At 71.3% G+C, this 55,834-nt stretch carries 55 protein-coding genes, 1 tRNA gene and 1 pseudogene (1 of these 57 only partly in view); 29 read left to right on the forward strand and 28 right to left on the reverse strand.

The features are described from left to right. Window positions 1–100 precede the first annotated feature (100 nt). Entirely contained in the window at window positions 101–958 is an 858-nt protein-coding gene (locus AB0M28_RS05125; protein ID WP_365397944.1) for a helix-turn-helix transcriptional regulator, read from the reverse strand. A gap of 211 nt (window positions 959–1,169) precedes the next feature. After that, complete coding sequence (locus AB0M28_RS05130; RefSeq protein WP_365397947.1) at window positions 1,170–1,922, reverse strand: GPP34 family phosphoprotein; 753 nt, start codon at window positions 1,920–1,922, stop codon at window positions 1,170–1,172. Window positions 1,923–2,121: 199 nt separating this feature from the next. Here AB0M28_RS05130 and AB0M28_RS05135 point away from each other — a divergent pair, with 199 nt between their 5' ends. The 4 genes from AB0M28_RS05135 (at window position 2,122) to AB0M28_RS05150 (ending at window position 9,228) form a co-directional block, all read left to right on the forward strand. Further along, the gene (locus AB0M28_RS05135) at window positions 2,122–4,839 is read left to right on the forward strand and encodes a D-alanyl-D-alanine carboxypeptidase (RefSeq protein WP_365397950.1); all 2,718 of its coding nucleotides are present in this window, start codon (window positions 2,122–2,124) and stop codon (window positions 4,837–4,839) included. A 262-nt stretch (window positions 4,840–5,101) separates the two neighbouring features. Further along, a complete protein-coding gene (locus AB0M28_RS05140; RefSeq protein WP_365398166.1) occupies window positions 5,102–6,850 on the forward strand; it encodes an MFS transporter in 1,749 nt (582 codons plus the stop codon). Window positions 6,851–6,893: 43 nt separating this feature from the next. Then, a complete protein-coding gene (locus tag AB0M28_RS05145; RefSeq protein ID WP_365397953.1) occupies window positions 6,894–8,108 on the forward strand; it encodes a cation:proton antiporter in 1,215 nt (404 codons plus the stop codon). A 193-nt stretch (window positions 8,109–8,301) separates the two neighbouring features. After that, window positions 8,302–9,228, forward strand: a complete 927-nt coding sequence (locus AB0M28_RS05150; RefSeq protein ID WP_365397956.1) for a trypsin-like serine protease — start codon at window positions 8,302–8,304, stop codon at window positions 9,226–9,228. Window positions 9,229–9,301: 73 nt separating this feature from the next. Here AB0M28_RS05150 and recQ read toward each other — a convergent pair whose 3' ends face one another. Then, window positions 9,302–11,416, reverse strand: a complete 2,115-nt coding sequence (recQ, locus tag AB0M28_RS05155; RefSeq protein WP_365397959.1) for a DNA helicase RecQ — start codon at window positions 11,414–11,416, stop codon at window positions 9,302–9,304. A 105-nt stretch (window positions 11,417–11,521) separates the two neighbouring features. Here recQ and tsaA point away from each other — a divergent pair, with 105 nt between their 5' ends. The 3 genes from tsaA (at window position 11,522) to AB0M28_RS05170 (ending at window position 13,201) form a co-directional block, all read left to right on the forward strand. After that, window positions 11,522–11,929: a tRNA (N6-threonylcarbamoyladenosine(37)-N6)-methyltransferase TrmO gene (gene tsaA / locus AB0M28_RS05160; RefSeq protein ID WP_365397962.1), complete on the forward strand. Its 408-nt coding sequence runs from the start codon at window positions 11,522–11,524 to the stop codon at window positions 11,927–11,929. Window position 11,930: 1 nt separating this feature from the next. Then, window positions 11,931–12,518: a GNAT family N-acetyltransferase gene (locus AB0M28_RS05165; RefSeq protein WP_365397965.1), complete on the forward strand. Its 588-nt coding sequence runs from the start codon at window positions 11,931–11,933 to the stop codon at window positions 12,516–12,518. 80 nt (window positions 12,519–12,598) lie between these two features. After that, window positions 12,599–13,201, forward strand: coding sequence for a DUF4190 domain-containing protein (locus tag AB0M28_RS05170; protein ID WP_365397968.1), 603 nt, complete (start codon window positions 12,599–12,601; stop codon window positions 13,199–13,201). A gap of 9 nt (window positions 13,202–13,210) precedes the next feature. On the opposite strand, the gene AB0M28_RS05175 is transcribed toward AB0M28_RS05170, so the two are convergent. The 3 genes from AB0M28_RS05175 to AB0M28_RS05185 all read right to left on the reverse strand — a co-directional run bounded on the left by AB0M28_RS05175 (window position 13,211) and on the right by AB0M28_RS05185 (window position 15,314). Then, on the reverse strand, window positions 13,211–13,795 hold the full coding sequence (locus AB0M28_RS05175) for a GrpB family protein (protein WP_365397971.1): 585 nt from the start codon (window positions 13,793–13,795) through the stop codon (window positions 13,211–13,213). Window positions 13,796–13,941: 146 nt separating this feature from the next. Beyond that, window positions 13,942–14,154, reverse strand: a complete 213-nt coding sequence (locus AB0M28_RS05180) for a DUF5999 family protein (RefSeq protein ID WP_365397974.1) — start codon at window positions 14,152–14,154, stop codon at window positions 13,942–13,944. Window positions 14,155–14,675: 521 nt separating this feature from the next. Further along, window positions 14,676–15,314 (reverse strand): TetR/AcrR family transcriptional regulator, encoded by a 639-nt coding sequence (locus AB0M28_RS05185; RefSeq protein WP_365397976.1) that lies wholly within the window; start codon window positions 15,312–15,314, stop codon window positions 14,676–14,678. 184 nt (window positions 15,315–15,498) lie between these two features. Between AB0M28_RS05185 and AB0M28_RS05190 the strand changes: the two genes are divergently transcribed. The 4 genes from AB0M28_RS05190 to AB0M28_RS05205 all read left to right on the forward strand — a co-directional run bounded on the left by AB0M28_RS05190 (window position 15,499) and on the right by AB0M28_RS05205 (window position 19,175). Beyond that, window positions 15,499–16,245: an ABC transporter ATP-binding protein gene (locus tag AB0M28_RS05190; protein WP_365397979.1), complete on the forward strand. Its 747-nt coding sequence runs from the start codon at window positions 15,499–15,501 to the stop codon at window positions 16,243–16,245. A gap of 2 nt (window positions 16,246–16,247) precedes the next feature. Continuing rightward, window positions 16,248–16,685, forward strand: coding sequence for a hypothetical protein (locus AB0M28_RS05195; protein ID WP_365397981.1), 438 nt, complete (start codon window positions 16,248–16,250; stop codon window positions 16,683–16,685). Further along, the gene (locus tag AB0M28_RS05200) at window positions 16,682–18,706 is read left to right on the forward strand and encodes an FtsX-like permease family protein (RefSeq protein ID WP_365397984.1); all 2,025 of its coding nucleotides are present in this window, start codon (window positions 16,682–16,684) and stop codon (window positions 18,704–18,706) included. The genes AB0M28_RS05195 and AB0M28_RS05200 overlap by 4 nt, the downstream gene beginning before the upstream one ends. Before the next feature lie 64 nt (window positions 18,707–18,770). Beyond that, window positions 18,771–19,175: a nuclear transport factor 2 family protein gene (locus AB0M28_RS05205; RefSeq protein WP_365397987.1), complete on the forward strand. Its 405-nt coding sequence runs from the start codon at window positions 18,771–18,773 to the stop codon at window positions 19,173–19,175. 10 nt (window positions 19,176–19,185) lie between these two features. Here the strand turns inward: AB0M28_RS05205 and AB0M28_RS05210 are convergent. The 6 genes and pseudogenes from AB0M28_RS05210 to AB0M28_RS05235 all read right to left on the reverse strand — a co-directional run. Next, a pseudogene (locus AB0M28_RS05210) lies at window positions 19,186–19,506 on the reverse strand (Uma2 family endonuclease); the annotation flags it as partial. A gap of 4 nt (window positions 19,507–19,510) precedes the next feature. Beyond that, a complete protein-coding gene (locus AB0M28_RS05215; protein WP_365397990.1) occupies window positions 19,511–19,957 on the reverse strand; it encodes a hypothetical protein in 447 nt (148 codons plus the stop codon). Then, a complete protein-coding gene (locus AB0M28_RS05220) occupies window positions 19,954–20,220 on the reverse strand; it encodes a hypothetical protein (protein ID WP_365397993.1) in 267 nt (88 codons plus the stop codon). Before AB0M28_RS05220 ends, AB0M28_RS05215 begins: the two co-directional genes overlap by 4 nt. Window positions 20,221–20,620: 400 nt before the next feature. Next, window positions 20,621–20,824, reverse strand: coding sequence for a hypothetical protein (locus tag AB0M28_RS05225; protein ID WP_365397996.1), 204 nt, complete (start codon window positions 20,822–20,824; stop codon window positions 20,621–20,623). Window positions 20,825–20,860: 36 nt separating this feature from the next. Further along, a tRNA-Arg gene (locus AB0M28_RS05230) sits at window positions 20,861–20,933 on the reverse strand. 107 nt (window positions 20,934–21,040) lie between these two features. After that, the gene (locus AB0M28_RS05235; protein WP_365397999.1) at window positions 21,041–21,421 is read right to left on the reverse strand and encodes a nuclear transport factor 2 family protein; all 381 of its coding nucleotides are present in this window, start codon (window positions 21,419–21,421) and stop codon (window positions 21,041–21,043) included. A 122-nt stretch (window positions 21,422–21,543) separates the two neighbouring features. On the opposite strand from AB0M28_RS05235, the gene AB0M28_RS05240 reads away from it, so the two are divergent. The 9 genes from AB0M28_RS05240 (at window position 21,544) to AB0M28_RS05280 (ending at window position 30,291) form a co-directional block, all read left to right on the forward strand. Further along, the gene (locus AB0M28_RS05240; protein ID WP_365398002.1) at window positions 21,544–22,362 is read left to right on the forward strand and encodes a GTP pyrophosphokinase family protein; all 819 of its coding nucleotides are present in this window, start codon (window positions 21,544–21,546) and stop codon (window positions 22,360–22,362) included. A gap of 122 nt (window positions 22,363–22,484) precedes the next feature. Further along, a complete protein-coding gene (locus tag AB0M28_RS05245) occupies window positions 22,485–22,769 on the forward strand; it encodes a hypothetical protein (protein ID WP_365398005.1) in 285 nt (94 codons plus the stop codon). 189 nt (window positions 22,770–22,958) lie between these two features. Next, on the forward strand, window positions 22,959–23,546 hold the full coding sequence (locus tag AB0M28_RS05250) for a hypothetical protein (protein ID WP_365398008.1): 588 nt from the start codon (window positions 22,959–22,961) through the stop codon (window positions 23,544–23,546). Between the two features lie 18 nt (window positions 23,547–23,564). Next, entirely contained in the window at window positions 23,565–24,818 is a 1,254-nt protein-coding gene (locus AB0M28_RS05255) for a peptidoglycan-binding protein (RefSeq protein ID WP_365398011.1), read from the forward strand. After that, window positions 24,815–25,636 (forward strand): ABC transporter ATP-binding protein, encoded by an 822-nt coding sequence (locus AB0M28_RS05260; RefSeq protein WP_365398014.1) that lies wholly within the window; start codon window positions 24,815–24,817, stop codon window positions 25,634–25,636. The genes AB0M28_RS05255 and AB0M28_RS05260 overlap by 4 nt, the downstream gene beginning before the upstream one ends. Next, window positions 25,633–26,823 (forward strand): ABC transporter permease, encoded by a 1,191-nt coding sequence (locus AB0M28_RS05265; protein WP_365398016.1) that lies wholly within the window; start codon window positions 25,633–25,635, stop codon window positions 26,821–26,823. The genes AB0M28_RS05260 and AB0M28_RS05265 overlap by 4 nt, the downstream gene beginning before the upstream one ends. Before the next feature lie 64 nt (window positions 26,824–26,887). Beyond that, window positions 26,888–27,571, forward strand: coding sequence for a response regulator transcription factor (locus AB0M28_RS05270; RefSeq protein WP_365398019.1), 684 nt, complete (start codon window positions 26,888–26,890; stop codon window positions 27,569–27,571). A gap of 69 nt (window positions 27,572–27,640) precedes the next feature. Next, complete coding sequence (locus tag AB0M28_RS05275) at window positions 27,641–29,248, forward strand: ATP-binding protein (protein WP_365398021.1); 1,608 nt, start codon at window positions 27,641–27,643, stop codon at window positions 29,246–29,248. Between the two features lie 68 nt (window positions 29,249–29,316). After that, window positions 29,317–30,291, forward strand: coding sequence for a DUF2510 domain-containing protein (locus tag AB0M28_RS05280; protein WP_365398024.1), 975 nt, complete (start codon window positions 29,317–29,319; stop codon window positions 30,289–30,291). An 84-nt stretch (window positions 30,292–30,375) separates the two neighbouring features. Here the strand turns inward: AB0M28_RS05280 and AB0M28_RS05285 are convergent, their stop codons facing one another. Then, on the reverse strand, window positions 30,376–32,280 hold the full coding sequence (locus AB0M28_RS05285; RefSeq protein WP_365398026.1) for an AMP-dependent synthetase/ligase: 1,905 nt from the start codon (window positions 32,278–32,280) through the stop codon (window positions 30,376–30,378). 37 nt (window positions 32,281–32,317) lie between these two features. Beyond that, window positions 32,318–33,607, reverse strand: a complete 1,290-nt coding sequence (locus tag AB0M28_RS05290; protein WP_365398028.1) for an acetyl-CoA C-acetyltransferase — start codon at window positions 33,605–33,607, stop codon at window positions 32,318–32,320. Between the two features lie 100 nt (window positions 33,608–33,707). On the opposite strand from AB0M28_RS05290, the gene AB0M28_RS05295 reads away from it, so the two are divergent. Continuing rightward, window positions 33,708–35,030, forward strand: coding sequence for a 3-oxoacyl-ACP reductase (locus AB0M28_RS05295; RefSeq protein WP_365398031.1), 1,323 nt, complete (start codon window positions 33,708–33,710; stop codon window positions 35,028–35,030). After that, window positions 35,030–35,935, forward strand: coding sequence for a MaoC/PaaZ C-terminal domain-containing protein (locus AB0M28_RS05300; RefSeq protein WP_365398034.1), 906 nt, complete (start codon window positions 35,030–35,032; stop codon window positions 35,933–35,935). The genes AB0M28_RS05295 and AB0M28_RS05300 overlap by 1 nt, the downstream gene beginning before the upstream one ends. Window positions 35,936–35,973: 38 nt before the next feature. On the opposite strand, the gene AB0M28_RS05305 is transcribed toward AB0M28_RS05300, so the two are convergent. Next, complete coding sequence (locus AB0M28_RS05305; protein ID WP_365398037.1) at window positions 35,974–36,204, reverse strand: hypothetical protein; 231 nt, start codon at window positions 36,202–36,204, stop codon at window positions 35,974–35,976. Further along, a complete protein-coding gene (locus tag AB0M28_RS05310; RefSeq protein WP_365398041.1) occupies window positions 36,201–36,461 on the reverse strand; it encodes a type II toxin-antitoxin system Phd/YefM family antitoxin in 261 nt (86 codons plus the stop codon). Before AB0M28_RS05310 ends, AB0M28_RS05305 begins: the two co-directional genes overlap by 4 nt. A gap of 164 nt (window positions 36,462–36,625) precedes the next feature. Between AB0M28_RS05310 and AB0M28_RS05315 the strand changes: the two genes are divergently transcribed. Further along, a complete protein-coding gene (locus AB0M28_RS05315) occupies window positions 36,626–36,886 on the forward strand; it encodes a hypothetical protein (protein ID WP_365398044.1) in 261 nt (86 codons plus the stop codon). On the opposite strand, the gene AB0M28_RS05320 is transcribed toward AB0M28_RS05315, so the two are convergent. The 3 genes from AB0M28_RS05320 to AB0M28_RS05330 all read right to left on the reverse strand — a co-directional run bounded on the left by AB0M28_RS05320 (window position 36,887) and on the right by AB0M28_RS05330 (window position 38,350). Next, window positions 36,887–37,225, reverse strand: a complete 339-nt coding sequence (locus tag AB0M28_RS05320) for an XRE family transcriptional regulator (protein WP_365398047.1) — start codon at window positions 37,223–37,225, stop codon at window positions 36,887–36,889. Beyond that, window positions 37,222–37,551 (reverse strand): type II toxin-antitoxin system RelE/ParE family toxin, encoded by a 330-nt coding sequence (locus tag AB0M28_RS05325; protein ID WP_365398169.1) that lies wholly within the window; start codon window positions 37,549–37,551, stop codon window positions 37,222–37,224. Before AB0M28_RS05325 ends, AB0M28_RS05320 begins: the two co-directional genes overlap by 4 nt. 151 nt (window positions 37,552–37,702) lie before the next feature. Next, window positions 37,703–38,350 carry a TetR/AcrR family transcriptional regulator gene (locus tag AB0M28_RS05330; protein WP_365398049.1) on the reverse strand — a complete coding sequence of 216 codons (648 nt, stop codon included), beginning with the start codon at window positions 38,348–38,350 and terminating at the stop codon, window positions 37,703–37,705. An 82-nt stretch (window positions 38,351–38,432) separates the two neighbouring features. Here AB0M28_RS05330 and AB0M28_RS05335 point away from each other — a divergent pair, with 82 nt between their 5' ends. Beyond that, window positions 38,433–38,900 (forward strand): SCP2 sterol-binding domain-containing protein, encoded by a 468-nt coding sequence (locus AB0M28_RS05335; RefSeq protein ID WP_365398051.1) that lies wholly within the window; start codon window positions 38,433–38,435, stop codon window positions 38,898–38,900. A gap of 15 nt (window positions 38,901–38,915) precedes the next feature. Beyond that, on the forward strand, window positions 38,916–40,127 hold the full coding sequence (locus tag AB0M28_RS05340) for an acyl-CoA dehydrogenase family protein (RefSeq protein WP_365398053.1): 1,212 nt from the start codon (window positions 38,916–38,918) through the stop codon (window positions 40,125–40,127). Between the two features lie 22 nt (window positions 40,128–40,149). Here AB0M28_RS05340 and AB0M28_RS05345 read toward each other — a convergent pair whose 3' ends face one another. The 5 genes from AB0M28_RS05345 to AB0M28_RS05365 all read right to left on the reverse strand — a co-directional run bounded on the left by AB0M28_RS05345 (window position 40,150) and on the right by AB0M28_RS05365 (window position 44,319). Beyond that, window positions 40,150–40,479, reverse strand: a complete 330-nt coding sequence (locus AB0M28_RS05345; RefSeq protein ID WP_365398056.1) for a helix-turn-helix transcriptional regulator — start codon at window positions 40,477–40,479, stop codon at window positions 40,150–40,152. Window positions 40,480–40,640: 161 nt separating this feature from the next. Beyond that, window positions 40,641–40,997 carry a hypothetical protein gene (locus AB0M28_RS05350; protein ID WP_365398058.1) on the reverse strand — a complete coding sequence of 119 codons (357 nt, stop codon included), beginning with the start codon at window positions 40,995–40,997 and terminating at the stop codon, window positions 40,641–40,643. Beyond that, on the reverse strand, window positions 40,994–41,455 hold the full coding sequence (locus AB0M28_RS05355) for a prevent-host-death family protein (RefSeq protein WP_365398061.1): 462 nt from the start codon (window positions 41,453–41,455) through the stop codon (window positions 40,994–40,996). Before AB0M28_RS05355 ends, AB0M28_RS05350 begins: the two co-directional genes overlap by 4 nt. A gap of 120 nt (window positions 41,456–41,575) precedes the next feature. After that, complete coding sequence (locus AB0M28_RS05360) at window positions 41,576–42,805, reverse strand: helix-turn-helix domain-containing protein (RefSeq protein WP_365398064.1); 1,230 nt, start codon at window positions 42,803–42,805, stop codon at window positions 41,576–41,578. A 296-nt stretch (window positions 42,806–43,101) separates the two neighbouring features. Next, on the reverse strand, window positions 43,102–44,319 hold the full coding sequence (locus AB0M28_RS05365; RefSeq protein ID WP_365398067.1) for a helix-turn-helix domain-containing protein: 1,218 nt from the start codon (window positions 44,317–44,319) through the stop codon (window positions 43,102–43,104). 556 nt (window positions 44,320–44,875) lie between these two features. Here AB0M28_RS05365 and AB0M28_RS05370 point away from each other — a divergent pair. Both AB0M28_RS05370 and AB0M28_RS05375 read left to right on the forward strand, forming a co-directional pair. Then, complete coding sequence (locus AB0M28_RS05370; protein WP_365398069.1) at window positions 44,876–45,553, forward strand: hypothetical protein; 678 nt, start codon at window positions 44,876–44,878, stop codon at window positions 45,551–45,553. Window positions 45,554–45,772: 219 nt separating this feature from the next. Continuing rightward, window positions 45,773–47,317 carry a DUF6801 domain-containing protein gene (locus AB0M28_RS05375; RefSeq protein ID WP_365398072.1) on the forward strand — a complete coding sequence of 515 codons (1,545 nt, stop codon included), beginning with the start codon at window positions 45,773–45,775 and terminating at the stop codon, window positions 47,315–47,317. Between the two features lie 80 nt (window positions 47,318–47,397). Here the strand turns inward: AB0M28_RS05375 and AB0M28_RS05380 are convergent, their stop codons facing one another. The 4 genes from AB0M28_RS05380 to AB0M28_RS05395 all read right to left on the reverse strand — a co-directional run bounded on the left by AB0M28_RS05380 (window position 47,398) and on the right by AB0M28_RS05395 (window position 51,589). Then, window positions 47,398–48,354 carry a hypothetical protein gene (locus AB0M28_RS05380; RefSeq protein WP_365398075.1) on the reverse strand — a complete coding sequence of 319 codons (957 nt, stop codon included), beginning with the start codon at window positions 48,352–48,354 and terminating at the stop codon, window positions 47,398–47,400. 154 nt (window positions 48,355–48,508) lie between these two features. Next, the gene (locus tag AB0M28_RS05385) at window positions 48,509–48,868 is read right to left on the reverse strand and encodes a hypothetical protein (protein ID WP_365398078.1); all 360 of its coding nucleotides are present in this window, start codon (window positions 48,866–48,868) and stop codon (window positions 48,509–48,511) included. 568 nt (window positions 48,869–49,436) lie between these two features. Continuing rightward, window positions 49,437–50,402: a hypothetical protein gene (locus tag AB0M28_RS05390; RefSeq protein ID WP_365398081.1), complete on the reverse strand. Its 966-nt coding sequence runs from the start codon at window positions 50,400–50,402 to the stop codon at window positions 49,437–49,439. Between the two features lie 182 nt (window positions 50,403–50,584). Continuing rightward, complete coding sequence (locus AB0M28_RS05395) at window positions 50,585–51,589, reverse strand: Fic family protein (RefSeq protein WP_365398084.1); 1,005 nt, start codon at window positions 51,587–51,589, stop codon at window positions 50,585–50,587. Between the two features lie 214 nt (window positions 51,590–51,803). Here AB0M28_RS05395 and AB0M28_RS05400 point away from each other — a divergent pair, with 214 nt between their 5' ends. Next, window positions 51,804–54,071 (forward strand): PA14 domain-containing protein, encoded by a 2,268-nt coding sequence (locus tag AB0M28_RS05400; RefSeq protein WP_365398087.1) that lies wholly within the window; start codon window positions 51,804–51,806, stop codon window positions 54,069–54,071. 643 nt (window positions 54,072–54,714) lie between these two features. Next, window positions 54,715–55,834 carry the 5' portion of an ATP-binding cassette domain-containing protein gene (locus tag AB0M28_RS05405; protein WP_365398090.1) on the forward strand. The gene runs 11 nt beyond the window's last position, so 1,120 of the gene's 1,131 nt are visible here — the first part of the coding sequence; its start codon is at window positions 54,715–54,717; the stop codon falls past the right edge of the window.

Below are 55,834 nucleotides of genomic sequence, written 5' to 3' on the forward strand. Positions count from 1 at the left end.
ATTCCAGCCGCCTCTTCCGCCGTGGGCAGGCGGGGGTGTACTGTGCCACCTCATCGCCTACCCCTGTGGCATGTGCCCATTCCCTGGGATTACGCCCCGCTCAGCTGGCGTAACTCTTCGCGGTGTCAATGATGAATTTCCGGGTTTCGTTGGCACTGAGCGCCTGTGCCCGCAAATGTTCGTACATCATGCTGTAGTTCTGTACGTCGTTGGCCTTCTCCAGATAAAGGTCGCTCGTCACGCCCTCGAGATAGACCACGCTCGAGTCCGCGGCGTCCGGGAACTCCAGAATGGCGTACTGGCCGGTGACGCCGGGGTGCGCGCCCATCGAGAACTTGATCACCTGGATGGTGATGTGGGGGCGCTGGGAGAGGTCCACCAGATGGTCGAGCTGCTCGCGCATGACCGCCTTGCTGCCCACCTCGCGGCGCAGCGCCGACTCGTCCATCACCACCCACAGCCGCAGCGGGTTCTCCGCCTCCCTTATCCGCTCCTGGCGGCGCATCCGGACCTCCACCCGCTTCTCCATGTCCGGCTGCGTCACCTCCGGCAGCGCGCCGCGGATCACGGCCTCCGCGTAGTCCCGCGTCTGCAGCAGGCCGGGGATGATCAGCGACTCGTACACGCGCAGCGAGGAGGCGTCCGTCTCCAGGCCGATGTAGACGCTGTACGGCATGTCGCCGAAGGCGTGCCACCAGCCCTGCTGCCGGGAGTCCTTGGCCATCTGCATCAGGGAGTCGACGACCCGGTGGTCCTCGACGTCGTAGACGTTGCACAGATCGCGCACGTCGCGCTGGCTGATGCTGCGGCGGCCGTTCTCGAGCCGGGAGATCTTCGACTGGGAGACCAGCAGCCGGTCCGCCACCTCCTCCGCGGTCATGCCCTTCAGTTCGCGGAGCCTGCGTAGCTCCATTCCCAGACGACGTCGTCTGACCGTGGGATTGACGTTGGACGCCAAGGGAGTTGCACCTCCGGGCCGCAAAATGACCGACTACTGCCAAGCAGGGTGCCACTACTGCGCGTGTCGGCGCTGCTCTTAACGGCAAAAAGTGCCCTGTCCAGCCAAAGGACTTGACTGGACAGGGCACATGAGGGTCCGGATCGGTCCTGATCCGCCCCTCAGCGGCTCCCGGCTTGCCTCACACCGCCTGCGGCGCTGCCGAGCGCGCTCAGCGCGCCATCGCCGTACGGGCCAGGCCCGCACGCCGCGCCTGCGCCGGCATTCCGGTGGGCTCCGCCACCGCGGACCGCATGCCCGCGGGTTTGCGCCCGCCGGCCGGACTGCGGCGCGGCTGCGCGGCGACACCGTTCTGTACGTCCATCACGGCATGGGCCACCAGCCCGCCCATCGGGTCGTGCCGGATCAGATCCCGGAGCCGGGAGCGCGAGGAGCGCCCCTCGTTGCCGGGATAGAGGTGCTTGCCGAGCCCGATCGCGTGGGCGAGCGCGGCCAGCGCCGCGGTCCGCGGGTCCGGTGGCACACCGGTGCGGATCGCGCTGTCCAGCCGGGCCCTGATCTCCCGGCTGACCGCCGAATCGGTCGCCTGGTAGCGAGTCGTCGGCAGCACCCCGCACATCTGGCCCGTGACGGCATGCACCATGCCGCAGCGCTCCAGATGCGTGAGATAGGTCTGGCGCAGCCCCAGCCGGGGCCCGCCGATCCAGTTCACGGCGCGTACGGGACTACCGCGTCGGCGCAGCAGTTCCAGCGCGTGATCCAGGGTCGGATCTCCTGTCGGCCGTGGAAGCACCACGGCGATACGATCCCCGTCAGGGGCTATCCGTCCGGCCAGCGCCAGCTCGACGAGCTGCGCTCCGGCCAGGCCAAGGTCAAGCGACTGCGGCTGCGCCGTGGTACCCGTGGTCGGGTCCAAAGCGAGCAGCAGAAGCTCCTCCGGAATCGTTCTGCGGCTCCTGCCCATCCATGCCTCCCCGCGTGGATGTACGACAGGGTGACCCCTCTCACATTCATCTGTCGAGAGTGCGTGTGCGCTTTGTACGGGAACCAGCAGGTATGTCGTTCTCGTCATAGCGATGAATCGCGGTTGGCGATCGGCCGGCGACCCGTATCGTGGGGCATCCCGCTCAGCGGGGCCGGCGCGGCGTTCGAAGGAGGAATCGGTGGCGGGCGAGTCCCCCGGCAGGTCCGAGCAGCTCGAGTCGTCGGGGGCGGCGACGACGACTACCGAGGAACGGGTGACGGAACGCGATTCCGTCGACCCGCGCCTCGCGCTGTCCGTGACCGAGGAGCCCGGTCAGCCTGCGGCGCCGTCCGGGGAGGACATGGCGGACGCCGTGGAGGAGGACGCGCCCGAGGACGATTCGGTTGCGTCGGCGGTCCCGGCGGCCCGGGACGAGGCGCCGCAGGGCGACGAGGAGCCCGCGGCGGACGCGGCGGTCGACGAACCTGAGCCCGCGGCGGAGGCGGCGGACGAGCCCGCGCCGGAGGAGCGCCCGTCCGAGTCGGACCGTACGACGTCCCTGCGGGTCAAGCCGGAAGCGGAGAACGAGCGCCTCCGCGCCGCCGTGGCGGCCTGGGTCGCCAAGGCGACGGAGGAGGACGACGCCGAGACGGAGGACCCGGAGGCCGACGGCGAGCCCGAGGCTGCCGCGGTGGAGCCCGCCGAACCCGCCGAGGCGGACGCCGCTGAGTCGGCCGAGACCGCCGACGAGCCCGAGGCAGCCGCCGAGGAGCCGGAGGCCGACGGCGAGCCCGAGGCTGCCGCGGAGGAGCCTGCCGAACCCGCCGAGCCTGCCGAGGCGGACGCCGCTGAGTCGGCCGAGACCGCCGACGAGCCCGAGGCAGCCGCCGAGGAGCCGGAGGCCGACGGCGAGCCCGAGGCTGCCGCGGAGGAGCCCGCCGAGCCTGCCGAACCCGCCGAGCCTGCCGAGGCGGACGCCGCTGAGTCGGCCGAGACCGCCGACGAGCCCGAGGCAGCCGCCGAGGAGCCGGAGGCCGACGAGGAGCCCGAGGCTGCCGCGGAAGAGCCCGCCGAGCCGACCGAGGCCGAGCCGAGCGCCGCGCCCGTCGCCGACGAGCTCGTCGAGGACGAGCCCACCGACGCCGTCCCCACGACGGACGCCGAGCCGACTGACGCCGAGGCGACCGACGCCGAGCCGACGGATGCGGAGCCGGAGGACGCCCAGCCGACCGACGCCGAACCGGCGGACGCCGAGCCCACCCCCGTAGCGGACGAGAAGCCCGCGCCCCCGGTCGACCAGCCGACGACGGCGATCCGCCTGCCGAAGGCCGAGCCGGAGCCCACGCCTGCCCGTCCGGAGCCCGAGCCCGCAAAGCCCGAGCCCACGCCCGCAAAGCCCGAGCCAGAGCCCGAGAAGCAGGAGCCGCAGCCCTCCTGGCCCGGCCGGGCGAAGCCCGTGACGCCGCTGCCCGCCGAGCCGCAATACCAGCCCGGCCGGCGTTTGAGGCCAGAGGCGCGAAGCGCCGATGCGGGGTCCGGGGGCGCAGCCCCCGGCAGCGCGACGCGACCAGCGCCGACCGGTCACCCCTCGGAGAGCGAGCGCACGAGGCAGCAGCCCCTGCCCCCGTACGCCAGCCCGATCGACCTGCTCGCCGAGCTCACGAACACCCCGCCGCCCCCGGACACCGCCCTGCGCACCGTCGCGCGGCGGATCAAGATCTGGACCCCGCTGGTCGTCCTGCTGGCCGTCGTCCTCGGCGTCGTGCAGATGGTGCGCCCGCTGCCCGCGCCCGCGCTGACGCTGACCGCGAGCACGCCGTTCACCTTCAAGGGCGAGACCCCGAAGATGCCGTGGCCGGACTCCGGCCAGGCGGCCGTGGAGGTCGTCGGGCTCGGCAGCCTGGGCACGTACGGGGAGCAGAAGCCCGTGCCGATCGCGAGCGTCGCGAAGGTGATGACCGCGTATCTGCTGCTCAAGGAGCACCCCGTCAAGGACGGCGACGGCGCGTCGATCCCCGTCGACCAGAAGGCCGAGGACGAGGCGGGGCTCGCCGAGACCGCCAGCGAGTCGACCGTCGACGTCGTGGCGGGCTCGGAGATCACCCAGCGCGAGGCGCTGGAGGCGATCATGCTCGCGTCCGCGAACAACGTGGCCCGGCTGGTGGCCCGCTGGGACGCGGGCAGCGAGAAGAAGTTCGTCGCGAAGATGAACCAGGCCGCCAAGGACCTGGGGATGACCAACACGACGTACACCGACCCCAGCGGCCTCCTCGACTCGACCGTCTCCACCGCCGTGGACCAGGTGAAGCTGGGCAAGGAGGCGATGAAGGACCCGCTGTTCAAGGAGATCGTCGCGATGCCGTCGTACGTCGACAGCCGCGGCGTGAAGCACCAGAACTGGAACCAGCTGGTCCCGGTGAACGGCGTCGTCGGCATCAAGACCGGCACCACGACCAAGGCCGGCGGCAATCTGCTCTTCGCCGCCGAGAAGAAGGTCGGCGGGACCACCCAGCTGATCGTCGGCGCCGTGCTGCGCCAGCCCCCGGACCCGGTGCACAACTCGATCCTGGTCGGCGCCCTGAACGCCGGCGACGCGCTGATGCAGAAGGCCCGCGGGATCCTGCAGGACGCGACCGTGGTGAAGAAGGGCCAGGTCGTCGGGTACGTCGACGACGGGCTCGGCGGGCAGACGCCCGTCGTGGCGACGAAGGACGTCACCGCCGTCGGATGGACCGGGCTGAACGTGGAACTCGAACTGGGCGACGGCGGCACGGCCGTGCCGCACTCCGCCAAGGCCGGGGAGCAGGTCGGCGTCCTGACCACCGGTGGTGGCCAGGGCGAGGTGAAGGTTCCCGTGGTGCTGCAGGACGACCTGGTCGAACCGGGCGTGGGCGCCAAGCTCACGCGGCTCGGCTGAGCGACCGTACGACCCGCTGAGCGCCGGGCCTTGGAGCTTGCTCCAAGGCCCGGCGACGCGCGCGGCTCATCTGTCGTACGCACGTGTTAGCGTCGCCAGAGCCGCGCCCGGGGGACGAAGGATTCAGAACGGGGAGAGTGCCGTGACCACCGTGCAGCCCGAGCGGCAGACACCTTCCGGAGGGCCGCCGCCCGCGGAGGGCGCCGAGCCGTCCGGGGGGCAACCGCCGGTCCCGCCGAGCTGGCGGCTGACCTGGCGTGCCCTGCTGCACCCGGTGCCGGCGTCGCTGGCGCTGGCCGCGGTGCTGCATCTGCTGTGGCTGTGGCTCTTCGCCAACAGCGGCGGCGATCTGGCCGCCCAGGACGCCTGGGCGGAGTTCGCGGGCCGGCATCCGGACTCGGCGTACAACCTGTCCTGGTACGGCGGGATGCATCCCGTTTCGTACAGCGTGATCTCGCCGTATCTGATGGCCGTGCTGGGCGTGCGGTCCACGATGATCCTGGTCGGGACGGTCTCCGCGGGGCTGCTGGCGCTGATCGTGACGCGGTGCGGCGCGGTGCGCCGGCCGCTGCTGCCCTCGCTGTGGGGTGCGTTCGCGCTGGTCTGCAACGCCGGTTCCGGGCGGGTGACGTTCGGGCTCGGGCTGATGTTCGCGCTCGGCGCGGTGGCCGTGATCTTCGCGGGGCCGCGGGACGGCGACCGCGAGCCCGGCGAGCTCACCCGGCTGCGCGGCCTGCGGATCACGGCGATCGCGCTGCTGTCGGCCCTTGCCACGGCCGGCAGTCCGGTGGCCGGGCTGTTCCTGATGGTGGTCGCCGCCGCGCTGTTCCTGCAGCGGCGGCTGGCGCCCGCGTACGCGCTGGCGGTGCCGCCGCCCGTGGTGGTGGCGCTGTCGGCGTGGCTGTTCCCGTTCGCCGGGACGCAGCCGATGCCGGCGATCTCCGCGGTGATACCGATCCTGTGCAGCGTCGTCGTCTTCGTACTGGCGCCGCCCGAGTGGCGGACCGTCCGGCTGGGGTCGGTGATCTACGGCCTGGGCACCCTGGCGACCTGGATCATCCCCTCGCAGGTCGGCAGCAACGTGGAGCGCCTGGCGCTGATCTTCGGCGGTACGGTCCTGCTGGCCGCCGTGGACCACCAGCACGCGCGGGCCAAGCACCGCACGTACTATCTGGCGGCCGTGTGGCTGGCGGCGGTGGGCGTCGCGTCCTGGCAGATCGCCAAGCCCGTCGTCGACATCGTGCTGACCACCCCGAACGCCGCCTGGACGCGCGAACTCGCCCCGCTGGTGCACCAGCTCAACCGGGTCGACGCCGAGCGCGGCCGGGTCGAGGTCGTGCCCGTGCGCAGCCACCGCGAGGCGTCGGCGCTGGTCCCGTACGTCAATCTGGCCCGCGGCTGGAACCGCCAGGCCGACATCGACCGGCACGCCCTCTTCTACGACGGCACGCTCACCCCCGACAGCTACCGCGCCTGGCTCAAGCGCTGGTCGGTGCGGTACGTCGTGCTGCCCATCGAGGACCGCCCGGACACCGGCGCCCGGCAGGAGGCCGCGCTGGTGTCGGACGGCCAGCCGTATCTCACGGAGATCTGGGCGGACTCCAACTGGCGGCTGTTCCGCGTCGAGGACCCCACCCCGCTCGTGGCGCCGCCGGCGACGGCCGAACGGGCCGACGAGGGCGAGCTCGTGATCACCGTGGAGTCGGCGGGCGACATCCTGGTGCGTGTCCCGTACTCGCCCTGGCTCGGCCTGGTCGATGCCGAGGGCGAGGGCGTCGAGCCGCCCGAGGTGCTGGACGACGAGGATCTGGATCCCTCGGACCCCGAGGCCCAGCTGCCTTCGGACGAGGGCGTGGTGGGCGAGTGGAGCGAGGAGGGGACGCCGTATCTGAACCGCAACGGCTGCCTCACCGAGGCCGGCGACTGGACCCGGCTGCACGCCCCGCACGCCGGGACGTACCGGATCGCCGCGCCGTACCAGCTGCCGCGCGGGACGCCCTGTCCTGAGTGAGCCTTGCTTGTCTGGTTTGCCGGTTATTGCTTAGATGCGACACATGTCGCACCCCGGGATGCTCATCCTGATCATGGCCATCGCGGTCCTGGCGCCTCTCCTCGCGTACGGGGTGAGCCGCTGGATCCCGGTCCCGCTGGTCATCTTCGAGATCCTGCTGGGCATCCTGGTCGGCCCCGACGTACTGGGCTGGGCGCAGCAGGAGGAGTTCATCGACGTCCTCTCCGACCTCGGCCTGACCATGCTGATCTTCCTCGCGGGTTACGAGATCGACTTCGCCGCCGTGCGCGGCGACACCCTCAACCGGTCCATCCGCGCCTGGATGATCTCCCTGCTCGCGGGGCTCGGCATCGCGTATCTGCTGAGCGGTATGGACCTCGACAAGACCTTCGTCATCGGCACCGCGCTGACCAGTACGGCGCTCGGCACCGTGCTGCCGATCCTGCGCGACTCCGGTGATCTGCGCGGCCGGTTCGGCACGGTCGTGCTCGCCTTCGGGGCGGTCGGCGAGTTCGGGCCGATCATCGCGATGGCGCTGCTGCTCAGCGGGCGCAGTCCGGGGAAGTCGACGGCCGTGCTGATCGCCTTCGCCCTGATCACGGCCGGGGCGGTGTGGTGGGCGCTGCGGCCGCGCCGGCCGTGGTTCGCCGGGCTGGTCGAGAAGACCCTGCACAGCAGCGGCCAGTTCGCGGTGCGGTTCGTGATGCTGCTGCTCGCCTGCATGCTCGCGCTGGCTTACACCTTCGGGCTCGACACCCTGCTCGGCGCGTTCGCCGCCGGTCTCATCACCCGGCTGGTGCTGCTCGGGGCCGCGGAGGGCAGCAGCGAGGAGGTGCTCGGCAAGATCGAGGCGATGGGCTTCGGGTTCCTCGTGCCGATCTTCTTCATCGTCACCGGGGTCGAGTTCGATCTGGCGGCGCTGCTCGACGGCGGGCGGCCGCTGGTGCTGCTGCCCGTGTTCCTGGTGCTGTTCCTCGTCGTCCGGGGCGGGCCGCTGTATCTCTTCGCGCCGCGTGACCTGCAGCGGCACGACCGGCTGGCGCTCGTGCTGTACGGGTCGACCTGTCTGCCCCTGGTCGTGGCCATCACCACCATCGGCCTCGACAACAAGAGCATCGACTCCGGTGAGGCGGCGGCCATGGTCGGCGCCGCGATGGTGTCCGTGCTGGTCTTCCCGCTCACGGGGCTGCGGCTGCGCGCGGGCAAGGGCGGCCCGGCGCGGCCGTCGCGGGTGGGGGAGAGCCTGGAGTCCTGGTGATGCCGGGGCGTCTGTGACGGGGCGGGCCGGGGCTGGTGACACCGGGGCGTATGTGACGGTGCGGGCCCGGGGTGCTGGTGGTACCGGGGAAATGTCCGACGTCCTCTTGAGCGATCACCCCGAGGACTGGCACGCTGAACTCCCCCTCACAGGATTCCCATTCGTACCGTCACGCCCAGGGGGCACCCAGCCCATGCGCAGTCTCTCTCGCTGTCTCGTGGCAGCGGCCATATCCATCGGCGCGATCGTGAGCGCGGTGACACCGTCCGCGGCGATCACCGGTGGTACCGAGGACACGGCCAACAAGTACTCGAACGTCGGAATGCTGGTCTTCTACCAGCCCGACGGCCGGTTCCGCTGCTCCGGCACCCTGATCAACCCGCGGGTCTTCCTGACCGCGGCGCACTGCACGTTCAACGACGTCGGCAAGGTCGCCGTCACGTTCGACCCCGAGGTCGCCCGGACCGCCGAGGAGAACGCCCTCAACGTGCCGCGCGCCGCCGACGACAGCGGCCCCTCGGACGCCCACTCCGAGATCGGTTTCGCGCCGTCCGACGTCAGCGGCCCCAAGTACCAGGGTGATCTGACGTGGCATCTGGGCACCGCCCGGACGCACCCGCAGTACAGCGACTTCACCGACATGGACAACTGGAACGACACCGGCGTCGTCATCCTCGACGAGCCCGTGAACCTTCCGACCGCCAAGCTGCCCCCGGCGAACTACCTCGACCAGTTCGCCCAGCCCGTCCTGAACTCCACGGAGTTCCTCGCGGTCGGCTACGGCACCGAGGTGCGCCAGGCGGCTTCCGGCTCGCAGAAGCCGACGCCGATGAGTCTGCCTATCGTCCGCCGCTACACCACGGAGATCGCCCAGAAGCTCACCCCGCAGGTGCTGCAGCTGAACGGCAACGAGAACGACATCCGCGCCGGCGGCGGCACGTGCTTCGGCGACTCCGGCGGCCCGTCGTTCCACGGCGGCTACGTCATCGGCGACACCAGCTACGGCTACACGCAGAACTGCCGCTACCTGGGCGGCATCCAGCGCGTCGACGCCCCGGTGGTGCGCAACTGGCTGCTGGACTGCACGGCCGACCTGGCCTGCGCGTCCAAGGACGACTGAGCCTCCCCGGCTCGGCATCCGTCGTCCCCCTCGGCCCCCGGCCCCGTTTCGGCGGGCCGGGGGCCGAGGCGCGTCACCAGCCGAGCCTCGGATCGTCGTCGTCGGGGGGCGGGGGCGGCGCGTCCGCGGGGTCGGGGCCGGGGTCGCCGTAGTCGTAGTCGGGCTCCGGGCCGAAGTCCGGTTCCGCGGGACCGTGCTGGATGCCGTCCTCGACGGGCTTGACCTCGATGGGGTTGTCCTCGGTCGGCCCGTTCTCGTCGGACCCGTTGAGGACCGCGAGGATCTGATCGCCGTACTTCTTCAGCTTGTTCTCGCCGACCCCGCTCACCCCCGACAGCTCGTCCCGCGTCGCGGGCCGGGTGGTCGCGATCTGGCGGAGCGTCGCGTCGTGGAAGATGACGTACGCCGGGACACCCTGCTCCTTGGCCGTCGCCCCGCGCCAGGCGCGCAGCAGCTCGAAGACGGGCACCGCCTCCGCCGGCAGGTCCGCGGGGACCGCCGAGCGGCCCTTGGAACCGCCGGAGCCGCTCCCCGAGCCGGACTTCCCGGCCCCCGCCCGGGACCGTGCCGGACGCTCCGGCTCGCGCCGCATCGGCACCTCGCGGTGCCGCCCCAGCACCTCCCCGCTCGCCTCGGTGAGCACCAGCGTGCCGTGGTCCCCCTCGACCGCGAGCAGCCCCTGCGCCAGCAACTGCCGCACCACACCCCGCCACTCGGCCTCGCCCAGCTCCGCACCGATGCCGAAGACGCTCAGCTGGTCGTGGTCGAACCGGATCACCTTCGCCGTCTTCTTGCCCAGCAGGATGTCGATGATCTGGCCGGTGCCGAACTTCTGCCGGCGCTCGCGCTGCAGCCGTACCACCGTGGAGAGGATCTTCTGCGCGGGGATCGTGGCGTCCCACGTCGCCGGCGGGCTGAGGCAGGTGTCGCAGTTGCCGCAGGGCTCGCCGCGCTGGCCGAAGTAGTCGAGCAGCCGCACCCGGCGGCAGCCGACCGTCTCGCAGAGCGCGAGCATCGCCTCCAGATGGGAGGCGAGCTTGCGCCGGTGCGCCTCGTCGCCCTCGGACGTGTCGATCATCTTGCGCAGCTGGACCACGTCCTGCAGCCCGTACGCCAGCCAGGCCGTGGCGGGCTGTCCGTCGCGGCCGGCGCGGCCCGTCTCCTGGTAGTACCCCTCGACCGACTTGGGCAGGTCGAGGTGGGCGACGAAGCGGACGTCGGGTTTGTCGATGCCCATGCCGAAGGCGATCGTGGCGACGACGACCAGTCCGTCCTCGCGCAGGAAGCGCGACTGGTTCGCCGCGCGCGTACGCGCGTCCAGACCCGCGTGGTACGGCACGGCGTCGACGCCCTGCTGCACCAGGAACTCGGCGGTGCGCTCCACCGAGGCCCGGGAGAGGCAGTAGACGATGCCCGCGTCGCCGGCGTGCTCCTCGCGGATCAGGCGCAGCAGCTGCTTCTTCGCGTCCTGCTTGGCGTCGATGCGGTACTGGATGTTGGGGCGGTCGAAGCTCGCCACGAAGTGCCGCGCCTCGTCGAGCCGCAGCCGGGCGGCGATCTCGCGGTGGGTCGCCTCCGTGGCCGTCGCGGTCAGGGCGATCCGGGGCACGTCCGGCCAGCGCTCGTGCAGGGCGGACAGTGCCAGATAGTCCGGCCGGAAGTCGTGGCCCCACTGGGCGACGCAGTGTGCCTCGTCGATCGCGAAGAGGCTGACCTTGCCCCGGTCCAGCAGCCGCATCGTGGACTCGAGGCGCAGGCGCTCCGGCGCGAGGTACAGCAGGTCCAGCTCGCCGCGCAGGAACTCCTGCTCGACCATGCGGCGCTCGTCCGGATCCTGGGTGGAGTTCAGGAACCCGGCCCGCACGCCGAGCGCGAGCAGCGCGTCCACCTGGTCCTGCATCAGGGCGATCAGCGGGGACACGACCACCCCCACACCGGGTCTGACCAGCGCAGGGATCTGGTAGCAGAGCGACTTGCCGCCGCCCGTCGGCATCAGGACCAGGGCGTCGCCGCCGCCGACGACGTGCTCGATGATCGCCTGCTGCTCGCCGCGGAAGGCGTCGTAGCCGAAGACGCGGCGCAGCACCCCGGCCGCCTCGCCGCCCTCGGCCGGGGCCGTCTCACCGGCTCCGGCCCGCCCGGCCGCCCGGTCTTCTCCGGGCTCGGGGCCCGCCTCCACGAATTCCATGCCCGCAACTGTAGGAGGCCCCGCCGACACGGCGCGCCGCCCTGTGGATAACTCGGCTCCGGATGCGCGCCCCGGCCCGCGGCTCCGGGCCATACGCTCGCTCCCATGACCTACGTCATCGAGCCCATCGGCCACGTCGAATCCCCGCTCACCGATCCGGACGACGCTCCCCGGCAGGGCGACGAGGGCGCACCACCGGCCTGGCTGGTCTTCCGCCCCGCGGTCCGGCCCGGCCTGCGCGATCTGCGCCCGGGCGACCAGGTCGTCCTGCTGACCTGGCTCGACCGGGCCCGCCGCGACGTCCTCGCCGTACACCCGAGGGGCGACACGTCCCGCCCCGAGACCGGGGTCTTCAGCACACGCTCCCCGCACCGCCCCAACCCGGTCGGCCTGCACCGGGTGACGGTCGAGGCCGTCGAGGGCCTCCGGATCAGGGTGAGCGACCTGGAGGCCCTGGACGGGACGCCGATCGTGGACGTGAAGCCCGTGCTCGGGGACGTGGGGGATCGCTGACATGCCCTCGCTGAACGCCCCCGTCATCCCCGCCGGCAGCCTCGCCGGGCACGACCAGCCCACCCTCCCGGCCGCCGACGGCCTCCTCCTGCGCCCCTGGCGCCCGGAGGACGCGCCCGTACTGGTGGCGGCCTTCTCCGACCCCGCGATCCAGCACTGGCACGCCCGCCGCGTCGACTCCGCGGACGAGGCCCGCGAGATGATCGACGGCTTCCACCGGGCCTGGGCGGGCGAGGAACGCGCGGACTGGGCGCTCACGGACGCCTCCGGCACGGTGCTCGGCCGCGCCGCGCTCGCCGGTGGCATGGGCATGAACCTGGCGGAGGGCCTGGCGGAGGTCGCGTACTGGATCCTCCCCGGGGCCCGCGGCACGGGCGCCGCGGGCCGGGCCGTCGCGGCCCTGTCGTCCTGGGCCTTCGGCACCGGCTTCCACCGCCTGGAGCTGGCCCACTCGGTGCACAACTCGGCGTCGTGCCGGGTCGCCGAGAAGAGCGGCTTCGCGCTGGAGGGCACCCTGCGCAGCGCACTGCGCCACCACGACGGCTGGCACGACATGCACCTGCACGCGCGGGTCGCGTCGGGCGGGTAAAGCGGCTTCCGGAGAGCCCTGTTCGTACGAGCGTCAGACCGCTAGATTCCCCTGACCGTTCGGTGATTCCTGGGGGGACCGTGCAGGACGAGAGGGCTTCGGCGCGCCCGCCGCTGAGCCGGCGCGCGTTGGCGGCACTGTTCGCCGGTCTGCTGCCGGTGCCGGTGGGGGTGTTCCTCGGCTGGTCCGCGCTGAACCGGATCCGCCGGGAGGGCGAGCGCGGCCGGCCGCTGGCGATCGCGGCGATCCTGGTGTCGGCCGCGAGCTTCGTCGGCTGGTTCGTCCTGCCGGGGGCGCTGTCCGCCGTCGAGGACAGCGCGCACAGCGAGGAGCGGGTGGCAGTCCCCGTCGAGCTCGGTCAAGGGGATTGCTTCACCTTCGGCACGGGCACGGACCGGGACCGCTCCAGGATGAACAAGCGCGCGTGCGACGAGGGGCATGACGGTGAGGTCATCGGCGTGTTCGTCCTGCACGGCGCCGACGACGGAGACAGCTATCCCGGGCAGGACGCGATCAAGCGCCGCGCGGAGGAGGAGTGCGCCGAGTTCGACCGGTCGTACGCACACGACGGACGGGCGCTGGCGGAGGGCCTCCAGGTGGGCTGGCTCTTCCCCGCCAAGGAGAACTGGTTCGCCGGCCAGCGCAAGGTGATCTGCTTCTACGAGCCCCCGGCGAAGGCCTGAGCGCATCCCTCACACCGCCTCCGACGCGCTCCACCCCGTCTCCGCGGCCCACGTCTCCGCCACGGTGACGACCAGATCGACGACGGGGTCCTTGATGTCGGCGTACGTGCCGACGTCGTCCAGGGCCGCCGCGAGGCTCTGCTTGAAGCGGGCGTACGCGGGCACGGCGTCCGGGTGTGCCCGGAACCAGTCGCGGAAGAGGAGCGCGAGCCGCTCGTTGGGGGACCCGACCAGCCGCACGTGCAGGTTCACGTCGGCCTCGGGCCCACCGCGCCGCCGCCAGAAGCGCTTGGCCCACAGCGCGGGATCGTCGTCGAGATACGCCGGTACGTGATCGCCCTCGTACGGCAGCCGCGTGAAGCCGGCCGCGGCGAGGGGCGCGTCGAAGGCCGCGGCGGCGCGTTCCAGGTCGCGCACGCTGACCTGCAGGTCGTAGACGGGCTTGGCGGCCATGCCGGGAATGGCGGTACTGCCGATGTGCTCGATCCGGACCACCTCGGGCCCCAGCAGCACACGCAGCTCGTCACTCAACTTGGCGGCCAGCACGGGCCAGTCGGGATCCGCGGTCACGACGACGGGGCGCTCGGAGGTCATCGGGCGATCGTAGCCGGATCAGTACGGGAGCGTGGACCTGCCGGACGGGGTGCGCAGGTCCAGGTCGCGGGAGGGGGAGGGGGTGGGGCGCGGGCGGGGGATGCGGGGGATGCGTACTCGGGTGGGGCGCATGGTGGGGTGCCGGCTCAGGCGGCGGTCCGCAGTGCCGGGAGCGTGTCGCCGGTCGGCAGCAGCGCCGGGAGGATGTCGCCGGTCGGCAGCAGGTGGCCGAGGTCGTCGAAGACGATCACGCCGTTGCACAGCCGGCTCCAGCCCTGCTCGGGGTGGAAGGCCACGGTGTGCGCGGCGTCGCGGTCGGGGCTGTCGGCGGGCGGGCACGTGGGCTGATGCGTACACATGGGGCACCTCTTGGGATTCCGTTCCGGATGGGGGATGTCATCGTTCTCCGTCGGTGGTTCGTCACTGGTACTGACGCGGCTTGGCGCGGAAACTCATCGCCCGAACTCGCCTTGTTACGAGGTGGTTTCACCCGCTGTCGTACCCCGGTGGCCGGCCACCGGTCTCCCCCGGCCTCCACCTGCACCGTAGAGCGCCTTGCGGTCACCCGCTGTCCTCGACTCGGCCCCGTTCCACGCCTATACCATCTCGTCTCCTTTCCGGGACGGTTTCCGGAGGAAACGCCCCTGCCGGAGCACCCTGCGGCGAGATCATGAAGACACGCGAAAACCGAGATGGGAGGCGTTCCGCGATGGCGTGTGGTTGGTGGAACTCACCCCGCTGCAGACTCCCGCGCTGCTCCCACGTACGCCCACCGCACAGCTGCGGCCGGCCGGTCCCGCGCCGGATACGCAACTGGCGGTGCGCGGCGTACGCACAGCGCAGGGGAGCGTGTTCCTGAGGGACCCCCGCGACCCCCGGATCAGATGCCGCGTTCGATCGAGTCCAGGAGCCGCTCCCCGGCCTCCTCGGCCTGTACGGGAAGCAGCCCGCGCAGGGGTCCGTCGATGAGGAGCACGGCCAGGCCGTGCACGGCTGACCAGACGAAGTACTCCGCGTCGGGACGGCGGTCGGCAGGCAGGGCGCCGGTCGAGACGAGGTCGTCCAGGGCCGCGCCCAGCAGCTGGAAGGCCGTCGATCCGCCGGGCCCGCCGGCGGCCTCGTCCCCCGTGTCGGCCATGTCGGAGGTGGAGAACGCGGCGCGGAACAGCCCCGGTTCGGCCTGCGCGAAGCGCAGATAGCTGGTCGCCAGCGCGCGGATGCGGGCGCGCGCGGACGCCGCGGGGTCGTCGACCGGCGGCTGGGCCGCCAGCTCCGCCTCCATCGCGGCGGCCAGCCGCCCCAGCGCCGCCTGGCGGATGGCGCGCAACAGGGCGTTGCGGTCGGCGAAGTGGCGGTACGCGGCGTTGGGGACCACGCCCACGCGCCGGGTGACCTCGCGCAGGACCACCGCGTCCAGCCCGCCGTCGCGGACCAGTTCGAGTCCGGCCTGGATCAGGGCGTTCCGCAGATCGCCGTGCCGGTAGGTGTCGCGCTTCCTCGGACCGGTTCCAGAAGTCATCGCCACTCCCATTGTGGACGGCGTCCACATAGCTGTGTAACCTGCGTAGCACCCGCCCCCCACGCCGCGGCGCCGCCGTGTCGCGGCAATGTGGACATCGTACACAAGACGCATTGAGCAGCCAGGACCGTCGCTCCGCCAAGCGCCGGTGATCCCGCCAGCACACGCCGATGACGAGGAATCCATGGACGATGCAGTACGGCTCGAGTCGCTGACGAAGACCTACGGATCGGGCGAGAGCGCGGTGACCGCGCTGCGCGACGTCCAGGTCTCCTTCCCGAAGGGGAGCTTCACCGCCGTCATGGGACCGTCCGGCTCGGGGAAGTCGACGCTGCTGCAGTGCGCCGCCGCCCTGGACCGCCCCTCGTCGGGCCGGGTGCTGATCGACGGGACGGACATCGCGGGGCTGAACGAGACCCGGCTGACCGAATTCCGGCGGGAGACGACCGGTTTCGTCTTCCAGGCGTTCAATCTGCTGCCCTCGCTGACCGCCGAGCAGAACGTCGCGCTGCCGGTGCGGCTGGCCGGACGTAAGCCCGATCGTCGGGCGGTACGGCAGGCGCTCGCGCAGGTGGGGCTGGAGAAGAAGGCGTGGAGCCGACCCGGCGAGCTCTCCGGCGGCCAGCAGCAGCGGGTCGCCGTCGCCCGCGCCCTCGTGACCCGCCCTGCCGTGCTCTTCGCCGACGAGCCCACCGGCGCACTCGACCTCGCCACCGGCCGCGAACTGCTCGGCGTACTGCGGAAACTGGTCGACAGCCCGGCGGACGACGGACTGAGCACGGTGGTGATGGTCACGCACGATCCGAACGTGGCCTCGTTCGCCGACCGGGTGCTGTTCCTCGCCGACGGCAGCCTGGCCGGCGAACTGGTCTCCCCCACCTCCGAAGCGGTCGCCGCGCGGATGACCGAACTGGCGGTGCCGGCGTGCTAGCGGTGGCCTTCCAGACCCTGCGGGGTCGCTGGGTGTCGTTCCTCGGCACCTTCGTGGCGCTGGTGCTCGGCGTCGCCCAGGTCGCGGCCATGGGCCTGCTGCTGACGACGACGCTCGACCTGCCGGACCGTCCGGTGGAGCGCTTCGCCCATGCCCCGGCCGTGGTGCTGCCCGCCGACCCGACGTGGGACCCGGCCCGCCACGACCCGGGCGTCCGGTCGTTGCCGCAGGCCAGGGGCGTATCGCCGGACCTGCTGCGGAGGGTCTCCGGCACCGGCGCCACCGTGGTGGACCGTTCCTTCTACGCCCAGCTCGCAGGCGGGCCCAAGGACCAGGTCGGACATCCCTGGCCGGTGGCGCGCTGCGGGACGGCCGCGCGCCCGCCTCCGACAGGGAGGTCGTCGTCCCCTCCGGCCGGGCGCGGACCGGTGACACGGTGACGGTGCTGACCGCCGCGGGCGCCGGATCGTACACAGTGAGCGGCACCGTCTCCCCGGTCGGCTGGGAGGACGCGGTCTTCTTCACCGACGGCGAAGCGGCCCGCCTCGCCCCGCGGATCGCCGCGCTGGTCGCCCTCGGCGCGGTCGGCAGGGTGCGCGAGGCGGTCGGTGCGGACGCCGAGGTGCTCACGGGGCAGGACCGCCACCGGGCCGACGCCAGCAGGGACCGCGATCGCGAGGCGCTGGACAACACCGTCACCCTGGTGCCGGTGATGGCCAGCGTGGCGGGCACCACGGCGGTGTTCGTGGTGGCCTCGACCTTCGCCTTCGCGGTGATCCAGCGCCGCCGCGAGGTCGCCCTGCTCCGCACGGTGGGCGCCACCCCCCGGCAGGTGCGCCGGATGATACGGAACGAGGCGCTGCTGGTCAGCGGCTTCGCATCGGCGGCGGGTGCGGTACTGGGCCTGTTCGGGGCGCAGTTGCTGGCCGACATGCTCATCGGGTCGGGCGTCTCCCCGCCCTGGTTCCGCGTCGAACCCTCCCTGCACTGGACGGTGCTCGCACCCCTCGTCGCCGCCTTCCTGGTCGGTGTCCTGGTGGCGCTCTGCGGTGTGGCCGTGGCCGCGCGACGGGCCGGCACCATCCGTCCCGTCGAGGCACTGCGCGAGGCGGCGGTCGACGACTCCGGGATGATCCCGGGGCGGCTGCTGCTCGGCGCCGCGGCGCTGTTGTGCGGAGCCGGGCTGACGGCCTGGATCGCGCTCGGCGACCCCGCCGTGATCCTCTCGCCCAGTGCGTACGCGCTCGCGCTGCTGGTCCCGGTGCTGGCCGCCGCGGTGCTCGCACCGCTCGCCGTCGGACCGCTGACCCGGCTGCTGATGTGGCCGCTGCGCCGCCTGTCGGGACCCACCGCGATGCTCGTACGGGAGAGCGCGCTGACCTCGCGCCGGCGCACCGCCGCAACGGCCGCGCCCATCCTGCTCACCGTCGGCCTGACGTTCTCCCTGCTGTCCGCCACCGAAGCGCTCGGCGCGGCGCGCGCGGACGGACTGCAGAACCAGGTGAGTTCGCAGTACGCCCTCGCCCCCGCCGGCACTCCGGGCATCAGCCGGCAGGCCGTCGAGAGGGTCGCCCGTATCGAGGGCGTGCGGGTCGTGGCCCCCGTCCCCGTCACCCTCTACACCCCTGACGAGGGTCGGCTGGAGGTGAACGACGGGCTCGCCGTGGAAGCCGGGGTGCTGAGGCGGATGATGAGCCTGGAGGTGGTCGACGGGTCGTTGGACGATCTGGACTCCTCGGAGGGCAGCGGCACGGTCGTACCCGATCTGTGGCACCTCGGCGTCGGTTCGACGTTCGCGTTCCTGACGGCCGACGGCTCGGCGGCCGAGCTGCGCGTCGCGGCCACCTACCGTGCGGTGCGCGGCGCGGACGTCGCCTATCTGCCGCAGCGGTTCGCGGCCGGCAACCGGCTCGCGCCGCGCGCCTACGTCTCGCTGGAACCCGGCACCGACCGCGCCGCCGCGGTCACGGCGATACGCAAGGCGGTGGCCGGAACCGGGGCACGCCTCGTCACCCGGGACCAGCTGGTGGCGTCGGAGGGCGCGTACGCCCGTCATCTGACCGAGGTACGGCAGCGCTCGATCACCGTGATCGTGGTGGTGTTCTGCTTCATCGCGATCCTGAACACCCTGCTCATGGCGACCGCCGACCGCCGCCGCGACCTGGCCGTGCTGCGGATGACGGGGGCCACCCCGAAGCAGGTCATGCGGTTCTTCGTCGCGGAGTCACTCCTGGTGGCGGCGATCGGGGTGGCGCTGGCGCTGGCCGCGACGTCGGTCAACCTGGTCGGCCTGTGGGGCGCTCTGCACCAGCTGTTCGGTACGGCCCCCATCACGGCGCCGTACGCGGTGATCGCCGGCATCGCGGCCGTGTGCACGCTGCTCGCCGTGGCGGGGACGGTGCTGCCGGTGGGGGCGGCGCTACGGGCGGGGGTGGTGCGGGTGGCCGGTCTGCGGGAGTAGGGGCTGCGGGTTCTCGGGGGCCCTGACCAGCGGGGTCCGCGCCCAGCCAGTAGCATCGGCGCACATGACAACGGAGTCGCCGACGCAGACAGTGCAGCGCCTGTTCCCGCTGCTCGCCCAGGGAAAGACCGAAGAGGCGGCGGCGATGTTCGCCGACTCGGTGTCGTTCTCGATCCCGCACCCGCCGGGCATCCCGTGGGTGCCGGAGGTGGACTCGGCGGCGGGCATGCGGACGTTCTTCGAACTGCTGCAGACCCATGTGCAGCCGAAGGAGATCGACGTCCACCACGTCATCGCCGAGGGCGACCACGTGGTGTTCATCGGCCGCCTGCTCTCGGAGGTGAAGAAGACGGGCCGCGACATCGACACGGCCTTCGTCCTGCACACCACGGTCGTGGACGGCCGGATCACGCGCTACCACCTCTACGAGGACACGTACGCGGTCGCGAGGGCGTACTCCGACGACTGACGCTGCTGGGTCAGAGCTCGCCGAGGTCGATCTCCACCGGGAAGGGCGCGGCCACCTTGAGGACGCCGGTGAACACGTCCCCGTCCCGGTAGGTCTTCGTCGCGGGGTCGAGAACGTAGGTGTAGACGAGGGGAACGCCTGTAGCGGCCTGCTCGATCCGCCAGTAGAAGCCGATGCCCGCCTTGGCGTACTGGTCGACCTTCACGATCCGATCGGTGGCCTCGGAGCCCGGCGACACGACCTCGGCGACGAGCAGCACGTGCTCAGGACGGGTGGGGGAGATGTCGATGGTGTCCGCGCGGTATACGACGACGTCCGGGCGGCGATTGGTCTTGTCAGACTTTCTCGACTCGCACGGGGCGTCCCGCGAGGAGTTGATTCATGTCGTCGGTGTCGGAGGTGAAGAGTGTCGCCTCGGCTCCCTGCGCGGCTTCCCGCCCGGCCACAGACGCCAGAACGGCGTCGATGGCGTACTTGTGCCCGTGCAGGCCGGCTGCCTTCAGCATGTCGCGCGCCAGGGCGATCACATGGTCATCCGTGTGTACGACGCGAATCCGGGACAGCGTCCAGTTCCACAGTGCCTGCCTTGACGTGTCGCGAGGGTCCCATGCCTCCAGGACCGTGAGCGCCGAGGTGACGATCGGGATGTCGAGCCCTGGGGCCGTCTTGATCAGCGCAGCCATCTCCCGATCGCCCTGAACCGCCTTGGACAGGGCCTCGGAGTCGAAAACGAAGACACGCCGGCGCGGTCGGTTCAGCCTCGCTCGGGCGGTGCGGCTCACGCAGCCTCGTCCGAACCCGATGACTGCTCGTCGTGCCAACCGTCGATGGCGGCGATGCGGTCCAGCGCCGCCTGCTGCTCGTCGTCGGTCACAGCGCCGTGCTCTTCCTCGAGGCGTTCTGCCAACTCGCGCAGCCGGTCCATGGCGTCCTGATGAGCGGCGGCGGCCGCTATGTAGGCGGACACCCCGCGCGCGTCGACGCGCTCCTTGATCGACTCCACCAGCTCTTCCGGCACGGTGATGGTGATCTTCCGTGTTGCCATACTTGAAGTATGCCACGCTTCTTCGGTCACGTCCGGAGGCGACGTTCGGGGGCGCCCGGCGATGGGTACGCCTCGGGCCGCCCGGATGACCGGAGGTGCCCGGCGGCGCTGTCGTCGGCGCACCGGCGGACGCTGCGTTCAGTGCCACGCCGAGCTGCGGTACGAGCCGGGGTCCGGTGGGGACTACTCAGGACGCCGATCGAGCATCACGTTCGTGCGGCCACCCCGCGAGCCGCCTCTTACTCCCACCGGTTCGGCTTCCGCCTCGGGCGCCCCCGGGACGCCTGTTGTCGGGGCAACTCGATCGTACGGAACATCGCGGACGAGCGGCCGCCCTTACGTACGCGTGCCACCTTCCGAAGAGGCATCGCCCCACCACCAGCCGGTCAGCGGGAACTGGTCAAGGAAGGCCGACAGGGTCGGCGCCTGCGGGATCGCTACCGAAGAGCTCCCGGACGTCTCCAACCTCGTTCAGCCTGATCAGCTCGTTAACGGAGGCCGGCATCAGGCGGTCGTCGGCCGCCGGCATGAAGTGGCTGAGGCGGCCCCGCGTGGTCAGGAACTGCCGGTAGCCACTGGGCAGAAGCTGCCGAAGGGCCAGCACCTGGGGATCATGCCCCTGAGCTGGCCCTTCGTCGTGTGCCCCCGGCAGGATTCGAACCTGCGACACCCGCTTTAGGAGAGCGGTGCTCTATCCCCTGAGCTACGGAGGCGACGGGGGTCAGTGTAGCGGGGTGAGCCGCGTAGATCGCCTGGCTATCCGGTCAGGGGGCGCGTGGCGCCTTTGACCTGGGGTTTTGTGGGCGGGGTGGGTGTTCCCTCAGAACATGGTGTTGTCGTTCGCCGAGGTTGGTGGGATCACCTGGAGGGTGTCCCAGTGTTCGACGATCTTGCCGTTCTCGTCGAAGCGGAAGATGTCGATTCCGGCGTACTCCTCGTCCGGCCAGGTCTGGTGGCAGTGCAGGACCACGTGGTCGCCCTCGGCGATGGCGCGTTTGAACTCGACCCGCTTGCCGGGGTATTCGGTTGCCATCCGGTCGAAGTAGTCGATGAACGCCTGCTTGCCGTCCGCCACGTGCGGGTTGTGCTGGATGTAGGTGTCGCCCGCGTAGCGTTCGATCGCCTCGGACGGGCGGCACTGGTTGAACATCAGGTCGTAGAAGGCCTGGGCCGTGGTCTTGTTCGTCTCCGGATCGGTCATGGGGTCACCGTAGGGGCGGACGGTCGGGGCTGCGCGATGCGCGCGCCGGGTGTGGGAGCGGTGCCGGGCGGGTGCGGGCTTGAGCGGTTGTGGGGTCGTTCCCGTGGGGTGATCATGGGAGCGTGGCCGATCCCACGCACGCATCACCGCAGGCCGGTGGCGGGGAGCCGCCATCACCGGCGGATGTGGCGTTCGCGCAGCGGATTCGCAGGGACTTCCAGCGCATTCAGATGGAGTACGAGTTCGCCGTCGACGAGGTGCTGACCAAGGTGTCGATCCTGCGCCGGGAGTTTCTGCACCTGCACCGGTACAACCCGATCGAGCACGTCGGATCCCGGGTGAAGTCCGCCGCGAGCATCGTGCAGAAGGCGGCCCGGATCGGGATCGACCTCACGCCGGAGGCGATCCGGGCCGGCATCCACGACATCGCCGGCGTGCGCATCACCTGCAGCTTCATCGCCGACACCTACCGGGTGCTGGAGACGCTCACCTCGCAGGACGACGTACGGGTGCTCCGGGTCAAGGACTACATCGCCCGGCCGAAGGCCAACGGCTACAAGAGCCTGCACGCGCTGATCGAGATCCCCGTGTTCCTCAGCACCGGGCCGGTGCCCGTGACCGTGGAGGTGCAGGTCCGCACCATCGCGATGGACTTCTGGGCCAGCCTGGAGCACAAGATCTACTACAAGTACGACGGCCATGTGCCGCCCGGCCTCGTCACCAGTCTGACCGAGGCCGCTCAGCTCGCCGAGGAGCTCGACCAGCGGATGGAGCAGCTGCACACGGAGGTGCGCGGCTCCCGCTGGGAGCGGACCGAGGGCGACGTTCCCGATGTGGACGAGCAGATGCTCCTCCGGTTGTGGGCCAGTGCCCGGGCGAGCGCCGAGGCCGCGAGCGCCGAGGCCGCGCGCCCCGAAGCCGGGAGTCCGGGCGCGGACTGAACACCGGCGCCCCCGCGTCCGTCTAACTGGTTGAAGGGAAAATCAATGGCGGCCGGGCGTCCGCGTGCGCGGCGGGGCCCGGAGGGGGAAGACGAGAGGGGTAACCCGTGATGAGACCGCGGATGGTCAGGCGTGCCCGGCGGGGCGCGTTCCTCGTGGCCGGGACGGCGGCGGCGCTGCTGGCCGTGGCCGGGCCCGCCGGCGCCGTCGAGGTGTGGTGCGGTGGCGGGATCGGTCCCACGGCCGAGACGGCGGTCAACGCCGCCATCGACGACGCGATCACCTCGGCCAGCTGGCAGGGGCCCGTGGAGTGCGAGCTCTACGGGGAGCCCGAGGTGTGGGAGGTCTTCAACGATCCCTACCGGGGGCACTTCTTCCGCGCCAGTGTGCAGATGACCTGCGAGTAGTCCGATCCCGAGTGCGGCCCGTCCGACGGGCCGGACACCGGCCCCCTTGCCCCCGCGCGTCGAACCCCGCGGGGGCAAGGGTTCTTGACCGCTTCTTCATCGGTTCTTCATCGCCCCCCGCCTACCTTCACAGCCTGCCACCGTCCGGCACCGGGCCGGACGGGGCGTGAGGCGTGAGGAGCCGGGTTGATGCGCGTACGGCGATGGGGGCGGGCGGCTGTCGTGGCGGGGGCCGTGGCCGGGGTCCTGGCGCTGGCCGGGTGCGGGGGCAGCGGAGGCGACGGTGGCGGCGGGGACGAGATCGCCTCGGCTGGAAAGGGGAAGCCCTCCGCCACGTCGACCACCAAGGCCGTCGAGTCCGCGCTCAGCGAGTACGTCGAGGCGCAGCGGGAGTGGGTCGGCTGCATGCGCGAGGCCGGCGTCGACCTGCCCGACCCCGACGCCAAGGGGAATGTCGAGATCGACATCCCCATCAGGGAGTGGAAGAGCGACCCCAAGTACATCACCGCGCAGGAGAAGTGCCAGGCCCCCACCATCCCGGACGACCTCGAGAAGGCCCTGCAGCCCGAGCTGACCGACAAGGAGAAGGACCAGCACCGGCGGTACGCCGAGTGCATGCAGGAGAACGGCGCCCCCGACTTCCCCGACGTCGGTGAGGACGGCTACTACGTCGAGGAGAACTGGGACTCCACCTCCGAGAGCGCCAAGCTCGCCGCCCGTACCTGCGACAAGTCCGTGTTCGGCGTGGACACCTCCACCGTCGTCCCGAAGGGCTGACCCGTCGTGGACAACGCCATGGACGACACCATGGACAACGCCGACGACACCCCCGGCAAGGGCAGGCGCGGCCCCCTCCTCATAGCTGCCGGGATCGTCCTCGTCGCCGCTGTCAGCGGCATCGGGGCGCTCGGGCTCGGCGGGGGCGGCGACGACGGGGAGGCGTCCGCGCTGCCCCGGGCCGGGAAGACCGTCGGCGTCACCCGGGCCACCCTCACCGACCAGGCCGAGCTGGCCGGCGACCTCGGGCACGGGCCCGAGGTCCCCTTCCTGGTCAAGGCGCCCGGCACGGTGACCTGGCTGCCCGAGACCGGCAAGACCGTACGGCGCGGCCAGACCGTGCTGCGCGTCGACGACCGACCGGTCGTCCTGCTGTACGGCGCACTGCCCGTGTACCGCGACCTCGCCGTGACGCCGCCGGAGGACGACGGCACGCAGGAGGGCGACGCCTCAGGCGGCACATCCGGTGGTACGGGAACAGACACGGGCACCGGCGACACGAACACGAGCGGCACCGGCGGCGGCGAAGCCGGCGGCGCCGCCCCCGCCCGGCTCCCCGCTGCCGCCCTGCGCGGCATGGACGTCAAGCAGTTCGAGACGAACCTCGCCGCCCTCGGCTACACCGGCTTCACTGTCGACGACACCTACTCCGACCTCACCGCCGAAGCCGTCAAGCGCTGGCAGAAGGACCTCGGCCTGCCGCAGACCGGCAGCGTCGCCGCCGGCGACATCCTGTACGCCCCCGGCGCCGTCCGTATCGCCGGTGCGACCGTCCGCGTCGGGGCGGAGGCCGCGGGCACGCCGCTCAGCTACACGAGCACCCGGCGCATGGTCACCTTCTCCGCCTCCGCGGCCGAGACGGGCTGGGCCCGCCGCGGCACCGCGGTCGACGTCGAACTGCCCGACGGGCGGACCGTCCGCGGCGAGGTGGGCGCTGTCGGCAAGGACGCCACCGGCGGAGGCGGCGGCGAAGGGGGCGAGGAGGGCGGGGGCGAGCCCAAGGTCTCCGTCACCGTCAACTTCGACGACCAGAAGGGCCTCGGCCGCCTGCAGTCCGGCCCCGTCACCGTCCGCTACGTCATGAACGAGCGCGAGAGCGTCCTCACCGTCCCCGTCGCCGCCCTGGTGGCGCTCGCCGAGGGCGGGTACGGGCTGGAGCCGGCGGACGGCGGCGCGTTCGTCCCCGTGAAGACCGGCCTCTTCGCCGACGGCAAGGTCGAGGTGAGCGGGGACGGCGTCCGCGAGGGCCTGAAGGTGAGGATCCCCGAGTGAGCCGCACCCACCCGGAAGCCCACCCGGCAGTCCGCCAGGAAACCCACCCGGCAGTCCAACGAAAAACCCACCCCCCAACCACCCCCGTAGTCCGCTTCGAAGCCGTCACCAAGACCTACCCCGGCCGCGTCACCGCCCTCGACCACACCGACCTGGTCATCCGCTACGGCGAACTCGCCTGCGTCGTAGGCCACTCCGGCTCCGGCAAGTCCACGATGCTCCACCTGATGGGCACCCTCGACCGCCCCTCCAGCGGCCGTGTCACCATCGCCGGCTACGCCGTCGACCGGCTCACCGACCGCGAGGTCTCCGCGCTGCGGGCGCAGCACATCGGCTTCGTCTTCCAGCAGTTCCACCTCGCCGTCGGCGTCCCCGTGCTGGACACCGTCGCCGACGGGCTGCTGTACGCGGGCGTGCCGATGAAGGTACGGCGCCGGAAGGCGGAGGCGGCGCTGGAGCGGGTCGGGCTGGCGCACCGCCTGCACCACCTTCCCCATCAGCTCTCCGGCGGCGAGCGCCAGCGCGCCGCCGTCGCCCGCGCGGTCGTCGGCGAACCGGCCCTCCTCCTCGCCGACGAACCCACCGGCAACCTCGACTCCGCCTCCGGGGCCGCCGTACTGCGGCTGCTCCACGAACTGCACGCCGCCGGCACGACGGTCGTCGTCATCACCCACGACCGCGAGATGGCCCAGACCTTCGACCGCCGGGTCGAACTCCGCGACGGCCGCATCATCGCGGACACCGGAGCGGACGACACCGGAGCGGAAGACACCGGAGCGAGCACCGAGGCGGACCCACTCGAAAGCGCCCGCCCATGACCCTCCGCCCCGCCCGCCTCACCCCCGCCGACCTGCTCCGCCTCGGCGGCACCGGTCTGCGCACCCGCCCGCTTCGGGTCTTCCTCTCCGCCCTCGGCATCGCGATCGGCGTCGCCGCCATGGTGGCCGTCGTCGGGATCTCCAGCTCCTCCCGCGCCGAGGTCGACCGGCGCCTGGACCGCCTCGGTACGAACCTGCTGCGCGTCGCGCCCGGCGAGTCCCAGGGCGGCGACGTGACGGCGCTGCCCGCCGAGGCCGTGCCGATGATCGGGCGCGTCGGCCCCGTCCTGCGGGTCTCGGCGATCGGCGTCCTCCCCGACGCCCGCGTCTACCGCAACGAGCACATCCCCCCGGGCCGCTCCGGCAGCATCCAGGTCGCCGCCGCGGACCCGCAGCTGCTCCCCGCACTCGGCGCGAAGGTCGGCGACGGCCGCTGGCTCGCCCAGGCCACCGAGGAGTACCCGGCGGTCGTCCTCGGCGCGAAGGCCGCGCAGCGTCTCGACGTACACGAGCCGGGGCAGCGGCTGTGGCTGGGCGGGAAGTGGTTCTCGCTGGTCGGCGTGCTGGACCCGGTCCCGCTCGCGCCCGAGATCGACAACTCCGCGCTCATCGGCTGGCGCGCGGCCACGACGTACCTGCGCTTCGACGGGCACGCCTCCACCGTCTACGTCCGGGCCCGCGACGACCGCGTCCAGGCCGTACGGGACGTCCTGGCGGCCACCGCCAACCCCGCCAACCCCAGCGGCGTCGCCGTCTCCCGCCCCTCCGACGCCCTCGCCGCCCGCGAGGCCGCCGAGTCGGCGCTGACGGGTCTGCTGCTGGGCCTGGGCGGCGTGGCGCTGCTGGTGGGCGGGGTCGGCGTGGGCAACACGATGGTGATCTCCGTACTGGAGCGCCGCCCCGAGATCGGCCTGCGCAGGGCCCTCGGCGCGACCAGCGGGCAGATCCGCGGGCAGTTCGTCTCCGAGTCGCTGCTGCTGTCCGCGCTCGGCGGCCTGGGCGGCGCGGTCCTCGGTACGGGCATCACCGCCGGGTACGCCGCCGCGCGCGGCTGGCCCACCGCCGTACCGCTGTGGGCGACGGCCGCCGGGATCGGGGTGACGCTGGTCATCGGCGCGGTGGCCGGGCTGTATCCGGCGGTACGGGCCGGCCGGCTGGCTCCGACGGAGGCACTCGCCGGATCGTGACGGGAGGTTATCGTGATACGCCCCGCATGCCGGGGAACGCCTGTACGACCCGGAGGGAGCCTCGGTGAACGCCCGCATCCTCGTCGCCGAGGACGACGCCAAACAGGCCCGGCTGATCCGGATCTACCTCGAGCGCGAGGGCCACGAGGTCCAGGTCGTCGCCGACGGGCGCGCCGCCCTGGAGCGCGCCCGTACCTCCCGGCCCGACCTGATCGTGCTCGACGTGATGATGCCGAAGGTCGACGGCCTGGACGTCACCCGCATCCTGCGCGCCGAGTCCGACGTACCGATTCTGCTGCTCACCGCCCGGACCACCGAGGAGGACATGCTCCTCGGCCTGGACCTGGGCGCCGACGACTACATGACCAAGCCGTACAGCCCGCGCGAGCTCACCGCCCGGATCCGGGTGCTCCTGCGCCGCGCGCGGAGCGGCGCCGCGGCGCCCACCGTCGTCACTGTCGGCGGGCTGGAGATCGACACCGCCCGCTTCGAGGTACGGGCGGCCGGTGAGCCGGTCACGCTGACCGGTAAGGAGTTCGCGATCCTCAGCACCCTCGCCGAGCAGCCGGGCCGCGTCTTCACCCGGGCGCAGATCATCGACCGCGTCTTCGGCTTCGACCGCAACGTCCTGGAGCGGACCGTCGACGCGCACGTGATGAACCTGCGCCGGAAGCTGGGCGGTGAGGGGTACGTCGAGACGGTGTACGGGCGCGGGTACCGGCTGTCCGACGGGACGGCCACGGCATGAGCCGGCGCCTGAACGTGAGTGGGGCCGCCCGATGAGCTTCCGTCGCCTCGCCGGAGAGCAGGCCCCCCGATGAGCTTCCGCCTCCGCGCCCTCACCCTCCTCATGCTCGTCGCCCTCGCCGCGACGGCCGCGACCGCCTGGCTCACCCTGCGCCAGCTGAACCGGCAGGTGCGCGACAGCGTCACCGCCGGCCAGCAGGAGACCCGGCGGATCACCGAGGAGCTGTACGCCTACGCCTACACCCACGGCACCTGGAAGGGCGTCTCCCCGACCGTCGCCCAGCTGTCCCGTGACACCGGCCAGCGGATCAGGGTGGCCACGGAGGACGACGTGCTGCTCGCCGACTCCGACGCGCTCGCGGGCCGCGAGCCGCGGCCGGTGAGCGGGCAGCCGCCGCTGCTCGTCGATCCGCGGCCGGCGCTGGAGGTGCCGTCGGGGCTCGTGCCGCGGGCCCGGGTCAAGACCACGGTCAGCGCGGTGCTCAACTACCGCTCCGCCATCGCGTACGCCACCTGCCTGACCCGGGCGGGCGCCCGCGCCACCGCCGTCCCCGGCAAGCTGGGGATGCCGGAGGTCACCGCGGAGGAGAAGGCGCCCGGGTGCAAGCGGACCTGGAGCGACGCGTGGACGCAGGTCGACACGGACGCGCTCGAGCCCTGTGTGAAGGAAGCCGACCCGGACGCCTGTCTGCGGCGCGTGTTCAAGGAGCGCATCGCGGACGTCGCCCCACCCCGCCTCCAGATCACCCTCGGCGTACGCGACCAGGCCCCGCCCACGCTCGCCGTCGCCCCGACCGTCGCCGTCGCGGGCGGTGTGGCGCTCGCCGCGATCCTGGGCGCCCTGCTGCTCAGCCGCGCCGTGCTGCGCCCGATCCGGGCGATGACCGCGGCGGCGGGGAGCCTCGGCGAGGGCGATCTGACGCAGCGCGTCCCGGTCTCCGGGCGCGACGAGATCGCCGAGCTGGGCCGCGCCTTCAACCGCATGGCCGGCTCCATCCAGTCCGGCGAGGAGCGCCAGCGCCGCCTCACCGGCGACATCGCCCACGAGCTGCGCACCCCCCTCGCGAACCTCCGCGGCTATCTGGAGGCGCTGCGCGACGGCGTCGTGGAGCCGACGCCCGAGCTGCTGGACTCCCTGCACGAGGAGGCGCTGCTGCAGCAGCGGATCGTCGACGACCTGCAGGACCTGGCCCTCGCCGAGGCCGGCGCGCTCACCTACCACCGCGCGGAGACGGAGCTGGGCGAGCTGCTGGAGGGGTGCCGGGCGGCGTACGCGGCGCAGGCCGCCGCCCGCGGCGTGACGCTCACCACCGACACGCCCGGGAAGGCCCGCGTGTACGCCGATGCCGGACGGCTGCGCCAGGCCGTCGGCAACCTCGTCGGCAACGCCCTGCGCCACACGCCGCCCGGCGGGACGGTGACGCTGGGGCTCGTACCGCGGGGGGAGCTGGCCGCCGTACGCGTCGAGGACACCGGCGAGGGCATCCCGCCCGAGAACCTGCCCCACCTCTTCGACCGCTTCTGGCGCGCGGACGCCGCCCGCGGCCGCGACACGGGCGGCAGCGGACTGGGCCTGTCGATCGCCCGCCAGATCGTCGCGGACCACCGGGGCTCGATCGACGTGGAGAGCACGGTGGGGAAGGGGACGGCGTTCACCATCGTGCTGGCCACGGTGTGAGACCGGTCCGGCACCATTCCTCACCGCTCTCTCATCCTGCTCTCATACAGGCGACCTACTGTGCCCGTATGAGCGACACGAGTCCTTCCGGGTGGTACCCGGACCCGCAGCGCAGCGCAGACGACCCGCCGCGCGAGCGGCGGTGGGACGGTGAGGCGTGGACCGACGAGGTCCGCGCCGCGATCCCGGCGGTGTTCGCCGCGCCGGCGGCGCCGCGCAAGAAGCCCCAGCCGGTCAAGTGGCTGCGGGCACGGCCCTTCGTCGCCGGCATCCTGCTCGGCGCCTTCGGCATGCTCGTCGTGGGCGGCGGCATCGTCGGCGGTGTGGCCCTGGCGTCGGACGACGACGACCCGAGCCCCGCGGTCCAGCGCTGGAACGGCCCGGGCAACGACGACAACGGCAAGGGCGACGACGACGGCAACGGCGGCCGCCAGGAGATGCCCGGCCCGGGCAACGGCGGCGGCAACGGCAACGGCAACGGCGGCGGGATGACGGAGGACGGTTACGCGACCGACCTCGCCAGCGGTATCAAGATCCCGGTCCCCGACGGCTGGCAGGCCCAGTCCGGCGCCGGCGCCTCGGCGGCGACGGGCGAGTACAAGTGCCCGGCCGACACCTCCAAGACCTGCATGCTCGGCGGCGTGAACTCCGCCCCCGCGGCGGCGCTCAAGAACACCGAGTCGACGGCGAAGGCCGCCGCGCTCAAGGACATCGCGGCGAACGCCGAGGACTCCTACGGCGAGTCGGCGTACGGGAAGACGACCTCGCACGAGCAGCTGAAGTCCGAGGCCGTCACGGTCGCCGGGCAGGAGGGCTGGCTGGTGCGGTGGAAGGTCGTCACGGAGAAGGGCGACGACGGGTACGTCCAGTCGGTGGCCTTCAAGTCCCCGGCCGACGACAAGACCATGGTGATCGTCCGCTTCGGCTTCGACGTCAACGACAAGGCCCCGAAGCTGTCGCAGATGGACGAGATCACCAAGGGCATCAAGGAGGCGCAGCTCATGACCTCCGGCCTCGGCTCCGGCTCCGGGAAGTCGGCGTAACAGAGCGGCACACCCCCCACAGCCGCCGGCGCCCGGTACCGAACTCCCCCCATCGGTACCGGGCGCCGGCACGTTCTCCCGGTCCTACTTGGCGTACAACCCCGCGATCTCCGCTTCGTACGCCTGAGCCACCACATGCCGCTTCACCTTCAGCGACGGCGTCAGCATCCCGTTCTCCTCGGTGAACTCGCCCGGCACGATCACGAAGCTCCGTATCGACTCCGCCCGCGACACCGCCTCGTTGGCGTAGTCCACGGCCCGCTGCACGTCCGCCCGCACCTCCGGGTCGTCGGCGAGGGACGCGAGCGGTGTGTCCCGGGGCCGTTTGCGCACCGACAGCCAGTGCTCCATCGCCTCCGGCTCCAGCGTGACCAGCGCCGCGACGAACGGCCGGTTGTCGCCGACCACCATGCACTGGCCGACCGGCGGGCGGCTGCGCAGCCGGTCCTCCAGCACGGCCGGGGCGACGTTCTTGCCGCCGCTGGTGACGAGGATGTCCTTCTTGCGGCCGGTGATGGTCAGGTAGCCGTCCCGGTCGAGCGATCCGAGGTCCCCCGTCGCGAACCAGCCGCCGTCGAGCACCTCCCGGGATGCCTCCGCGTTGTTCCAGTACGAACCGAAGACGATCCCGCCCTTGACCAGCACCTCCCCGTCGCCCGCGATCCGCACCGCCGTTCCCGGCACCGGTTTGCCGACCGTGCCGGGGCGGGGCTCCAGCGGCGGGATGATCGTGGCGGCGGCGGTCGTCTCGGTGAGGCCGTAGCCCTCGTACACGATGATCCCGGCGGCGTAGAAGAAGAGGTTCAGGCGCCGGTCCAGGGGTGAGCCGCCGCTGATGGCGTACCGCAGCCGGCCGCCCAGCTCCTTGCGGACCCGCCGGTACACCAGCAGGTCGTACAGCCCCCAGGCCAGCGTCAGGCCGGCGCCGGGCCCCTTGCCCGTCTCCAGGTACTTCGCGAGGTACGCCTCGCCGAAGCGGACCGCGATGTTGTCCGCGCGCTGGAAGGACGCGCCGCGGCCCAGCTTCTCCGCCGTCGCGCGGCCCGTGTCGTGGATCTTCTCGAAGAGGTACGGGACTCCGATCACGAACGTCGGCCGGAACGTGCGGAACTCCGGGCGCAGTTCGTCCGGTTTGATGCTCGGCCAGTGGCCGATCTCGATCCGGGCCTGCAGGCAGGCGATCTGGATGGTGCGGCCCAGGATGTGGGCGAGGGGGAGGAAGAGGAGGGTCGCGGCGGTCTGGCCGGTGACCTCGGTGAACACCGGGTGCAGCAGCTCGATGGTGTTGGCCGCCTCGGCGTGCAGGTTGCCGTGGGTGAGGACGACGCCCTTGGGGCGGCCGGTGGTGCCGGAGGTGTAGCAGAGGGTGGCGATCGTGTCGGGGGTGACGGCGGCGCGACGCTTGGCGACCTCCTCGTCGGCGACGCCGGCGCCCAGCGCGCGCAGCTCGGCCAGCCCGCCCGCGTCGAGCTGCCACATTCGCAGGGGGCTCGCGAGCCGGGTCGCGGTCTCGGCGTTCTCCGCGGTCTCCACGACGAGATGGGCCGCGCCCGAGTCCCGTACGATCCACTCCACCTGCTCGGCGGAGGACGTGGCGTAGACCGGGACGGTCTGCCCGCCGGCCGCCCAGATCGCGAAGTCCAGGACGCACCACTCGTAACGGGTACGGGACATCAGCGCGACCCGCCCGCCCGGCTCCAGCCCCGCCGCTATCAGGCCCTTCGCGGTCGCGGTCACGTCCGCGGCGAACTCGGCGGCCGTCACCGGACGCCACGCGCCCTGCTCCTTGCGGCGGATGACGACCGCGTCCGGCGCCTCGGCGGCGTTGGTGTACGGGATGTCGGCACAGGAGCCGGTCTCCGGCGGGGTGACCAGCGCGTCGGCGCGCACCTCCCGCACCACGCCGTCCTTCTCGATCACCTCGTACGCCACGCGACCCGCCAGGTCGCTGCGCTGTTTGGCTCGCTTGAGGTCCTTCCGTACGCCCATGCTCCTGGCTCCTGTTCGCGGTCGGCTGCGGGGTGGATCACGCCTCGAGGATCGCCGTCACCCCCTGCCCGCCGGCCGCGCAGATGGAGATCAGCCCCCGTACGGGCGCCTCCACGGCCCGCGCGTGCAGCATCTTCGCGAGGCTCGCCACAATCCGCCCGCCGGTGGCGGCGAAGGGGTGACCGGTGGCGAGGGAGCCGCCGTTGACGTTGAGGCGGGCGCGGTCGACGGACCCGAGGGGCGTGTCGAGGCCGAGCCGGTCCTTGCAGAACTCGGCGCTCTCCCAGGCGGCCAGCGTCGCCAGCACCTGGGAGGCGAACGCCTCGTGGATCTCGTACAGATCGAGGTCCCGCAGGCTCAGCCCCGCGTCGGCGAGCAGCCTCGGTACGGCGTAGGCGGGGGCGGTCAGCAGTCCGTCCGGCCCCTCGACGTAGTCCACGGCGGCCGTACGGGAGAAGGAGACGTACGCCAGGACCGGCAGCCCGCGCTCGGCCGCCCACTCCTCGCTCGCGAGCAGCACGGTGGAGGCGCCGTCGGTGAGCGGGGTGGAGTTCCCGGCGGTCATCGTGGCGTCGGGGCCCTTGCCGAAGACGGGCTTCAGCTTGGCGAGTTTCTCCGCCGTCGAGTCGGGGCGGAGGTTCTGGTCGCGGGTCAGGCCGCGGAAGGGGGTGACGAGGTCGTCGAAGAAGCCCGCCTCGTACGCGGCGGCCAGCCGCTGGTGGCTGGTGGCGGCCAGTTCGTCCTGGGCCTCGCGGGTGACGCCCCACTCCTTCGCCGTCAGTGCGGCGTGCTCGCCCATCGAAAGACCGGTGCGGGGCTCGGCGTTGCGGGGGATGTCGGGGACGACGTGGCGCGGGCGGACCCTGGCGAGGGCGGCCAGCCGCTGGCCGGTGGTCTTGGCGCGGCGGGCGCTCAGGAGCACCTTGCGGAGCTCGTCGTTGACGCCGAGGGGCGCGTCGCTCGCCGTGTCGACACCGCCCGCGATACCCGCGTCGATCTGCCCGAGGGCGATCTTGTTGGCGACGAGGATGACGGCCTCCAGGCCGGTGCCGCACGCCTGCTGGATGTCGTACGCGGGGGTGCGGTGGTCGAGGCCGCTGCCGAGGACGGTCTCGCGGGCGAGGTTCCAGTCCCGGGCGTGTTTCAGCACGGCCCCGGCGACGAACTCGCCCAGCAGCTGCCCGTGCAGGCCGTACCGCTGGAGCAGGCCGTCGAGGGCGGCGCCCAGCATCTCCTGGTTGGAGGCGGTCGCGTACGGGCCGTCGGCGCGGGCGAAGGGGATGCGGTTGCCGCCGACGACCGCGACGCGGCGGGGTGCGGTGGTCATGAGTGTGCTCCTCGGCTCGGCAGTCTCGTTACGTGACCTTGTGTGGAGGCCGGGCTAACTTTACTCTTCGGTAGACTTACTCATCCGTAAGGAGTTGGCAATGGCTGATCGCTACCAGAAGTTCACGACCGGCGGCCCCGGGGGCTTTCTGGCGAAGCGACTCGGCCTGCCGCGCCCCGAGGTGCTCCGCCGCCATCATCCCGGTGATCCGGTGGTTCCGGGCCCGGTCGTGGTCGGCGGGGCCGAGGACGGCCGGCTGCTGAAGTCCGTACGCGCCGTGCTCGAGTCGTGCGCGGCGGAGGTCGTCCCGGAGGCGGAGCGGCCGCATGCGCTGGTCTTCGACGCGACCGGGATCACCTCCAGCGGTGAACTGCGCGCGCTGTACGCCTTCTTCCACGGCCGGATCCGTTCCCTCTCCCCCTGCGGCCGGCTGATCGTCCTCGGTACGCCGCCCGAGCTTTCCCGCTCGGTCGCGGAGGCCACGGCGCAGCGGGCGATCGAGGGCTTCGTCCGCTCGGCGGGCAAGGAGCTGCGGCGGGGCGCGACGGCGCATCTGCTGCTGGTGGCACCGGGGTCGGAGGACGGACTGGAGTCGACGCTGCGCTTCGCGCTGTCGCCGCGCTCGGCGTTCGTGTCGGGGCAGGCGCTGCGGCTGACGGGCCCGGCCTCGGGCGCGCCGGCGGACTGGGAGCGCCCGCTCGCCGGGCGTACCGCCCTGGTCACCGGAGCCTCGCGGGGCATCGGCGCGGTCGTCGCGGAGACCCTGCACCGGGACGGGGCGAAGGTGGTCGTGCTCGATGTGCCGTCCCAGGCGGCGGAGTTGCGCGCGGTCGCCGCCCGGGTCGGCGGTACGGCGCTGGAGCTGGACATCACGGCGGCCGACGCGGGGGAGAAGCTGGCGGCGCACTTCGGGGAGGGCGGGCTGGACGTCCTCGTCCACAACGCGGGCATCACCCGCGACAAGACCCTGGGCCGGATGGACGACGCCCGCTGGGACGCGGTGATCGCGGTCAACCTGACCGCGGTGGAGACGCTCACGGCGCGTCTGCTCGACGCGGGGGTCCTGGCGGACGGCGGCCGTATCGTCTGCACCTCGTCGATCAGCGGCATCGCGGGGAACGTCGGCCAGACCAACTACGCGGCGAGCAAGGCGGGTCTGATCGGGTACGTCGAGTCGCTGGCGCCTACGCTCGCGGACCGGGGCATCACGGTGAACGCGGTGGCGCCGGGCTTCATCGAGACCCAGATGACCGCGGCCGTCCCGCTCTTCATCCGCGAGGCGGGGCGCCGGATGAGCAGCCTGAAGCAGGGCGGCCAGCCGGTGGACGTGGCCGAGACGGTGGCGTACTTCGCCGCGCCGGGCAGCGGGTCGGTGACCGGCCAGGTGCTGCGGGTGTGCGGCCAGGGTCTGCTGGGGGCGTGATGTCGACCGTGTCGAAGGCTCCGGGGCTGGCCGGTCTGTACGTCAGGGCGGTGCTGCCGCGCCGCCGCTCGCGGGGACCGGTCCCCGCGCGGACGCTCAGCTTCCGCGCGCCCGCGCCGGACGCGGGGCAGCTGCGCCGCTACGCCGAGGTGTGCGGTTTCGACCCCGCCGCGGACCGGCTGGCGCCGACGTACCCGCACATCGTGGCGTTCCCGCTCGCGATGCGGCTGATGACGGCGGGGGACTTCCCGTTCCCGGTGCTGGGGTTGGTGCATCTGGCGAACCGGATCGACCAGCTCCGCCGGGTCGCGCCCGCGGAGGCGTTGTCGTACGACGTGTGGATCGACCAGCCGCGCCCGCACCCGAAGGGCCGCACGTTCGACGTCCACGCGACGGCGTCCGCCGCGGGGACGCCGGTGTGGCGGGAGGTCTCGACGTACCTCTCGCGGGGCGGGGGCGGGGGCGGGGGCGGGAGCTCGGGCGAGGGCTCGGGCGAGGGCTCGGGTGGCGCCCCTGGCGGCGCGGAACCCCCGCCGGAGGCCCCGGACTTCGAGGCCCCGACCCTGGACGAGCCCTGGCCCCTCACCCCCGCCACAGGCCGCCGCTACGCCGCGGCCTCCGGCGACCGCAACCCCATCCACCTCCACCCCCTGACAGCCCGCCTCTTCGGCTTCCCCCGAGCGATCGCCCACGGCATGTGGACAAAGGCCCACGCGCTGGCGACCCTGTCGACCGCGGACCTCCTCCCGGAGACCTTCACCGCGGAGGTCACCTTCCGCGCCCCGGCCCTACTCCCGTCAACCCCGCGCTTCCGCGCGGCGCGCACGGGGGAGGGAGTGGCGTTCGAGCTGCGCTCGGGGGAGCGGGAGCACCTGCGGGGGGTCATTGCTGGGGTGGCGGACTGACAAGCGCACGCTGGAGCAGCGTTCGGATACGGGACGACTCATGCGGTGTGGTCCTCCGAGGCCGCCAGGGCCCGTGCGATGCCGGCTCGCGCGGCGGCGACGTCCGCATCGGTGATGCCCGCGTCGACGCCACTCGGCGCAGGAGCGGCTTCGGTCGCGGCGATCGCCGCGTCTATGCCGGCGAAACGGCGCGCCACGATGTCGTCGTCCGCCATCTGCCCCGGTGTTACGTCGATGGCCTCGGGATCCCGGAAGGCTTCGTGCGTCATGTCTCGTCTCCGCCAAATACGCGGCGATGTGCCTCGGTGTGCGGAATGCCCGCGCTCTCACCCCGCTCCTGGTGGGCGCGGTAGGCGGCGAGTGCGCGCAGCTCCTCCAGCTCCAGGACGTCGGCCGGGCTGACCAGAATCGCGATGGTCTGCCCGTGATCGGTGATCGCGACCGGTTCACGTGTTGCGCCGACCATGCGCGCGATGGCGCCGAGACGGGCGCGGGCTTCCACGATCGAGTAGGTCGTCTCCGTCACCCACCACCGTACGGGGGAAGGTCACCGAAGCGTGCCTTCATCGCAGCTTGCCGTCGCCGGAGGGCGCCGGGTCCCGGTCGCGGGTCGCGCCCGGCGCAGCCCGCCTCCCCCGCGCCGTGACGTTGAGGCCCCGAAGCCGTGCCACCTGCGGCAGCATGAGGTGCATGGCAGGCAGCAAGAAGTACTCCGTGAGCCTTCCCGAAGAGCTCGCCGAGACCATCCGCGACCGCGTCGGCCCTGACGGCTTCTCGGCCTACGTGGCCGAAGCCCTCGCGCAGCGGATCGCCGCGGACGGGCTTCGGGAGATCGTCCAGGACTTCGAGACCGACAACGACCCGCTGACGGCCGAAGAGATCACGGCGGCGCGGGCCGTTCTCCGGCACGACCGCGTGATGGGTGCGGGTGGGAGGCAAGCGCCGCTCTGATCAGGCCACCGTGTATTCCGTGTCCCCGAAATCGGCGACCACCCGGAGCCTGCCTCCCAGTGCCTCCACATAGGAGCGCAGCGTTGCGACCTCGGTGCGGTCCGTGTCGCCGTGCTCGATCGCCGAGACTCGTGGGGGCGAGACACCCATGGCCGCGGCTACGTCTCGTTGGGTCAGGGCTTGCTCCTTGCGGACCTCGGCCAGCTTGTACGCCCGCACCTCGGCCATCAGCTGGTCCATCGCGGTCTTCTTCTCCTCGGCGGAGCGCACAAGAAGCCCAGCGGCCGTGCGGCGTTCCCGCGCCCGGCGCTTGGTCTCCTCCCAACCCACGGTACTCATTCGTACTCCCTGGTCTCGAGCTCGCCGACATGCGTCAGATAGCGCTTCTCGGCGACCGGAATGTTGGCCTCGTACCAGCGATTCCAGCTCCCGGCCTTGTCCCCGGCCACCAGCAGGACGGCGCGGCGGACCGGGTCGAAGGCAAACAGGATGCGGATCTCGCTCGACCCGGACGATCCTGGGCGCAGTTCCTTCAGGTGATGCTGCTCAGCGCCTTTGATCCGGTCGACGAGCGGTCTGCCCAGCGTTGGTCCGTAAGCGGCCAGTGCGTCAATAGCGTCTTCCACCTGCTCGGCGCTGTCCCAGTCCCTCTCCGCCAGTTCCATGAACCACTCAGCTACCTCTGAAACGAGGATCACTTCCCATTGAGCCACGGCTTGCAAGTTAATGCAAGCGTTAACCAGGATCCTGGTAATCCAGCAGCATCACCCGTGCGGGGGACCTTGCGGTCGCCCAGCCCCGCAGGCGAGGCGAGTGCTACTCCGCCTCCCGCGCCGCGGAAGGCGGCGCCCACGCCTCGCCGTCGAGGACGTTTCGCATGCCCACCCACACCATGTTCATGAGCCGCACCGTCACCCGCTCCGCCGACTCTCCCGGATGCCGTTCCATCCAGTCCGTCAGGGAATCCGCCGCCCCCACCAGTGCGTGGGCCACGAACTCCGCCTCGCCCGGCGGGAGTTGGGAGCCGTTCATGCCGTGGGCGACCAGCGCGGCGACCGCCGTCATCACCGACGCCCGCTGGCGGTTGACCTCCGCCGCCACGTCGCCGCCCATCTCGGGGGCCTGGCGGTAGAGGACGACCCAGCCGTCGCGGTGGCCCGCGACGAACGCGAAGAACGCCGACAGGCCCGCCCAGAGCTGGGACTCCGCGTCCGGGGCGGCCCCGGCCGCATGCTGGAAGTCCGCCGTGATGCGCTCGCCCTCGCGCCGGATGCACGCGATGAACAGGCCCTCCTTCGAGCCGAAGTAGAGGTACACCATCGGCTTGGAGATGCCGGCCAGGTCCGCGATCTCGTCGACCACCGCCGCGTGGTAGCCGCGCTTGGAGAACACCTGGATCCCCGCGTCGATGATCTGCTGCTCCCGCACCTCGCGGGGAAGTCTCCGCCTGACCTTGTCGCTCACGCTTGCCAGCCTATCCGCCGGGGCAGTAATTTAACTCCACGGTAAGTTTACTCCCGGGTAAGGACTGTCGGAAGGGCAGCAGATGAGCAACGAGACCGGCGCGAACGGCATCGCGGACCTGGACTTCGGATCCGTCTCCCCGCAGGAGTTCGCGCGGATAGTGAAGGGCCTCTCCGGCCGGGAGATCACCGAGATCGCCGCGGACGAGCCGCTGCGCGCCCGCGTCGTAGCCGAGATCTTCGGCCGGATGGGCCGCCAGTTCCGTTCCGACATGGCCGGCTCCCTGAAGGCCCTGGTCCGCTGGAAGATCACCGGCGTCACCGAGCTCGTCTACGAGACGGCCATCGACCACGGCGACATCAAGGTCACCGAGGGCCGCAGCGACGCCGAGCCCCGCACCACGCTCGTCATGGGCGACGAGGCGTTCCTGAAGCTCACCTCCGGCAACGGCAACCCGGTCACCCTCTTCGTCACCCGCAAGCTCAAGATCGCGGGCGACGTCGGCTTCGCCGCCGGGCTGACCCGCTACTTCGACATCCCCAAGGCGTAAGGGAGACGCGACGACATGGCCTTCTCCCTCGACATCGACGAGGACCAGCGCGATCTGCGCGACTGGGTGCACGGCTTCGCCAGGGACGTCGTACGCCCGGCCGCCGCCGAGTGGGACGAGCGGGAGGAGACTCCCTGGCCGGTGATCCAGGAGGCGGCGAAGATCGGCCTGTACGGATTCGAGTCGCTGGCCGACCTCTTCGGCGACCCGAGCGGCATCTCGCTGCAGATCGCGAACGAGGAGCTGTTCTGGGGCGACGCCGGCATCGGCATGGCGCTCTTCGGCACGTCGCTCGCCGTCGCGGGCATCTTCGCCGCCGGTACGCCGGACCAGCTCGCGGACTGGGTGCCGGAGTGCTTCGGCGACGAGAACGACCCGAAGGTCGCCGCGTTCTGCGTCTCCGAGCCGCACGCGGGCTCGGACGTCTCCGCGATGCGGACGCGGGCGCGGTACGACGAGGCGAGGGACGAGTGGGTGATCAACGGCCAGAAGGCGTGGATCACCAACGGCGGCATCGCGAACGTCCACGTGGTCGTCGCCTCCGTCGACCCGTCGCTGGGGGCGCGCGGGCAGGCGGCGTTCATCGTCCCGCCCGGGACGGCGGGCCTGGCCGGCGCGAAGAAGATCAGGAAGCTGGGGCTGCGCGCCTCGCACACGGCGGACGTCTTCCTGGACGACGTACGCGTCCCCGGCAGCTGCCTTCTGGGCGGCAAGGACCGCCTGGACCGCCGCCTCGCGCGCGCCCGCGAGGGGTCCACGTCGAAGGGCCAGGCGGCCATGGCGACCTTCGAGGTCTCCCGCCCCACGGTCGGCGCCCAGGCGCTCGGCATCGCGCGCGCGGCGTACGAGTACGCCCTCGACTACGCCGGCGACCGCGAGGCGTTCGGCCGCCCGATCGTCGAGAACCAGGCGATCGCGTTCTCGCTCGCGGACATCCGCACGGAGATCGAGGCGGTACGCCTGCTGATCTGGCAGGCGGCGTGGATGGCCCGTAACGACAAGGTCTTCGACGCGGCCCAGGGCTCGATGGCGAAGCTCCGCGCGGGCGAACTGGCCGTCTCGGCGACGGAGAAGGCGATCCAGATCCTGGGCGGCGCGGGCTACAGCCGCGAACACCCGGTGGAGCGCATGTACCGGGACGCCAAGATCTACACGATCTTCGAGGGCACGAGCGAGATCCAGCGCCTGGTGATCGCCCGCGCGATCTCAGGCCGCCAGATCCGGTGACACCCCCGGCCGCGGCAGGGGCTCAGGCCGCAGCCTCGGGGCCGACCGGCGTGAAGCGGACGGAGGCGCGGCCTTCGCGCGGGCTGAGATGGATGTCGAGGTCGGCGTCCATGGCTTCCGCCAGCCGCGACAGCAGCGGCAGCGTCGGCGTCGTCCCACCCAGTTCGATCCGGGAGACCCCGGGCTGGGTCATACCGGCCCGCCTGGCCAGCTCGGTCTGCGACAGGCCGAGCTGGGTACGGCGGTCGTAGACCGCCTGCCCGAAGGCACTGGCGCGCGCCGCGCCGAGGTACTCCTCGCTGAAACGCACCTCGTCGGGCACCCGCCAACTGCTGTGGTAACCCTTCGCCATGGATCCCTCCTTCCTGCGGGCGACTTCGTCGAGCCCTCACGAACAGGCCCGGCACCGGACGCATTGCGGGCGCCCGGTGCCGGGCCGTACGGCGTGCGGCGCGGGGGGCCGCACTCATCGAGTGCCGGGGTTGGCGGCGCCTCCGTGACGGCCAGGACGCGTCAGCTTTCCGTGTCCTTCGGGTGGCGGGGCGAGGCGTAGACGAGATGCACGGTGCGCCTTGCCGCGTCCACGAGATAGCGGACCCGCCCACCTGCCGTGACCTCGTACTCCCACTGGGGAAGCGTCGTTCCGCCGAGCACGGCGGTGCCCAGTCGACCGCGCAGCCGGTGCTGCCGATCCGGGTCGGCCAAAGACTCTGGTGCCGTCCGCAGCGCTTCGAAGCAACGCCGGGTGTTGCCGGGTGCGGCAGCGCCCAGCTCTCCCCAGCCCTTCGCGGCTTCGTTCGTCGCGAACCGCAGCCGCCATTCCTTACCGACAGCAGGGGGTGCGACGTCATCGCCGCGTTTCGGCGTCAAGGTGCCGTCACCTCGCCGTGGTCCTCGTCCGGCAGCCTCCGCAGGGCCTCTTCGGCCAGTTCCGGATCGGCCAGGATGCGGGCCGTCGCGCGCCATTCGACGATCGTGCGGTGGAGGTTCGCGTGGACGTCGAGGTCGACAGCGTCCTGGGTGGCGGCGATCAGGTCGGCGACGAACTCCCGGACCTCGTCGGCCGAGAGGTGCCGCATCCAGGGGAAGACGGCCGGGAGGGCGCCTCTTATGGCCCTCGCGCCCTCCGTGCTGGCGATCAGCGCCGCGAGCAGCCGCGCCGTGACCTCGGCCGTCTCGTCCCGCTGGCGGTCGTGGCGCGCGACGGTCAGGTACATGTCCTCGCCGTCGCGGCGCGTTACCTGTACGCGCTTGTTGCGGTCGACCACCTCGGCGACATGCCGCGAGTTCCGGGACAGCTCGGAGAACGACACCGTGGGCGTAGCCATACCTCACGGTAGTTCGGAATACGTTCAGAAGTCAAGCGGGCGGCAGGTTCCGCGATCACGCACGAGCCCCGGGGCCGGGCGCATTGCGGGCGCCCGGCCCCGGGTCGCTGCCGAGGGGCGTCAGCCCTCGTCGTGCGTCGGGGCCACCTCCGCCAGGTGCGAGCGGTTGCGCAGCTCCACCGCGCGCAGGGCCGCCTCCAGGGCGAAGCGGCCCTCCACGTCGTCCACCTCGCTGCCGAAGAGCTGCTCGACGATCCGCAGCCGGTAACGGACCGTCTGCGGGTGGACGTTCAGCAGCTCCGCCATGTGCGCCGCCGTGCCCCGCGTGGTGAGCCAGATCCGCAGCGTCTCCGTCAGGCGGTCCCGCCGGGACGCGGTGAGCCCCGCGAGCGGCGCCAGCCGGCGGTTCGCGATCTGCTCCACCAGCGCCGGGTCCGACATCAGCCACAGCGTGACCAGGTGCTCCTCGCAGTGCACCAGCGGCCCGTCCCGCACCACCCCGGTCTCCGCCAGCCGCAGCACCCGGCGCGCCCAGCGCAATCCGTCGGCCGCCTCGTGCAGCGGCAGGGTCAGCCCGACGCCGGCCAGCGAGTGCGGCACCGCGGCGCGCAGCGCCTCGCGCCGCTGCTCGTCCACCGGCCCCGGGATCAGCGCGAACGGCTGACTGCCCGCCGTATCGCACAGGACGTCCCCGCCCAGCCTGGCCGGAGCCTGCGCCTCGCCCCGCAGCGCGACGGGGGTGACCGTCTCCGGCAGCGGCCACTGCGCCCGTTCCGCCAGCGCCCCGATTGCGCCGGCGGACATGGGCGTGTCCGACACGAGCAGCCGGGCCAGCCGGCGGCGTGCGCCCTCCCGCTCCTCGGAGGTCCTGGACAGGGCCTCCAGGTATCCCTCGCGGGCCAGCAGGGACAGCTCGTCGATGTACGCGAACAGGGCGTCCGCGAAGACGATCATCACCTGGGAGGAGATGCGGTGCCGTTCGCCGACCTTCATGGCCCGGCGCCAGGCGACCCGCCCGCCGATGCGGTACGCGGCCTGTAACGAGTCCAGACTGCGCCCCTCCTGGGCCTCGAAGCGGCCCAGCATGCGGTGTACGTCGTCGAACTGGCTGGTCGCCGCCTGCGGGGCGGCGACCCGTTCGGTGAAGCCGTCGAGCGACCGCTCCACCCCGGTTCTCAGGGCCCGGTCATAGGCGGACCCCCTGGCGTGCGCGTACTCCGGGAGTGCGCGGCGTATCTCATCAAGGATCTCCTTGAACAAGCTCGGCAGCTCCGGCCGGATGACCGCCGCCAGTTGCTGGGGCAGCGGGGGCGGGTCTGCGAGCGGAGGCGTGCGTGTTGCGGACTGCATACGGCGAACCCCTCACCTGACCGGCCGTAACGCAGGCGGCGGCAGGGCCGTGGTAGGGGCACGGCCGATGGACCACGCGCGCCGGTCGGCAGCTAGGCGTGTTTGACCTGGGGTGTTGCTGGCGTGGGGGGAGAGCAGCAGCGACCCCAGAGCGTGACCTGGAACACACGTTGCATCGTTAACGTTAGAACAATTGGCGTATGCAGGCACTCCCCGTGCACGCGCTTTCCTAAGCGGGTTTGACAAACTGCCCGGTAGAACGGCCGTAGGGTCCGGTCCTGTTGCTGAGGGGCGCGTCAGTCCGACTCCGCGCCCCGCCCCTCCTTCAGGAACTGGGCCCGCAGCGCCACCTCGATCGCGAACCGGCTCTCCGGCTGCCGCAGCCGCTCGCCGAAGGTGTGGCCGAGGTTGCGCATCCGATAGCGGACGGTCTGCGGGTGTACGTCGAGTTCGCCGGCGATCTCGGCCGCCGTGCCCCGGGTGGTGAGCCAGACGCGCAGGGTGTCGATCAGCCGCTCCTGCCGCATCGGCGTGAGGTCGGTGAGCGGTTCGAGTTCGCGCCGGGCCAGCTCCTCCACCAGCGGGAGGTCGGAGAGCAGCAGGAGCGTCACCAGGTGCTCCTCGCTGTGGAGTACGGGTGTCCGCTCGACGACGCCCGCGTCGGCGAGGGCGAACAGCCGCCGCGCCCAACGCAGGGAGTCGTCCGACTCGGACAGGGCCACGGTCAGGCCGATCACCGCCCGCCGCCCGGTGAGCGCGGTGCGCAGCATGGACAACCGCCGGTCGGTCACCGGCCCGGGGATGAGCAGATGCGGCTGGGGGTCGTCGTCCTCGATGAGGATGTCCTCGTCCAGCACCGCGCGGTCCACGGCCCGCCCGTGGCCGAGCGCGACGGGGGTGGCCTCGTCGGGGAGCGGCCAGCCGGCCGTCTCGGCCAGTTCGGCCACGGCGGGATGGGCGGGGGTCGAACCGCCGGCCAGGACGAGCCGCAGCAGCCTGCGCCGCAACGAGCCGATCTCCTCGTGGGGTTCGGCCTGCGCCTGGACGTAGCCCTCGCGGCACAGCGCCTCGATCTCGTCGATGTACGCGAAGACGGTGTCCGCGAAGATGGCGATGATGGTGGGCGAGAGGTTGTAGCGGGAGGCGAGCGACTTCGCCCGCCGCAGGGAAACCCGCGCGCCGATCCGCAGCGCCATGCGCAGGAAATGGAAACTGCGCCCTTCGTACGCCTCGAACCGCCCCAGTTTCCGGCACATCTCGTCGCGCCGGGTGGTGGAGGCGGTGGGGGTGGCGACGTGCTCAACGAACGCGGAGAGGTTGCTTTCGATGCCCTCCTGTACGACGCGGCCGTACGGGCCGTCGAGCAGGTCGCTGTACTCGGGAATTGCCCGCCCGATTTCCCGCGATATCTCGGTGATCAGGCTCGGTAATTCCGGCCGCATGATGGCGGCCATTTCCTGCGGCAGCGGTTCGGGCGGCTGTGCCAGCGCGGCGGACGGGTGTGGTCCCGGCATTGTCTCTCCTCCGCCGCAGAGCGGTCCGGCCGGCGGCGGTGTGGTGGACGGTGGTGGTGTGTCGATCGGGGCAGGTCGGGGTATCGGGCCGCTTGACCACGGTTCTTCCATGGCCGGCGGTGGGGCGTCGGGGCGGCCGGGGTGACGCCGATCAGCATGGCGGCATGGCGGGCGTTCGGGCAGAGGTTCGCAGCAGATTGCGCACTTGGCGACAAACCCTGGAAGCGGAATGTTGCTCCGGTGACAAGGAATTACCCCTCGGTAAGAATCATGACCCCATCTCCGGCAGGGGCGTTGCGTTCCCAGGTTACTTGCCCGTAGTGTCCGTGAGCGCTGGAAGTCAGGTTGCTTGGCCCGGTGTTATCCGGAAAGCGTAGCGCCTCGCTGTCGCGGAACGTCGCAACCGCGGGGCTCGGTTTCAACGGCTTCGTCGAGATTCTGTGTCGGGCGAGCCGGGAGTAGTCCAGGAAGGGCGCCAAGAAGGAATGTCGGCAGGCGGTCAGAGTCTTTCGGGTTCGGGACACCGAAAGCCGCCGCCAGGACTTGGAACTCGACTTTGGAGGAACCCATGCGTAAGACCAGGCGCATCGCAACTGTCGTCGGAGTCGCAGCAGGCGCGGTCGCCTTCCTGGCGCCGTCGGCGTCCGCGGCGCCCACCAACTGGACGATCTCCCCGTCCGGTGCCAACTTCACGGCCTCGGCAGGCACGACCACCTTGACGGACGACCTCGGGAACCAGATCACCTGTGCCTCGTCCAGTGCGTCCGGCGCGCTCAAGTCCTCGCCGCAGACCGGTAACCCGGCGACGCTCGCAACAGTTACCGCCGCGGCGTTCAACACGCCGTGCAACGGGCCGCTCGGCAGTACCTGGACGGTGAGTACCGGAACCCCGAGCTGGAACATCAAGGGCACCGACTACACCCCCGGCGGCGGCGACAACGGCACCGGGCTCGTCACGGGCTTCCTCGACAACATCGTCAGCGTGCACCTGACTGGCGACACCATCATCGGTTCGTGTGAGTTCGATGTGTCGGGGTCCGTGGACGGTACCTACCACAACCCGGGCCCCGGCGGCTCGAACGGCAAGCTCAAGGTGGCTGACGCGGGGCTGCACCACCTCACGATCAGCAACAAGACCGGCCCCGCATGCAGCATCGTCGGTGACACCGCGACCTTCGCCGGCGACTACACGGTGCTGTCGGGCTCGACCTCGCCTGTGATCACGGGCAGCTGACAGCGAGCGCCGCTCGCTGAGGGTGGCACTCGGTTCAAGGCGGTGGCCGACCACGGGTGTGGTCGGCCACCGCGCTTCGTGTCCCGCTGTTCCCGGGACTGCTCACTTTTTGACAACGCGGTTGTCGGCAGATGAGCAAACCGCACGCCAGACGTAGTCACCTACGCGACACATTCCTAGACTCCCGCCGATGGGCGAGACGATCGCCGTGGAGGATTCATGGCACTAGCACGCACCCGGCCCGGCACATGCGGTTGGTCTCGCCGTGCCATTGTGCGAGCAGCCCCGGTCGGAGCGGCGTTCCTGCTCGTGGGGGCGATCCCCGGTACGGTCGCCGCCGCCGCAGACCACGGGGAGCGCACCTGGACCGTTTCGCTGCCCTACGAGTGCACGTTGCCGTCCGGTACCTACGACGCGCACGTCGCAGTGACCGCGACCCTGCCACGTACGGTCTCGCCCGGCGAGCAGATCAAACCGACTGACGTCGCGCTCGATGTCAGCCTGCCGGCGTACGTCCTCACGGGGGGCGACGGGACCGCCCCGGACTCCGCCGCCGTTGCGAGCGGTACGGCGGAACTCGACGTCGCGATGACGCAGGAGGGCGCCGCAGGCAAACCGACCATCGCCCCCTGGCGGAACCTGGCCATTCCTGAGACGCAGCTCCCGTCCAAGGGCGACGCCGTGTTCGGCGCGCGGGGCGATGTCCCGTGGGTGTCCAGCGGATCCCGTGGCGATCTCACGCTCACCGTTGGCGAGGTCCGGCTCGTTCTCGGCGTCCGCGCTTCAGGGGCGGACGCCGAGAACACCTCAGAGACCGCGGAGACTGCAGAGGCGGACACGGAGACTGACGTGCGCTGCGCACTCGCCCCGGACACTCAGGCCACCCTGGCTGTGGTGTCCGTCGGACCCTCCACGTCGGCAAAGGGAGAGGTCGGCTCTCCACCGGACCAGCCGCGCGTCTCCGGGGAAACCGCCCCGGACGATGTGCAGCCGAACGCCGCACCGCCCTTCGAGGACCCGGGCAAGGGGTGCACGGTACTCCGAGTGATCGAACCCGGCCCCAAGCCGCTTGCACACGGATACCTTGCCGGGTACGCGAACGCGGCGAAGCTGGGCAGTGCGGTGTTCCTCCAGGAGCCGGCACATCTGGTCGACATTGACCTGCTCACCCGTTTCGAAGTGCTCCTCTGTAACGGCAAGGTTGCAACTCGTTACTACGCGCGGGGCAGGATTTCCGACGAACAGGGAAGGTCGCAGTTCCCGCCGGCTCGGGCCACCATGCTGACCTATGGCTTCATGCCGACGACTGCCACAGTCGAGCTGATCGTGGACGGTCCGGTCAACATCACGGCGTACCCTCTCCTCGTGGCTGGGGTGCAGCACGAGACGGTGATATCCGACGCCAAGGTGTGGATTCGCATCTCGGATGTCAAGGTGAACGGCGTAAAACTCGATGTGGGCCCCAATTGCCGCACCGTCCGGCCGATGGACCAGCGGCTGGTGGGGAAGGGCGGCGTGGACGGGGCCACCCATCAATCCTTCGGTTACACGGTGACCAATGGGGGACCCCTGACCGGGTGGGCCGATATACCGCCGTTCTCGGGCTGCGGGGTCCATGAGGATCTGGACAACGTCTTCACGTCCGCCCTCTCCGGACCCGACAACTTCACGAAGTTGACGCAGGCGCCCCTGTGCGCCACAGAGCCCACCAGCCCGAACAACCGCTACTGCCCGGACCCACCGCGTCCGGACCCGCAACGCTGATACCGATCAGCAAGCGTGTGCTCCCGACCGGCTCGGACGAGCTGACCGGGAGCACACGTTAGTCCGGACCGGGAAGTGGTTCAGCCCACGACGGCGGAGTGCCAGAACTCCGAGAGCTTCTGGCCCGCGGTCGGTGCCCAACTCGACGGCACGTACAGGCTGCTCACGTACGTGGACGCGCTGTTCATGACCAGACTGTTGTTACCGGACGCCGACGGCAGTCCGGTCTTCGCGTTCACGGCGAGATCGATCAGGCCAAGGAGGCCGCAACCGCTGGCTCCGGGCACCGCGAAGTTGCTGTCACCCTGGTTGGCGCCTGTCGCGTCGATCCGGCTCATGTCCGGGAAGGGTGTTTCCAAGTTCAGGGTGCCGTTGCCGTCGAACCGCTGAGTGCGGAAGGCCGGCTGGGTGAGGTTCGCCGGGGTCAGCAGCACCGGGTTGGAGGTCGTACCGATGTAGCAGTTGTCACTCAGGAACGGGTTCTCCAGGTGGATCCGCACCGGGATGGTCACGATCGGCTTGCCCGAGGAGACGCCGTTGGCGAGGCTGAAGTCCCGCGGGGCCCCGACGGATTCCACCGTGGCGTCGATGCGATTGAGTGTTCCGTTGGTGATGCCGTCGCAGATGGCGGAGACCAGCGGGATGTCGCTCGGGCACATGAGCCCCAGCAGACCGCCGGGCACGGTCGCCGTGTCGGCGATCAGCGCGCCGCCCGCCGGGGCGACCACCTGGGTGGTGCCGTCCGACTTCCGGACCACACCGATCTGGAGGTCTGTCGCGCCGGTGGCGACTACGGTGCTGCCGAGCTTGATGGAGCCGCTGCCCGAACTCGAACTGACGCACAGACCGGTCGCGTTCACACCGTCGGCGGCAAGCATGGCGGCATTGTCGACGGGGCAACGCGAGAAGGGACTCCACAGCCCGTTCAGGGTGGCGGCGTTTGCGGGCGGCGCGCCTATCGCAAGAAATGCGGCGGACGCGCCGAGCGTCGCGACGAGAGACATCCGCGCGTGTCGGAATTTGCCATTCCGTCTCATGTTCCATCCTTTCGAGACCGGCCATCGGGTTCGGCCGCAGTGGGCCGCGTCGACATGATGGCCGAGATCACGGCGTGCGTATATTACTGTGCCGTAATTTGTGTTCTCTGGAGCATTTCTGGAATGGCAGTTGTTACACGGATGAGTATCCGGCTTACGTCCCGGTGATCACGGGGGAGACGGTGCCCACGAGCACGGAGTACGTGCCGCTGAGTTCGAAGGTGTCGCTGACGACGGCGCATCCGCTGCCTGTCTTGTTGGACACCGCCAGCTGGTTCCCGGAACCCCCCGCACTCAACACGAGGGTGCCGTTGGAGCCTCCCGCGGTCGGGTTGTCGTAGTCGGCGTCCACGGCTCCCGACAGGTCGAATTCGCAGGTGCCGATGATGCTCTCGATGGTGACGTGCACGGATATGTTGTTGAGGAACCCGACCGCCAGCCCCGTCCCGTGGCTACCGGCGCCGGGCGTGTAGTCGGAGGCGTACCAGCGCCAGTTGACGTGGTTGACGGTCACTATGATCGTGCTGCCGAACGGCCCGCTGCACGGGGGCTGGATGCTTATCGTGGTGAAGTCCGCGATGAGGGCGGGGCTGCCGGGTTGCGGTGAGGGACCGGAGGGTCCGGACATGGAGAGTTCGGGGCAGGTGATCTGATCACCGCCCGTGCCCGTCACGGTGATCGGGCAGGTGACCGTGACACTGCCTGTGGGTGTGATCGTCCACTGCGTCGGCGCTGCGGACGCCGACTGGGCGGCGAGGAGGACTGCCGCAGCGGCGGCTGCGATCGCTGTTAACGCATTCTTGATCCTTCGCATTTGGAGCGGCTCCAATCGCTCGTTCGGTCAGATGGGCTTTCAACCAGGAGCGGCTGGAGGCGACTGTAGAGCTGTGCTTTGGGCGCGACAAGGAACTGTCCGGCTATTGCGAAACGATCTCCATGCGGGCGATGAATGGCCGGCCCGCACACCGAAGTGCCTCGCGGCCACTATTGGAAAGTGCGCAATTTTGCGCAGAAAACGCCAGCGACGCTGCCGCGGAAGTGCAGTCGGGTGCGGGTAGGTGACTTGGCGTAGTTCGCGTCGTTCACGCCGATCGTGGGGCGGGAATCCGGCGCCCGGGCAGGGTTCGTCGTAGTGCGGCCGCGTGGGAGGTTGCCGATACGGACAGCGCGGGTGCCGTTGGGGTGGCGGTCGGGGTGATGCCCGCGCAGGTGCTGCAGATGCCGGTGGGCTGGTTGCGGGGGAGTGGGTCGCGGCACTCGGCGCATTCCGGGAGTGGGGTGGCTGGGGCCGCCGGGTCCCTGCGGAGGCGGGGTTTGGGGAGCTTGCGGGTGAGGCGGTTCGCCAGGAGGTGGCGGGGTGAGTGGATCACCCTGGGCAGGCCCGAGGTGAGGGCTGCGCGGAGTTCTGGTTCGGTGCAGCCGTGGTCGACCCATGTGGCCGCCAGGGGAGCGAGCGTGAGGGCGTCGGCCGGGGCGAGGGTGAGTCTGGGTTCCGTCGCGGTGATGCGGGTGAGGAGCGCGGCTGCCCGGGTCTGCTCCGGGGTGGGTTCCGGCTCGGCTTCTGGGGTCTTGCGCGTCGGCCGTTCGGGCGCCTCGCCCGCCCACCCTTCGGGTGATTCGGGCTTCGTCGCGGCCGGCGGCGGGGTGGGAGGTTTTTCATCCCGGGTTTTCAACCCCGTAGGGGACGTGCCTGGTTGTCCGTCTGCCGCATCACCGGTTCCCGCCGGCAGGGGAAGCGGAGAGCCGGTGGGGCGCGGTACGTCCGAGACGTACGTCCAGGTCGTGATGTAGCCGGTGTCCGGGTCGCGGTCGGTGACGCGGTGGTAGTAGCCGGCCGCAATCAGCTCGTTCATCGCCTTGGCGACGCCGCGTCGGCCCAGGTGCGGGTGGTTGTCGGCGAGGGTGCGGACATCTTCGCGGGAGCCGTCGGGGAGGGAGAGCAAGTAGGCGAGCAGTCCACGGGCGGTGAAACTGAGCCGGTTGTCCCGGAGGACGTCGTTGCCGAGGACCGTGAAGGAGCGCGTGCGCGCGCTAAGGTGGATACGCATCGAAGGGTCCTTTTCCTTCTTCGGTGTCAGACCCCGGGGTGTTGGCGCACCGCCGGGGTCAATCTGTGAGCTTGTGACTGCGGAGCGTAGCGGCTCGACCGATCAACTTCCAGGCGTGGCCAGGGCCTTGCACTCAGCGATGCGCGGGCCGGGCGGCCTGTCACTCGTCCCGGTACGGATCCCTAAGCCGCAGGAGTCTGTTCGCCGTCTCCAGGACCTCCGACGGGTACGCGTCGCCGGGGAGGTAGAAGCGGCCGCGGGTGCGTCGGACTGCCTGGAGGAGGCCGGCTTCCGTCAGGTCCTGCAGGTCCCTCTGGGCCTGCTTGGCGGACAGGCCCTCCGCGCGCTGGTAGCGCGAGCGGCGGACACGCCAGCGAGAGCGACATCGTGCAGCGCGGTGATCTGGCGAAGCGGATCCAGGGTGCCGCGTCCCTGTCTGGTGACCAGACCGGGCCGCCGGTCAGCGCGAGCACTTTGTAGAACTCCCAGGTGTTGCCCGGCCTGCCCAGCCATTCCTCGATCGAGCTGAACTCCGGTGCCAGGATGCCTTCCCGGGAGATGAGCAGTGTCTGGACGGAGCGGGACATGCGTCCGTTGCCGTCGGGCCAGGGGTGGATGCAGACCAGGCTGAGGTGGGCCATGGCCGCCCTGATCAGCGCCGGTCGGTCGAGGTCGCCCTCGTTCAGCCAGTCGATGAACTCCGCCATCAGGCCGGGGGCCAGCTCCCCGTCGGGCGCCGTGTAAGCGGCGATTCGGGGGTTGGCTGGATCAGTCACGTACATCGCGCCGCGACGCCACTGGCCGGCCTTCCGGCTGCCGTGATGGCCCTGGAGCATCCAGTGCAGTGCGTTGAGCTGGCCTTTGCTGTAGGAGAAGTCCGGTGCGTCGTGCAGGGACTGGATGTACGTCATCATCTGCTGGTAGGCCAGGGTCTCGGCCTTGTTCTCGTCGGAGGCGTCCACGTCCTGTTCGCCGTCCAGAAGGTCCTCGACGTCGCGGGAGTCCAGTCGGTAGCCCTCGATGCTGTTCGACGCGGCGATGGCGTCGGCGGTGAGGGCTTGGCGCAGGCCCTGCTGCCGCTTCAGCGGCACGTTCCGGACCTGGTGCCGCAGGTCGCTGCGCATGGCGTCGATCGCGCCAAGGACGCGTTCGTCGGCCGCGCTGAGGTGGGGGGTCTCGAAGAGCATGTCCCCATGGTGGCCACATTGCGATGCGTTGGCTCGCCCGTGCTCTGGAACGAGGTCCACGGCGTCCTCGGGCGGGAAGCGGTGGAGTGGTGACCGGGAAGTGGGTGGCGTCATTCCGCACAAACCCCCTATCGCGAGCGATCTTGTAAATGGCACGATTAGGGCGGCGTACACGCCATTTCTCGTCATCCGATGAAAGTGTGACCGTCAACAGATGCGCATATCCCTCGGCCCGGCCCACCGCACCGCCGGTGCGGCCGTGCTCTCCCTGGCGGCCGCCGTCAGCGGGCTCGTCTTCCCCTCCACCGCGCACGCGGCCGTGACCTGCTCGGCAGGCGTGTGGAAGGCGCAGTACTTCGCCAACACCACCCTCTCCGGCACTCCCAAGGCCACCGTCTGCGATTCCGCCATCTCCGAGAACTACGGCTACGGCGACCCCTCCGGTGTGACCCTGCCGAGCAACTACTTCGGCGTCCGCTGGAGCACCACCCGTAACTTCGGCTCGGGCGGCCCCTTCGATCTGAGCGTCGCCGTCCAGGACGGCGCCCGCGTCTACATCGACGGCTACAAGAAGATCGACCTGTGGCGCAACGTCAGTTCGACGCAGAAGAAGACCGTCCGCCTCACCATGCCGCGCGGCACTCACACCCTGCGTGTGGACTTCGGCGCCTTCACCGGCACCGCCAACATCGCGTTCAGCTACAAGCCGGTCATCAGCTCCACGTACGACAAGACGGCCCCGCTGGCCCCGGTCGGCGTGAAGGCGGGCTACTCGGCGTCCACCCTGAAGACGACCCTGTCCTGGTCCCGCAACTACGAGATGGACCTGGCCGGTTACCGCGTCTACCGGCGCCCCGCCGGCACCACCACCTGGAGCCTGCGCAACTCCACCCTGATCACGGGCACCTCCTTCACCGACGCACCCGCGGCCACCGGCGCCACCTACGAGTACGCCGTCCGCGCGGTCGACCGTGTCGGCCTCGCCTCCGCGCTGTCCGCCGTGGTGCGCGTCGTCAGCGCCGACAGGACGGCCCCCGCCGTGCCCACCGGGCTCACGGCCCTGTACGACCCGACCGCCGGCGTCCGGCTCTCCTGGACCGCGGTGAGCGGGGCGAGCTCCTACGAGGTGCAGCGGGCCCTCGCGCCCGAGGGGCCGTTCGCGCCCGTCGGCTCGCTCACGCAGACCCCCGCCCTGACCGACCCGTCCGCCCTCGTGGGCACGACGTACTACTACCGGGTGCGGGCCAAGGACAGCGCGGGCAACGCCTCCGCGTACTCCGTGCCCGTCCAGCTCGACGCGACCGAGGCCAAGCCGCTGCCGCCGTCGAGCGTCTCCGCCAACGGCTGGGTCGACCGCAACACCGTCGGCTGGAAGTACGACGGCGACGCGACCCACCGCTTCCACGTCTACGCCGCCGCGTCGGCCACCGGCCCGTGGACCCGGCTGACCGACACCCCGGTCACCGGCCCGGCGTACGAGGACTACGCGGCGCCCGTCGGCGAGGTGCGCTACTACAAGGTCAGCACGGTCACGACGCGCGGCACGGAGTCGGACCTGTCCGCGACGGCCTCGGCCACCCGCACCGGCGACACCACCCCGCCGCACATGCCGTACGGCCTGGACGCCTGGGACGCCACCGACGGCGTGCACATCTCCTGGACGCCCAACACCGACGACACGGACCACTACCTCGTCCTGCGCAAGCCGATGTTCGGCGCGTGGGAGGAGATCGCCACGGTGTGGGGCGACAAGTACGTGGACACCGCCACCCCCGTCGACGTGCAGTTCGGCTACACCGTCCGCGCCGTCGACGCGGCCGGCAACGTCTCCCCGCTGCCCGAGCCGGGCTACGGCACGGTCTACGGCAAGCGCCTCCCGGTCTACGAGAAGCCGGCCGCGCCGGCCTCGGTGACCGCGACGGCCGAGAACGGCGACGTGAAGGTGGAGTGGACCGCGAGCACGTCGACCGACGTGGCCGGCTACTACGTCTACCGCACCACCGGCACCGACCCCGCCTCGGCCTACTCGGTCTCCCCGCTCCTCACCGGGACGACGTTCACGAACGAGGACGTGCCCGCCGGCAAGACCTGGCGCTACGTGGTGCGCGTCGTCAGCACGCACAGCCAGTGGTCCGACTTCTCGCCGATGGCAGAGGTCACCGTCCCCTGCCCGGTCCTCACCGGACCGCCCACCCCCCGGATCACCGGAGGCGGCCGGGGCGCGGACTACGCCCAGATCAACTGGGAGGCCGGCGCGTGCGACCAGGGCGCGACCGTCTCGTACAACGTGTACCGGTCGACGTCCAGCGCTGACGTCTTCACCCCTGAGCACCGCATCGCCACGGGCGTGACGGCACTGACGTACACGGACCCCGGTCTGGCGCCGGCGTACTACTACTACGTCGTCACGGCCGTGGCCGCGGACGGGACCGAATCGGCCCCGCAGGCCTCGCCGTTCGGGATCTCGATGATGGCGCCGTAACGCCTCACCCGATCCCTCGGCCCCCGCCGCCCGGACGCTCTCACGTGTCCGGGCGGCGGGGGCCTTTGCGTTGGATGACAAATCGACAAAGCCGGTGTGTCGCCTTGTACCCCATCCGCCGCCCCGCGGTGCACGGGTACCGGCGGGGAATTACTCACTTTTGGATGAGGTGCCTCCCCGAATCACTCGCGCCGCGACAACGAATTACGCGCCTTCGGTAGTCCCTCGAATTTCTCGGAAACGACTATTGCGCGCCTGGTTACCCGTGCGTAACGTCCCCTTCGCGAAGCCCTGTCGGGGGTTCGCGGCCCGCCGTGTCCCCCTCCGCGGCCTGTTCCGTGCTGCCGTCTGCCGGGCGACGCAGCCTCCATCCAGCGGTCCGCCGCAACGTGTTCCGATCGAAGGGATGCACCCATGCACCACCTGTCTGCGCACCCAGCGCCGACTGTGCGCGGCCGCCCCGGACTGCGGGCCCCGCGGCTCCGGCGGACTCCCGGTCCTACCGACGAGCGGCCTGTTTGCTCAGCCCGGGACAACGCCCCGGGGGCTTTTTGTCATTCGATGACAATGGACGCTCCCGACCCCTGCGCAATTCCGTCCGCTGTGCTGAGATTTGGCCCGCAGATCGTCAGGGGGATATGACATGGGCATCGAGGTCCAGGTCGAGGGGATCACGAAGTCCTTCGGCCGGCAACGGGTGTGGGAGGACGTGTCCCTCACCCTGCCCGCCGGGGAGATCAGCGTCATGCTCGGCCCCTCCGGCACGGGCAAGACCGTCTTTCTGAAGTCCCTCATCGGGCTGCTCAAGCCCGAGAGCGGGCGGGTCATGGTCGACGGCGTCGACATGGTCAACAGCCGGGAGCGGGACGTCTTCGAGGCCCGGAAGAAGTTCGGGCTGATGTTCCAGGACGGGGCCCTCTTCGGGTCGCTGTCCCTCTTCGACAACATCGCCTTCCCGCTGCGTGAGCACACCCGCAAGCGCGAGTCCGAGATCCGCGAGATCGTGCTGGAGCGGATGGACATGGTCGGCCTCATCGGGGCCGAGGGGAAGCTGCCCGGAGAGATCTCCGGCGGTATGCGGAAGCGGGCGGGGCTCGCGCGGGCGCTCGTGCTCGACCCCGAGATCATCCTGTGCGACGAGCCCGACTCGGGGCTCGATCCCGTACGGACCGCCCACATCTCGCAGTTGCTCGTCGATCTCAACGCCCAGATCGACGCGACGATGCTGATCGTCACGCACAACATCGACATCGCCGAGACCGTCCCCGACAACATCGGCATGCTCTTCCGCCGCAACCTCGTCACCTTCGGGCCCCGCGAGGTGCTGCTCACCAGTCGTGAGGCCGTCGTCTCCCAGTTCCTCAGCGGCAGTACGTACGGTCCCATCGGGATGTCCGAGGAGAAGGACGCCGCCGCCCTCGCCGCCGAGCAACTCAACGGCGACAACGGCTGGCAGCCCCGCGAGATCGTCCCCCAGCTCGAGCCCTCCGCCGGGATGCCCGCCCGCCAGGCCGTGTTCCGGCGCCGCGAGCGCGTGCTCGGGCTGATGGGTCAGTTGCCGCCGGCCGCGCGGGACGCGATCGCCGCCAGCCTCGCACGGCCTGGCACGGCACCCGCCCCCGCGACCCCGACCATGCCGGACACCCCCGTAGGCCCGCCGCCGTACCCGATCCACCCGCCGGCCCCCGAGGCGGACACCGTGCGCATGCCCGAGGTCCCGCCCTCCGCCGTCCTGCCCCCGGTCACCTGGGGCCGGGAGGGTG

This window comes from Streptomyces sp. NPDC051940, from assembly GCF_040680895.1.
In the GTDB taxonomy this organism is placed as follows: Bacteria; Actinomycetota; Actinomycetes; order Streptomycetales; family Streptomycetaceae; genus Streptomyces.

Coding starts and splice junctions, on each gene's coding strand:
- AB0M28_RS05255 (WP_365398011.1), top strand. CDS start 23,565: ATGGACGACACCATGGACAACGCCGACGACACCCCCGGCAAGGGCAGG.
- AB0M28_RS05205 (WP_365397987.1), top strand. CDS start 18,771: ATGACAACGGAGTCGCCGACGCAGACAGTGCAGCGCCTGTTCCCGCTG.
- AB0M28_RS05335 (WP_365398051.1), top strand. CDS start 38,433: ATGAGCAACGAGACCGGCGCGAACGGCATCGCGGACCTGGACTTCGGA.
- AB0M28_RS05180 (WP_365397974.1), bottom strand. CDS start 14,154: ATGTGTACGCATCAGCCCACGTGCCCGCCCGCCGACAGCCCCGACCGC.
- AB0M28_RS05175 (WP_365397971.1), bottom strand. CDS start 13,795: ATGACCTCCGAGCGCCCCGTCGTCGTGACCGCGGATCCCGACTGGCCC.
- AB0M28_RS05395 (WP_365398084.1), bottom strand. CDS start 51,589: ATGCTCTTCGAGACCCCCCACCTCAGCGCGGCCGACGAACGCGTCCTT.
- AB0M28_RS05390 (WP_365398081.1), bottom strand. CDS start 50,402: ATGCGTATCCACCTTAGCGCGCGCACGCGCTCCTTCACGGTCCTCGGC.
- AB0M28_RS05220 (WP_365397993.1), bottom strand. CDS start 20,220: ATGGCAACACGGAAGATCACCATCACCGTGCCGGAAGAGCTGGTGGAG.
- AB0M28_RS05290 (WP_365398028.1), bottom strand. CDS start 33,607: ATGACCACCGCACCCCGCCGCGTCGCGGTCGTCGGCGGCAACCGCATC.
- AB0M28_RS05320 (WP_365398047.1), bottom strand. CDS start 37,225: ATGAGTACCGTGGGTTGGGAGGAGACCAAGCGCCGGGCGCGGGAACGC.
- AB0M28_RS05345 (WP_365398056.1), bottom strand. CDS start 40,479: ATGGCGAAGGGTTACCACAGCAGTTGGCGGGTGCCCGACGAGGTGCGT.
- recQ (WP_365397959.1), bottom strand. CDS start 11,416: ATGGAATTCGTGGAGGCGGGCCCCGAGCCCGGAGAAGACCGGGCGGCC.
- AB0M28_RS05235 (WP_365397999.1), bottom strand. CDS start 21,421: ATGACCGATCCGGAGACGAACAAGACCACGGCCCAGGCCTTCTACGAC.
- AB0M28_RS05305 (WP_365398037.1), bottom strand. CDS start 36,204: ATGACGCACGAAGCCTTCCGGGATCCCGAGGCCATCGACGTAACACCG.
- AB0M28_RS05315 (WP_365398044.1), top strand. CDS start 36,626: ATGGCAGGCAGCAAGAAGTACTCCGTGAGCCTTCCCGAAGAGCTCGCC.
- AB0M28_RS05245 (WP_365398005.1), top strand. CDS start 22,485: ATGGTCAGGCGTGCCCGGCGGGGCGCGTTCCTCGTGGCCGGGACGGCG.
- AB0M28_RS05325 (WP_365398169.1), bottom strand. CDS start 37,551: ATGGAACTGGCGGAGAGGGACTGGGACAGCGCCGAGCAGGTGGAAGAC.
- AB0M28_RS05165 (WP_365397965.1), top strand. CDS start 11,931: ATGCCCTCGCTGAACGCCCCCGTCATCCCCGCCGGCAGCCTCGCCGGG.
- AB0M28_RS05355 (WP_365398061.1), bottom strand. CDS start 41,455: ATGGCTACGCCCACGGTGTCGTTCTCCGAGCTGTCCCGGAACTCGCGG.
- AB0M28_RS05365 (WP_365398067.1), bottom strand. CDS start 44,319: ATGCCGGGACCACACCCGTCCGCCGCGCTGGCACAGCCGCCCGAACCG.
- AB0M28_RS05380 (WP_365398075.1), bottom strand. CDS start 48,354: ATGAGACGGAATGGCAAATTCCGACACGCGCGGATGTCTCTCGTCGCG.
- AB0M28_RS05280 (WP_365398024.1), top strand. CDS start 29,317: ATGAGCGACACGAGTCCTTCCGGGTGGTACCCGGACCCGCAGCGCAGC.
- AB0M28_RS05375 (WP_365398072.1), top strand. CDS start 45,773: ATGGCACTAGCACGCACCCGGCCCGGCACATGCGGTTGGTCTCGCCGT.
- AB0M28_RS05130 (WP_365397947.1), bottom strand. CDS start 1,922: ATGGGCAGGAGCCGCAGAACGATTCCGGAGGAGCTTCTGCTGCTCGCT.
- AB0M28_RS05150 (WP_365397956.1), top strand. CDS start 8,302: ATGCGCAGTCTCTCTCGCTGTCTCGTGGCAGCGGCCATATCCATCGGC.
- AB0M28_RS05360 (WP_365398064.1), bottom strand. CDS start 42,805: ATGCAGTCCGCAACACGCACGCCTCCGCTCGCAGACCCGCCCCCGCTG.
- AB0M28_RS05185 (WP_365397976.1), bottom strand. CDS start 15,314: ATGACTTCTGGAACCGGTCCGAGGAAGCGCGACACCTACCGGCACGGC.
- AB0M28_RS05295 (WP_365398031.1), top strand. CDS start 33,708: ATGGCTGATCGCTACCAGAAGTTCACGACCGGCGGCCCCGGGGGCTTT.
- AB0M28_RS05340 (WP_365398053.1), top strand. CDS start 38,916: ATGGCCTTCTCCCTCGACATCGACGAGGACCAGCGCGATCTGCGCGAC.
- AB0M28_RS05400 (WP_365398087.1), top strand. CDS start 51,804: ATGCGCATATCCCTCGGCCCGGCCCACCGCACCGCCGGTGCGGCCGTG.
- AB0M28_RS05285 (WP_365398026.1), bottom strand. CDS start 32,280: ATGGGCGTACGGAAGGACCTCAAGCGAGCCAAACAGCGCAGCGACCTG.
- AB0M28_RS05275 (WP_365398021.1), top strand. CDS start 27,641: ATGAGCTTCCGCCTCCGCGCCCTCACCCTCCTCATGCTCGTCGCCCTC.
- AB0M28_RS05190 (WP_365397979.1), top strand. CDS start 15,499: ATGGACGATGCAGTACGGCTCGAGTCGCTGACGAAGACCTACGGATCG.
- AB0M28_RS05265 (WP_365398016.1), top strand. CDS start 25,633: ATGACCCTCCGCCCCGCCCGCCTCACCCCCGCCGACCTGCTCCGCCTC.
- AB0M28_RS05250 (WP_365398008.1), top strand. CDS start 22,959: ATGCGCGTACGGCGATGGGGGCGGGCGGCTGTCGTGGCGGGGGCCGTG.
- tsaA (WP_365397962.1), top strand. CDS start 11,522: ATGACCTACGTCATCGAGCCCATCGGCCACGTCGAATCCCCGCTCACC.
- AB0M28_RS05145 (WP_365397953.1), top strand. CDS start 6,894: ATGTCGCACCCCGGGATGCTCATCCTGATCATGGCCATCGCGGTCCTG.
- AB0M28_RS05300 (WP_365398034.1), top strand. CDS start 35,030: ATGTCGACCGTGTCGAAGGCTCCGGGGCTGGCCGGTCTGTACGTCAGG.